This window comes from Zoogloea sp., from assembly GCF_044344315.1.
In the GTDB taxonomy this organism is placed as follows: Bacteria; Pseudomonadota; Gammaproteobacteria; order Burkholderiales; family Rhodocyclaceae; genus Zoogloea.
The window spans coordinates 1-57,038 of sequence record NZ_JBIJDC010000006.1; the positions used below are offsets into that span (position 1 = coordinate 1).

Genomic DNA, 57,038 nt, shown 5'->3' on the forward strand with positions numbered 1-57,038 from the left:
CCCCAGGCCCGGTTGTTGCGCACCACCTGGTCACGCACCTCCATCAGGGCCAGGCCGCCGCGGTTGTAGTAGGTGTCGTTGTCCTCCCACAGGTTGCGGTAGGAGTTCATGTAGTGGGTGCCATAGCGGCTGTGGTGCATGCGGTTGCCGCGGAAGATGGCGTCGTGGGAGACGTCCACGTAGATGGCGTCGCGCACGAAGCTGATGTTGTTGCGCAGGATGCGGGCGCCGGTGGTGTTGTAGAGCTGGATGCCGTTGCCGCGCTGGGAGGAGTCCAGGTCGCGCTTACCCGTGATGAGGTTGTCCTCGATCACCACGTCCTTGGCTTTCTCGATCCACAGGCCGAAGAGGGTGTAACTGAAGTCGCAGCGGGTCACCCGGGCCCGGTGGCTGCCGGGCTGGATATAGATGCCGGCGTTCTGTTCGCCCAGGTCGGCGCCTGAGTCGGTGACGATGAAGCCTTCGACGCTCACGTCTTCGGCGGCTACCCGGATGGTGTCACCCTTGCCACGCCCGTCGATGGTAGGGCGGCCCTGGCCAATGAGCGAGAGGGGTTTGTCGATGCGCAGGTTCTCGGCGTAATGACCCCGGGCGACGTGGATCGTGTCGCCAGCGGCCGCCTGCGCGATGGCCGCCTGGATGGAGCCGCCGGGCTGAACCTGCCAGGTCGCCGCGTATGCGTTGCCAGCCAGACCAGCCAGCATCACGGCCAGGCACCGGGCGGCGCGGCCGTGGCGGGCAGGGCTGGAGGGGCGAAAGCAAGAGGGCATGGTGGTGGGGCGGAAGCGGAATGTGCTGAGTGTGCGGCGGATTGCCGCATGCAGCCTTGATGTATGTGAAGTCTGCGGGGGCATGGATCGGTCAATGTCCATCGGTTGGGCGCGGAGTGCGACCGGCTTGATTGGGCCCGCGACTGACTCAGGTCATACCCGGCGCGGCCCGGTGGTGCAAGAATGGCGGGACAATCACAGGGAGGGCATGTCATGAGCCACAAGCACCGAAATCTGCTCGAAGCGATCTTCCGCGAACCGATCTGCAGCAACATCCAGTGGCGCGAGGTGGAATCCCTGCTCAAGCATGTGGGGGCCGACATCGAGCCCAGCCATGGCGCCCGTTTCCGTGTGCTGCTCAACAAGCATGAGTTCTTCTTGCATCATCCCCATCACAGCAATGAATTCGGCAAGCAGGAGATCAAGCACCTGCGTGAATGCCTGGCCGGTGCGGGGGTGACACCGTCTGCCTACGAAGAGCAGGGCGGCTGAAGGTGGTGCGGGGTGTTGCGGGCCGGAGCCTGCCGCTGGCTGCACTGCTGGCGCTCGCTGTTGTTCAGGTGGAGGCTGCGGGGCCGTCCTTTCCCTGCAACAAGACTTTCTCGGGCAGCATCGAGGAGCGGATCTGTCGCGATGCCGGCCTGTCCGCTCTGGATCTGCATCTGGCCGAGGTCTATGCCGCGGCCGAAAGAAAGGCGGATAACGAGCATCCGCCCTTTTTGCGCGCCGAGCAGCGCGGCTGGATCAAGGGGCGCAACGACTGCTGGAAGAGCAAGGACGTGCGGCTCTGTGTCGAGGATGCCTATCGCCTGCGGATCACCGAACTCCAGGCCCGCTACCGGCTGGTCGAGGCACTGGGCCCCTTCCGCTTTGCCTGCGATGGGTCGGCCGCCAACGAACTGGTGGTGACCCATTTTCGTACCGATCCGCCCAGCTTGATTGCCGAACGGGGTGACGAGACTTCCCTGATGCGTCAGGTGCCCACCGGCAGCGGCACCCGGTACGAGGGACGCAACGAGAGCTTTTGGGAGCATCAGGGTAAAGCGACGGTGGTGTGGGGCTGGCAGGCGACCCCCATGCATTGCGTGCGCAAGCCCTGACGCGCCTTCCGGATCGCGTCTGCCCGTTCCTTCCTTGATCCCCGGTCGCTGCGCGGCGAACGGGGAAAGTGGAAGGGACGCTAGATTTGCAGGATGCCCGCGCCTTTCAGGCCGATGAAGAGCACCGCGCCGATCAGCAGGTTCTTGAAGCTCACGTAGCACAGCATGTCCATCGTCGAGGCGCGGCGGTACAGTTGGCCCCACCAGGGGCCTTCCTCACGTAGGGCTTGGCGTCCAGCCTCACCAGCACTTCGAACACGCTCCAGCCAAACCACCCGCCGATGATGGCGCCGCGGCCTCAGTCCTTGGGCCAGAGAACCATCTGGGTGCACCGGAAAAGGGCGATCTTGCGACCGGTTGCGGTGTCGGTGACCACCGCGTCCCACACCTGGGTGTTGCGTCCCAGATGCTGGGCCGTGGCGATGCAGGCAATGCTGCCTTCACGCACGGTACCCAGGTGATTGCTCTTCAGTTCGATGGTGGTGAAGGATACGGCCCCGGCGGGCAGGTGAGCGAGCGCGGCGTAGCCGCAGGTGGTGTCAGCCAGGGCCACGACGCTGGCGGCATGGAGAAAGTCGTTCGGGGCGAAGTGCAACTTGCGGACGGCCATCCGGCTACTCAGGCTGCCCTGAAGGAGCTCCAGCATCTCGATGCCCAGATAGCCGGGCAGATATTCGCTCCCCCGTTCGTTGAGGAAGTCGATGGAAATGTCGTCACGCAGTGTGCTCATGGCGGGTGTGTCCTGTGGGATGAGAGTCAGGCTGGGGCCAGTGGGCGCGCTATCCGTGCCTCCCGGATCGGCAGATTGACCAGCGCGGCGAGGGTCGCCAGCGCCATGTCGGCATACCACATCCAGGTGAAGTCTCCGAAATGGCTGATCGCCAGCCCGCCCAGCCAGGCGCCGAGGAATCCGCCGATCTGGTGGGACAACAGGGTCAGCCCGAACAGGGTGGCCAAATAGCGGATGCCGAAGAGCTTGCCGACGAGGCTGGCGGTGGGCGGGACGGTGGCCAGCCATGTGAAGCCCAGGCCCGCCGCGAAAAGGTAATACACTGCCTCCGTACGCGGCATCAGCAGGTAGGCAGCGATCAGCACGGCCCGCGAGGCGTACATGGCCGCCAGTACGTGCTTGCTGCGGTAGCGCGATATCCACGCGCCGGCAAACAGGCTGCCCACTACATTGGCCAGTCCGATGATGGCGAGGGACCAGCTAGCCACCGCCGGCGGCAGTCCGCACAGTTCGACCTCGCCCGGCAGGTGGGTGACCAGAAAGGCGATGTGGAAGCCGCAGGTGAAGAACCCGGCGTGAAGGAGCAGATAGCTCGGACTGCGCAGTGCAGCCCCGACCGTCTGTGCCAGGCCATGGCCGCTCCCATGTCCCGCCGCCGATGCCGCCGGGGGCAGCACCTTGCCGGTGAGCTTGCCGACCAGGGGCAGGGCTCCAAGGGTGATCACCGCCATGCTCCACATTGCCCCCATCCAGCCCACTGTCTGGATCAGACCCTGCAGGATGGGCGCAAACAGGAACTGGCCGAAGGATCCGCCGGCATTGATCACGCCCGACGCCGCGCCGCGCGCCTCTGCGGGCAGGCGCTGGGTGGCGGCGCCGATGAGCACCGAGAAGCTGCCCGCGCCGGCACCCATGGCCGAGATCAGTCCCAGGGAGATGGCGAGCCCGATACCTGAGTCCATGAATGGCGTGATCGCGCTGCCGGCCGCCAGCAGCAGGATCCCGCCGATCAGCACCGGGCGCGGGCCAAAGCGATCGGCGACGGCACCGGCGACGGGCTGTATAGCGCCCCAGGTGAACTGGCCGATGGCAAGCGCCAGGCTGATAGTGGCGATGCCCAGGCCCGTCGCGCTGTTGAGGGGGCTGATGAACAGCCCGAGGGATTGGCGCGTCCCCATGGTGATCAGCAGGATCGCGGCTGCCGCCAGGGTGGTACCGAGAATGCCGGGTTGGCGGAGGCTGTGGAACATGATCGGGTGTGTCCGGGAGGCGACGTGTCGGACAGACTGTAGTTTCCTTACGGAACGACAAAAAGCCGATAATCGGCAGCGTTACGTCAACGGAAATTTGACAAATGCGCTGGCTGGGCAGTTGGAACAGTTTCGTCAAAGTTGTCGAGGAGGGGAGCATGGCCGCCGCGGCCAGGCGTCTCGATTGCACCCGGGCACAGGTCAGCAAGCAGGTGGCCGAGCTGGAGCAGGCCTTTGGCGTGCGGCTCTTTGAACGCTCCACCCGCAGGCTTGCCTTGACCCCGTCGGGCGAGGCCTTCTACCGGCACGCCCGGCATACGCTGGCGTCCATCGAAAGCGCCGAGGTCGCGGTACGCAATACCGGCGAACTTCCCCGGGGGGTGCTGCGTGTCAGCGCATCGGTGATCTTCGGCCGCTTGTGCATTGCGCCGCTGATTCCCGATCTGCTCGCCCGCCATCCTGAACTCGAATGCGAACTGATCCTGACCGATCAGCAGGTGGACCTGGTGGAGGACCGGATTGATCTGGCTCTGCGCCTGACCCGGTCACCGCCGGAGGATGCGGTGTGCCGGGAGCTGCTGGTGTTGCGTCGGGTGCTGTGTGCCGCGCCTGCGTACCTCGCGGCTCATGGACATCCCAGGACCCCCGCCGAGCTCCAGCGGCACCCGTGCTTCAGCTACCTGCTCACCGATGCAGGTGTGTGGCGTCTCACCGACCGTGACGGGGCCGAGGTGGTCGTTCAGGTGCGCGGCCGCCTGCAGTTCAACAACATCGGCTGCATTCATGATGCGGTGCTGCAAGGGCACGGAATCGCCATCCTCCCCACCTACCTGTGCGGTGACGATCTGGGAAGCGGCGCCCTGGTGCAGGTGCTGGAGGACTGGACGCCGGTGGTGGACTTCGGGCGCAACCTCTACGCCTGCTATCTCCCCAGTCGCAGCCGGGTGGCCAAGGTGAAGGCGATGCTCGACATGCTGGAAGCACGCTTCACTCCCTGCCCGCCGTGGGAGCGTTTCGGCAGGCTTGCGCCCTGAGTCGGGTCAGACCTGCAGCAGTCCGGCCATCTTGAGCCCGATGAAGAGCACCGCGCCGATCAGCAGGTTCTTGAAGCTCACGTAGCACAGCATGTCCATCGTCGAGGCCCGACGGTACAGGCGGCCCCACCAGGGGCCTTCCTTCACGTAGGGCTTGGCGTCCAGCCTTACCAGCACTTCGAACACGCTCCAGCCAAACCACCAGCCGATGATGGCGCCGGCCGACAGGTGGCCGAGGGCCGCCATCACCCAGGCGACCGTGGCGGCCAGGGCCAGTGCAAAGCCGGCTCCCTGGATGGCTTTGCGGGCGGGTTGGCCCTTGCCGGCCCAGGGCCACAGGTGGTCGCGGAGTTCGGCGACCAGCCAGCCGGGGCCGGAGGCGTTGCCGTAGTGGGGCTGACGCAGCTCGTTCCTGTCGGCGATGGTCATGCCTCGACTCCTTTGCTGTTCTTGTCCATGGGTAGCGGGTGGATGGGGATGAAGTAGCCCTTGCCGTCGATGGGGGTGAGCGCCTGACCGGCCTTGGTCCGGCGCTTGCGTTCCTGGGCCAGGGGCGGGCAGGCATGGTCATCGTAGTAAAGCACCATGCAGTCCAGGCACAGCATGCATTCGCGTTGGTCAATGTTGCCCTTGGTGTCGATGGCCAGGGAGCCGCAGCCCTTGGCGCAGGCCTTGCAGCTGGTGCATTCGTCCTTCCGCCGGAGTCCGAACCAGCGGAAGGTGGTGGGCATGGCCAGGGCGGCACCCAGGGGGCACAGGTATTTGCAGAAGGGCCGCTCCATGAAGATGGACAGGCCCAGCAGGCCACCGGCGAACAGGGTGTAGGGCCAGCTGCGGTTGAGCAGGCCGACCAGGAAGGTGGTCTTGAAGGGTTCGATCTCGGCCAGTTGCTCGGCCAGGCCCATGCTGAAGAAGGACACCGCCAGCAGGCCGAAGAAGATGGCGTACTTGAGGTTCTTCAGCACGTCATGAAGGGGCTGGGGCAGGTGGAACTGCAGGCGTTTGAGGCCGATGACGCTGCCCACCTTGTAGAGCAGCTCGGACAGGGAGCCGAAGGGGCACAGCCAGCCGCAGAAGAGCCCCCGGCCCCACACGAAGACGGTGATGATGATGAACACCCAGAAGATGAAGATCAGCGGATCGGAGAGAAAGAGCTCCCACTTCCACTGAAACAGCAGGCTGTGGAACCAGGTGAGCACCTGGGTGATGGACGGCTGAGCCATGGCGTAGAAGCCCACGAAGCCGATGCTGACTACCCAGCCGGCGTACTTGAAGGCATTCACCGGCCACTTGTTCTTGCGGTCGGAGCGGCGCACCAGCCTGTCGCGGCTGGCGTAGGCGGCGGCGATGACGAGGAGCAGGGCGGTGAAGGCGGCAATATCCAGCGCCTTGTCCTTCCAGACCTTCAGCCAGGTGGGGTCGGGCTTGACCACCACGGGGCGGCCGCCTTCCAGGTATTTGTCGGCGAGCCAGTATTCCTTGTCGAAGTTGGCGAAGGTCTTGGCCGCCGTCTCCTTGTCGATCTTGTTGCCCAGGAAGACCAGCTTCCACGGGTAGGCGGCCGAGAAGCTCTTGCCGCGGATGATGAAAATTGCCGATTCGTTGAAGGCCGGAGCGCCGCTGGCCGCGATGCTCCACAGGTTCACGTAGTCCAGGTCGCGAAAGGTGAAGCTGTCCTTGTCCTGGCGTACCTGGACCCGGTCGTAGAGGCCGCCACGGACGAAGCCGGAGCCCTTGAAGGAGTCCATGCTGTTGTTGGCGATGATGAAGATGGCGTGCTCGCCTTCCTTGAGGCGCCCCATCAGCCCGTCGTAACCATCCTTGCCCAGGATCGCGTGGCCGATGGTGGGCTGGTTGAGGTAGCCGAACCACAGGTCCATGTAGGGGCGGCCGTCGCTCTTCAGGCCGACCTCCTCGGGCTTCACGGTCAGTCGCTGGACGCTGCCGTCTGCGACCAGGTCGGCCCAGGAGGGGGTGGCGGCGGAGGCCGGGAAGCGGGCCTGGGGCCGGTTGACCGGCTTGAGGATGCCCACCTGCTTGGCTACCTCGCTGCCGCTGGTCATCATCACCTGGTTCTGGGCGATGACGGTGACGGTGGCACCGGTAATGGCGTCGAGGCCGATGAGGTTCTCCTCGGGGCGGGACTTGCCGATCTCGATGTTGTCCCCCACGAACTTGCCCAGGTACTGGTCATTGAATTTGACCAGGGCCGATTCCGGGATGCCCAGCAGCAGGATGGGTTCGGAGTGCTTGAGGATCTTCACCCCGGTGAACTTGCCCGCCGTGTCCATGCCGATCAGGGTGACCACCGGCTTGCCCGAATAGGCCGGGATGTCGGTGATGTCGGTGGACAGCATCACGTAGCCGAGGAGCTTCTTCTGCCCGGCTTCGTCCTTGTAGGCTTCCACGTACCAGGGCTGGCCCTTGCGCTCGGAGAAGGCGGTGGCGCCGGGGATCACGTCCTTGCAGGGGGCGTAGTCGCACATCCGGGGGGAGGTGGCCAGCTCCGGCGGCAGCTTGACTTCGTAGGTGTCGGCAAGGGCAGTGCTGAGGGGCAGCAGCCCGACCGCCAGGGTGGCAAGCAGGGTGCCGACGTGGCGGTGCAGACTGTGAAGCAGGGGGGAAAGCATCTTGGGCTCCGATGAATCAGCGTTTAAGCAAATTCTGATGGTGTGCGCCGGGCGTGTCCTTAAGCTGAGTCAAGCCGCAAAAAATGCAGGATGGCAGCGGGCGCCGTTCAGTGGGCGAGCAGTGCGGCAAGCAGTTTCTCGGTGATGACGAGAACCTGCTCGCTCATGTCCATGACCGCGGGGGCGTTCTTGAGCATGGTGGGTGCTGCATCAAGTTTTCCGGTGGATGCGTGGTAGGCCGGGTAGAGCCGCGACAACGCCGCGACGGCCTGCTGGGCGTCGGTGGGAAGGCCATCCGTCTTTGCGACACGGCTCAGATTGGTGGGGAACTCGCCGCGGGCATAGATCAGCTCCACTTCCGGGGCATGGGGTGTCATCAGGTTGCTGGCGCGGTACAGATAGAAGAGGGCGATGCGCTGGGAGAGGGCGCGTAAGCGGCTGGGCAGGACCAGCCTGCGGGAGGCCTCCGGTGCATTGGCATTGAGCGCGATGCTCAGGTGGTGGTGGGCGCGTTCCAGGGCATCGCTGCTGTCATAGAGGGCGCGCGCGCCGTCAGCATTGGGTGAGGCGCCGAGCTGGGCACGGACAGTGCCCCATATCCGGTCGAGCTCGGCGAGCTTGGATCGGGCAAGGTCGTCCAGCTTGCGGGCGTGCAAGGTGGCGATGTTCTGGTCCATGCGGGCGATGGAGTCCGTGAGGATGCGTCGGGATGCCTCGGGCGTGATGCCCTGCTGGGCCATCAGGTAGGCCTTGGTCGCCCTGAGACTCAGGGTGCGGCCTTGTTCGGCGAGCTCGGTGGTGGCTTCCTGCGGGGTGCCGGCGATGGCGTTGACGGGCGCGATGCCGCCCAGTGTGAACACTGCCGTCGCAAGGGTTGCGGCAAGGAGGGAAGAAAGGCGCATCCGATGTCTCCGTGCGACGACCGTTTTGATCCATCGGCCGTCAAAAAAACGGGGAGACGCAAGCGCCTCCCCAAAACTTCTTCATTTATCGACGTGTTGCGGGGTGTCGATTACTTTTCGACGATCATGCGAGTGCGCATTTCCAGGTGCAGCGCGTGGCAGAAGTGCGTGCAGTAGGCCCAGTACACACCCGGCTTGTCGGCCTTGAAGGTGACCGACTTGGTTTCCAGGGGATTGACGATGAAGTTGATGTTGTACTTCGGAATGGCGAAGCCGTGGGTCAAGTCCTCGACCTTGTCCAGGTTGGTGAGGATGAGGGTGACTTCATCGCCCTTCTTTACCGTGAATTCGCGCAGGCTGAAGGCCGGTGCCTGGGACACCAGCTTGACGGTGACCTTGTTGCCATTGCGGAAGACGCCGGATTCCTTCGGGTCCTTGATGGCATTGGGGAACTCGTCCAGGGTGTAGACCTGACGGGTCTTGATGTGCTCGCGCTTGACGATGATGAAGTCGTGGGGCTCGGGGCGGACCGGGTGGTCGGCGATGAGCTTCATCTTTTCACCGGAGATGTCGATCAGCTGTTCGTTCTCGGGGTGCAGCGGACCGACGGGCAGGAAGCGGTCCTTGGAGAACTTGCAGCCCACGCACAGCCACTTGCCGTCGGCCTCGACGGTTTCGGACTGGGAGGCGTTGAGGTGGCCCGGCTGGTACTGCACGTCGAGGCGGTCGACGATGTACTTGGCGTTCTTGTCACCGGCGTGGAACTTGATGGCTGCTTCCACATTCCACTTCACGACCTGGGAGTCCAGGAACAGGGTGGTGAAGGCGTTGCCGCGACCGTCGAAGGCGGTGTGCAGGGGGCCGAGGCCGAGTTCGACTTCGGCAACCACGGTGGCCTTGATGTCCTCGAGCTTGCCGTCGAAGTAGTCGAGCACCTTGGCGAGGTCGATGACGGTGGCGGTGGGGGACAGCTTGCCGGCGCAGATGAAGTACTTCTTGTCCGGGCTGGCATTGACGCCGTGGGGGTTCTTGGGCACCGGCACGTAGGCGGCCAGTGCGGTCTTCGGGTCCTTGTTGGAGTCGCGGGTGCAGTCCACCACCGGCACCTTGCTGTCGCCGTAGGTCTTGAACTTGCCGTCCTTCACGGCCTGCTCGATGCGGGCGATGTGGAAGAAGGCGCAGGCATCCTTTTCGGCGGACATCATGTCCTCGTACTTGGCGCCCATCTCGGTGTTGTACTGGTTGGTGGCGGCCAGCTTGCCATCGTAGGAGCTGGCGACCAGGTCGCAGTTGCCGTCGATCAGGGCCTGCCAGCGTACGGCCATGGTTTCGGCGTCGAGGCAGGTGAACAGCGAGCGGTACTTGGAGGTGTCCTCCATGTTGTTGCCGTCGTTGGGCAGAGGAATGCTGAACTCGGAGCCGGCGAACACGCGGGTGGTGTAGTTGATGGCCGCATCAACCGGGTCGGCCTTGTCCGGGAAGATGCCGTGGAAGCCCTGGACGTTGGGGATCTCGGTGATCTTGTCGCATTCGAAGGTGTCGAGCCGCACGCGGGCCACGCGGCCGTTGATCTTGTCGTTGATCCAGGCGTACTTGCCGTCGTAGGTGCCGTTCTTGTAGGAGGCGTGGGTGTGATGGGTGTCGGCGACGGTGTAGCGCAGGCTGCCGTCGGCCTTGGTGCCCATGATGGCCTTGGATTCGTTGGTGATGCCCCAGCCAACCAGCGGGTCCGGGTTGAAGACCGGGACGCGGGTGATTTCGCGACCGGATGGGATGCCGAGAATGCGCATGTCACCGGTGTGGCCACCGGACCAGATGCCATAGTACTCGTCCAGTTGGCCAGGTGCCAGATGAACGGAACTGGCATGGCCTGCAGCGGCCGGGGCTGCGGCAGGTGCAGCACCTGCGGGGGCTGCGGCCGGGGCGGGGGCTTCCTGCTTGCAGGAGGACAGGCCCACGGACAGGCCGGCGCCGGTCAGGCCGGCGAGGGCGGCGGTGTTCAGGAACTTGCGGCGTCCCGGAACGACGTCCTGGGCTTCGTGTTTGATGTCTTGTGTGCTCATTGCGGGTCTCCGTGTGTCCTAAGCCGAAGGCGAACTGGCCACGCCGTGGGGCGGGCGTTACTGGATGGACGACGCAGGAGAGGCACGGCCGGGGTGCGGCACCTTGTCCCTGCGACAATCCGTCGCAGCGCACTCTAGGTGTCCGGGGCCTGAAAAAAATTGATGCCGGGCAAGAATTGCCAAAGACCCCGGTAAAACACCGATTTTCCGGGGTCTGTATTAGAAGATGCTGAAATATAAAGACAAATTTTGAGGGTGGCACTGCCTGCCGTGGTCGCGTCACCTGCTCCGGAGGGGCCGGGCGCGCTCAGTTGCGGGCGTTGCCGCCGGCCTGCAGCAGGACCAGCAAGGCGCCATCTCCGCCGTCGTGGGGGCGGGCCTGGCAGAAGGCCAGGATGTCTTCCCGCTGGGCCAGCCAGCCACGGGACAGATGCTTGAGGACAGGCATGCGCCCGGGGGAGCCGTGACCTTTGCCATGGATCACGCGCAGGCAGCGTCGGCCCTGCTGCAGGGATAGGGCAATGAACCGCGCCAGACTGGCGCGGGCTTCGTCGCGGGTGAGGCCGTGCAGGTCCAGTTCGCCCTGGACCACCCAGCGGCCCCGGCGCAGGTCGGTGAGCACCCGGCGCGGCAGTCCGGTGCGCAGGTAGGCGGCTTCGTCGCCGGTGTCGAGGCGGTCTTCGAAGCTCAGTGGGGCTTCGATGGCTTCGCGCAGCACTTCCCGCTCGTCCTCCTCGCGCTGGCGCGGCCGCGGCGCGGGGACGGGGCGCTCCACGTCGGCCAGGTTCTTGTCCTTCAGGGGGGCGACGGCGCCGGCCACCCGGCGGAAGAGTTCGGCGGGGTCGTGGCTGACCGGTCCGTCGAGCAGGCTGGGCGGCGGTACCCAGTTGTCGACGGCGCGAACCTGGGGATTGGCCTGCTGGCGTTGCTGGCTCAGGTCCACCCGGTTGAAATCCTTGATCGGGGCGATGTCGCCAAGGGCGGCGCGGAACACGGCCATCGGGTCGTTCTCGTCGACACGGTGGCTGCGGCGCGGGGCTTCGGGCTCAGGTTCGGCGAGCCGGGGGCGGGGCACCGGGGCCGGCCTGGGGCGGGCAATATCGGCTTGACCGCCGCCGCGGACGGGCTGGACGGTGCCCACCTGCTGACGGAAGAGCCCGGCCTCGTCCGGCTCGGCCGGCGGGCTGGCCACCTCCGGCGCCCGGCGCGGCTTGCCTGCGAGTGCCTTGACGACCACGCTGCTGGGCACCTGTTTCTTGATGGCCTTGAGGGCATCGAGTCCGGCGTTGTGCTTATCCTTGCCCATGGCTTGCGAAAAGTGAGTCCGGAAAATGGAAACGGACCGGAAGGCCCGGTCCGTCAGGGGGCGCTGAGGGCGTCAGCCAGCGAGGCCGAGGCTGTCGAGGTAGCGCTCGGCGTCCAGCGCAGCCATGCAGCCGGTGCCGGCGCTGGTGACGGCCTGGCGGTAGATGTGGTCCTGCACGTCACCTGCCGCGAACACGCCGGGAACACTGGTGGCCGTGGCGTTGCCCTTGCGGCCGCCCTGGGTGACGATGTAGCCGCCTTCCATCTCCAGCTGGCCTTCGAAGATGTCGGTGTTGGGCTTGTGGCCGATGGCGATGAACACACCCTTCAGGTCGATGTCCTTGGTGGTGCCGGTCTTGGTGCTCTTGATGCGCATGCCGGTCACACCGGTCTTGTCACCCAGGACTTCATCCAGGGTGGAGTCCAGTTCCAGCACGATCTTGCCGGCGGCAACTTTCTCCATGACCTTGTCGATCAGGATGCGCTCGGCCTTGAACTTGTCGCGGCGATGCACCAGCGTCACCTTGCTGGCAATGTTGGCCAGGTACAGGGCTTCTTCGACGGCGGTGTTGCCACCGCCGATCACGGACACTTCCTGGTTGCGGTAGAAGAAGCCGTCGCAGGTGGCACAGGCAGACACCCCCTTGCCGGAGAAGGCTTCTTCGGAGGGCAGGCCGAGGTACTGGGCGCTGGCGCCGGTGGCGATGATCAGGGCATCGCAGGTGTACTCGCCCGCATCGCCCACCAGGCGGATCGGCTTTTCTGCCAGGTGCGTGGTGTGAATGTGGTCGAAGATCATTTCGGTGTTGAAGCGCAGGGCGTGCTTTTCAAAGCGCGCCATCAGTTCAGGGCCTTGCACACCGTCCGCATCGGCGGGCCAGTTGTCCACTTCGGTGGTGGTCATCAGTTGGCCGCCCTGGGCGATGCCGGTGATGAGCACGGGGTTCAGGTTGGCGCGGGCGGCGTAAACGGCGGCGCTATAGCCGGCGGGGCCGGAACCGAGGATCAGCAGCTTGATGTGACGAGTGGCCATCTTGGTGGGTCTTTCGAGTGTCTGGAGCAAGGGAGACAGATTATAAGGCGCTCCGTTCCCCGGGGGCAGCCCGACCCCCGGGAAGGGGTTGATTCCGGTGCGCCGGCCCGAGGCGGGATGTGCCCATGTCCTTAGATGCACCTCAAGTTTGATTTATACTTTGCCGTTGTGTGTGCATGACGGCGAGTTTGCGCCGCCTGCCAATTAATTTGCATCCTGCTTAGGAGAGGCCTTATGACCGTTACCAGCTCCGTGTCCACGATTGCCCTGCGGACCTTCCCGATCTTTCAGGGCCTGGGCGATGACCGGCTGGCGGCCGTTGCACGTTGCGCGATGATGAGGCGGGTTCCCCGGGGTTCCGCAGTGGTTCATGAGGGCGACCGTACGGATTTTGTCTACTTCGTGCTGACAGGCAATCTGAAGGTCATGGTCAGCGACGAAGATGGCCGTGAAGTCATCCTGACCATTCTTGGTCAGGGCGAGATGTTTGGTGAAATGGGTGTTCTGGACGATAGCCCCCGCTCTGCTTCCGTGGTGGCCGTGTCCCCGTCCGATCTGGTGACCATCTCCAAGACCGATTTCAAGCGCCTCATGCAGGAGAACTTCGAGCTCTCCTGGCATGTGATGTGCAACCTCACCCGCCGCCTGCGCGATGCTGACCGCAAGATCGAAAGCCTTGCACTGATGGATGTTTACGGTCGGGTGGCACGCCTGCTTCTTGAGATGTCCGAAGAAGTGGACGGCCTGAAGATGGTGAAGAAGAAAATCTCCAAGCAGGACATCGCCAAGATGATTGGCGCCTCCCGCGAGATGGTCAGCCGGGTGATGAAGGATCTGGGCCTGCGCGGCCTGATCGAGGAAACCGACGGCGGCGTGATCCTGCGCGAAAAGATCTACGACTTGTGAATGGTCCGGAAATCCTTCCTTACCCATTCGGAACCCGGTGAGGAAGGGATGACCAGAGACCCTGGTTTATAATCAAAGCGCGGCGCCTTGCCGCGCTTTTGCATTTCAGGCTCCATCCGTATCCGGCACCACCCATCCATGCTCAATCGTCCCTCCACCCGACCGCTCCCCCTTCCGGAAAAAATCGCCAGCCTGCTGCAGGAGGCGCGCTGGATGCTGCTCGGCGTGCTGGCCCTTTATGTGGCCATGATCCTGTTTGGCTACTCCAAAGCCGATCCGGGCTGGTCTCACGCTGTGCAGGTGGAGCATGTGAGCAATCCGGGGGGACGCTTTGGCGCCTGGTTGTCGGATCTGCTCCTCTATCTCTTCGGCCTGTCGGCTTGGTGGTGGGTGATCTTTCTCGGACTCGGTCTGGCCATCGGATTCCGCCGTCTGCAACTGGCCTTCGGGGCAGACCGGCGTTCCTTCCTGGTGGTGGTCATCGGCTTCCTGGTGGTGCTGCTGGCCAGCAGTGGCCTGGAGGCGATGCGGTTCTATTCCATGAAAGCCAGCCTGCCGATGGAGCCAGGCGGGGTGATTGGCATTGAGCTTGGCAATCTGGTGCTGCAGTACCTGGGCTTTACCGGCGGAACCCTGCTGCTGCTGGCTCTGATCGCCGGTGGGCTCAGCCTCTTCTCCGGTGTCAGTTGGCTCGAGGCCTCCGAGGCCCTTGGCGCCGGCCTGGAGAAAGTCTGGCTGTTTGCCACTCAGGGCGTCCAGACCTGGGAAGACCGCCGCGTCGGTCGTGAGGTGGCCCAGAAGCGTGAGGCCGTGGTCGAGACCAAGCGCAAGAAGGAGGAGGTTGCTCCGCCGCCGCCGGTGCGCATCGAGCCGGCCATCGTTGAGGTTGAGAAATCTGTGCGGGTCGAGAAGGAGCGTCAGACCCCCTTGTTCACCGAGCTGCCCGGCGGTGCCTTGCCGCCCCTCGCCTTGCTCGACGAGCCTGCCCACGACGTGGAGCCGCCCTCCGCTGAGGTGCTCGAGTTCACCTCCCGCCTCATCGAACGCAAACTGGCCGACTTCGGCGTCGAAGTGAAGGTGCTCGCCGCCTATCCGGGGCCGGTCATCACCCGCTTCGAGATCGAACCGGCGGTGGGCGTCAAAGGCAGCCAGGTGATGAACCTGGTCAAGGATCTGGCCCGGGCCCTGTCGGTGGTGAGCATCCGCGTGGTCGAGACGGTGCCCGGCAAGACCTGCATGGCCCTGGAGCTGCCCAACCCCAAGCGTCAGACGGTGCGCCTGTCCGAGATCCTCGGCTCCAAGGCCTACCACGACATGCACTCGCCGCTCACCGTGGCCCTGGGCAAGGACATCGGCGGTCAGCCGGTGGTGGCCGACATCGCCAAGACGCCTCACCTGCTGGTGGCCGGTACCACCGGCTCGGGCAAGTCGGTGGGCATCAATGCGATGATCCTGTCGCTGCTCTACAAGTCCGAACCCGAAGACGTGCGCCTGATCCTCGTCGATCCGAAGATGCTGGAACTGTCCATCTACGAGGGCATTCCGCACCTGCTGGCGCCGGTGGTGACCGACATGAAGCACGCCGCCAACGCGCTCAACTGGTGCGTGGCCGAGATGGAGAAGCGCTACAAGCTGATGTCGGCCCTGGGCGTGCGCAACCTGGCCGGCTACAACAAGGCCGTGGCGGAGGCGGCGAAGGTCGGTTCGCCCCTCAAGAACCCGTTCTCCATCACCCCCGACAACCCAGAGCCCCTCGACAAGCTGCCCTACATCGTCGTCATCATCGACGAGCTGGCCGACCTGATGATGGTGGTGGGCAAGAAGATCGAGGAACTGATTGCGCGCCTGGCCCAGAAGGCCCGGGCGGCCGGCATCCACCTCATCCTGGCCACCCAGCGCCCCAGCGTGGACGTGATCACCGGCTTGATCAAGGCCAACATCCCGACCCGCATGGCCTTCCAGGTGTCCAGCAAGATCGACTCCCGCACCATCCTCGACCAGATGGGGGCCGAGGCGCTGCTGGGCATGGGTGACATGCTTTACCTGGCGCCAGGCACCGGCCTGCCCATTCGCGTCCATGGCGCCTTCGTGGCTGACAACGAAGTGCACCGGGTGGTCGAACACCTCAAGGCGCTGGGCGAGCCGGACTACATTGAAGGCATCCTCGCGCCCTCGGAGGAGGAGGGCGGTGACCTGCTGGGCGGCGGCGAAGGTGGTGGTGAGGGCAGCGAGGCCGATCCCCTCTATGATCAGGCCGTGGAGATTGTCCTGAAGACCCGCCGGCCGTCGATCTCGCTGGTGCAGCGGCACCTGCGCATCGGCTATAACCGGGCCGCGCGCTTGATCGAACAGATGGAACGCTCGGGCCTGATTTCGGCCATGGGCAGTAACGGCAACCGGGAGGTGGTGACACCGCCCCGCGAAGGAGAATGATGGTTCGTACTCGCACGCTAGGTGTCCTGCTGGCTTCGCTGCTGTTCGCCGCCGGCACCGCCCATGCAGATTCCCTGGCCCAGCTCAAGCAGTTCATGGACGGCACCCGCTCGGCGCGAGGAAGCTTCTCCCAGCAAGTGTTCTCCAAGTCGGGACGCAAGCCCCAGCAGGCCAGCGGTACGTTTGCCTTCTCGCGGCCGGGCAAGTTCCGCTGGACCTACGAGAAGCCCTACGCCCAGTTGCTGGTGGGGGATGGCACCAAGCTGTGGGCCTGGGACCAGGAGCTCAACCAGGTCACCACCAAGAAGCTGGGCCAAGCCCTGGGCAGCACGCCGGCGGCGATCCTCGCCGGCGACAACTCCTTAGAAAAGAACTTCACCCTCCAGGACGATGGTGCCGCTGACGGCCTGGAATGGGTCGAGGCCAGGCCCAAGGCCGACGACAGCAGCTTCGAGCGCATCCGCATGGGCTTCTCCGGTGGTCAGCTTAAGGCCATGGTGTTGCACGACAACTTCGGCCAGACCACGTCCCTGAACTTTCTGCAGATGGAGCGCAATCCGTCCCTGGATGCCGGGTTGTTCCGCTTCGTGCCACCCAAGGGCGCGGACGTGGTTGGCGACTAGCCGGCAAAGCCCATGGCTGACCTGTTCGATACGCTTGATCCGCCGCGCCAACCCCTGGCGGAGGCGATGCGGCCGCAGACCATTGCCGACGTGATCGGCCAAAAGCATCTGCTCGGCCCGGGCAAGCCCCTGGCCCTGGCCTTCCAGTCCGGCAAACTGCACTCCATGATTCTGTGGGGGCCGCCGGGGGTGGGCAAGACCACCCTGGCCCGCCTGATGGCGCGTGCCTTCGATGCGGAGTTTGCCTCCCTCTCCGCCGTGTTTTCCGGCGTCAAGGACATCCGCGAGGCCATTGCCCGCGCCGAGGCCGAGCGCAGCCGCGGGCGTCACACCATCCTCTTCGTGGATGAGGTGCATCGCTTCAACAAGGCCCAGCAGGACGCCTTTCTGCCCTACGTGGAGCAGGGCCTGGTCACCCTGATCGGCGCCACCACCGAGAATCCGTCCTTCGAGGTGAACTCGGCCCTGCTGTCCCGGGCGGCGGTGTATGTGCTGGAGTCCCTCAGCCAGGCGGAGCTAAGCGAGCTGTTCGAGCGTGCGCGGCATGTGGCTTGTCCAGACTTGGGTTTCGAGGACGATGCCCGTGATCGCCTGACCGGCTTTGCCGATGGCGATGCCCGGCGCCTGCTCAATCTGGTGGAACAGGTGACCACGGCGGCCACCACGGCCGGGCTTAATCCGGTGACGCCAGCCTTCATCGACGAAGCCCTGTCACGCAACCTGAGGCGTTTCGACAAGGGCGGCGAGGCCTTTTACGACCAGATCTCGGCGCTCCACAAGTCCATCCGCGGTTCGGACCCGGATGCTGCTCTTTATTGGTTGTGCCGCATGCTCGACGGTGGAGCTGAGCCTCTGTACATGGGGCGGAGGCTGGTGCGCATGGCCATCGAGGATATCGGCCTGGCTGACCCCCGTGCATTGGAAATCTGCCTCAACGCCTGTGCCACCTTCGAGCGTCTCGGCTCACCGGAAGGCGAGCTGGCGCTGGCCCAGGCGGCGGTCTTCCTGGCCTGCGCGGCCAAATCGAACGCGGTTTACAAGGCGTATAATGCAGCGCGTCAATTCGTGAAGCAGGACGTATCCCGGCAAGTGCCGATTCACCTGCGCAACGCGCCCACAAAGCTGATGAAGGAGCTGGGCTACGGCAAGGCCTACCGCTATGCCCATGACGAGCCCGATGGCTACGCCGCTGGCGAAACCTATCTGCCGGATGGCATGGAAAGGCCAGACTGGTACCAGCCCGTCGGTCGGGGCCTTGAGGCCAGGATTGCAGAGAAACTTGAGCGGCTGCGGGCTCTCGACCGGGAATACCACGAAGGCGAGAGCCGGCAGTCCGGCGGGAAGTTCAGTGCTGCTCGTGGGGGAGGGGATGGGCCGCAATGAAGCGGGCGCAGGCGTCACGGAAACGCTTGGCCTTGGCCCGATCGCCGCGCTCTTCGGCGGCATCCACCAGATCAAGCATGAACTGGGTCAGCATCAAGGTGCCTTCGCGGGTCTGGACAAGCCCGCAGGCGATCTGGGCTGCCGCGGCATCAGGGATGTCATGGTGCTCGGCAATGATGGCGACGTCTTCGTCGGTCAGGTCGCAGTAATCCAGGCAGTCACGGATGGACAACATCGGGGTCTCCTTCGGTGGTCGCATTGGAATGGCGCATCTGATGAGCGCCTCTTTACAATTGTGACCTGTGAGTGTGTGAAATCAAGAAAAGTTTCCGCCTTTTGGTGCTATTAACTTCTTGATTTCTATTGTTTCTGATATGCCATGCGCAGGACGCATGCTGCAATGCAATATAACCGAAAAGCGGTGGTCGCGCATTAGCAATTTCCGGACCGCTGCCGTTTCGATAAGCTAATTTTCTGATTTGAATAGGGATTGTCATGCTTGATGTGCAACTGCTGCGTACCCGTCTGGACTTTGTTGCGGAGCGGCTGGCGACGCGGGGAATGAGCCTCGATGTGGCGGCCTTTCAGGCTCTCGAGGACGAGCGCAAATCCCGTCAGACCCGTACCCAGGAGCTCCAGTCCCGACGCAATACCCTGTCCAAACAGGTCGGGCAGCTCAAGGGCAAGGGTGAAGATGCATCGGCCGTCCTGGCCGAGGTTGCCGGCATTGGCGATGAGCTCAAGGCCAACGAGGTGGCGCTGGCAGAGCTGCTGGAGCGCTTCAACGCCTTTGTGGCTGGCCTGCCCAACCTGCCCCACGACAGCGTTCCCGTCGGCAAGTCGGAAACCGACAACGTTGAAGTCAGCCGCTGGGGCAGTGTGCCCAGCTTCGACTTCGAAGTGCGTGACCACGTGGACATCGGCACCCGCCTGGGCGGGCTGGACTTCGAGACCGCGGTCAAGATCTCCGGCGCCCGCTTCACCCTGATGAAGGGCGGGCTGGCCCGCCTGCACCGGGCCCTTGCCCAGTTCATGCTCGACACCCACACCGCCGAACACGGCTACACCGAGCTCTATGCGCCTTATCTGGTCAACGCCGAGAGCATGTACGGCACCGGCCAGTTGCCCAAGTTCGAGGAAGACCTCTTCGCCGTGCCCAAGGCCGATGGCAGCAAGTTTTACCTGATCCCCACCGCCGAGGTGCCCGTCACCAACATCGTCCGTGACGAGATCGTGCCGGCCGAATCCCTGCCGATGAAGTTCGTCTGCCATACCCCGTGCTTCCGTTCCGAAGCCGGTAGCTATGGCCGTGACACCCGCGGCATGATCCGCCAGCACCAGTTTGACAAGGTCGAGCTCGTCCGCATCGAGCGCCCCGAGAACGCCTGGGATGCCCTGGAAGAACTCACCGGCCACGCCGAGGCCATCCTGCAGAAGCTGGAACTGCCGTATCGCAAGATCGTGTTGTGCTCCGGTGACATGGGCTTCGGTGCTGCCAAAACCTACGACCTGGAAGTCTGGCTGCCGGCCCAGAACACCTACCGGGAGATCTCCTCCTGCTCGTGCTTCGAGAGCTTCCAGGCCCGCCGCATGCAGGCCCGTTTCAAGAACGCCCAAGGCAAGAACGAATCCCTCGCCACCCTCAATGGCTCCGGCCTTGCGGTGGGGCGGACCCTGGTGGCGGTGCTCGAGAATTATCAGCAGGCTGACGGCTCGGTGCGCGTACCTGCCGTGCTGCAGCCCTATATGGGCGGTATCGCCGTGCTCCAGGCACCTCTGTGATGTAACGCGGGAGCCGGGGCAGGCGCTGTCCCGGTTCTCAATCCATCAGATTTTATGTATATTAGAAAGCTCTAATTTATTTCGGAGCTTTCACCATGAGCAGCAAGTCCTTCGTCCAGATCACCGGAGACCTCAACAAGGGGCTCAAGGCCCTGCATGCCGAGATTCCCGAAACCATGAAGGGCTTCTCCAGCATGGCCAAGGAGGCGATGAAGGAGGGTTCCCTGTCCGCTCTGCACAAGGAGCTCATCGCCCTTGCCATTGGTGTCTCTGCGCGCTGTGATGGTTGCATCGGCTTCCACGTCAAGGCCCTGATCCGTCTTGGTGTCACCCGCGAGCAGCTCATGGAAACCCTGGGGATCTGCACCTACATGGGCGGCGGCCCCAGCCTCATGTATGCCGCCGAAGCGGTGCGTGCCTACGACGAGTTTACTGCCGGTGTAGCCAAGCCCGCCGAATGACTGGCATTTCCCGGGAATTGATATATAATCGCGGGCTTCGATCAGCCGACAGCGTCTGCTGAAAGCCAGGCACCAGGAGAGGTGGCAGAGTGGTCGAATGCGCCGGACTCGAAATCCGGTATACGGTTCTCCGTATCGAGGGTTCGAATCCCTCCTTCTCCGCCAGTTGAAAAAGCCCTTGAGAAATCAAGGGCTTTTTTGCATTTAGCTGACCTTTCTCAGTGTGGCGTGTCAGCCAGCACGGCGGAGCCTGTGGGGGGCGAATGAATTCGGCCCCACGGGCTCTCCGGTCGGCATCCTCGCCTCCGGAAAACCCGTTCCGCTTCAACCGGCTTGCCGATCCGTCTCCTGCTCACGCAGCACATTATCCGATATTTTCATTCGGAATATCCGAATTGACTTCCGTGTTCGTTTGAATACAATTGTGTTCAATGTGACATGGGCATGGGGTGGCGTATGAGTCAAGCGGGTGGAATGGAGCCGATCTCCGCGCGTATTCCGGGTGATCTGTATCTGTGGCTGGCGCAGCTGCGCGTCGATGGCGCCATGACCAACAGCGACAAGCTGCGTGTATTGCTCGGTCAGCTCAAGCGCCAGCACGACGGCGCGCTCGACTATGCCGCAGCCCATGCCTGGGCGCGGGAGCTTACGGGGCAGTTGCGGGAGTCCCTGGTTGTGTTGGAGGGGCAGGGGGAGACGCACTCGGAGGTTCTGGGCGCCATCCTGGATTTCACGACGGCCGCCCTGGCCTCCATCGTCAGTCAGGCCCCGAAAGATGCCAGCCAGGCTGCCAGGCTCGAAGAGACGCTCGTCCGAAGGAGCTTTGCGCTGTCCGAGACCTTGCTGCGACAGGCCGTCACGGCCTCGGCCGCTGCGCACGATCCCGAGGTCATCCGGCGCCATGTGGCCACTACGGTCGAAATTGCGATGAGTCTTCCCCTCAAGAAAGGAGCCTGAGATGGCTGATTCCCTGAAAACCCGTGTTGGTCGTGTGATTGCCGGAGGTGTGCATGCCTTGCTGGATCGCCTGGAAGATCAGGCCCCCGAGGCCGTGATGGAGCAGGCCCTGCGTGACGCGGACAGCGTGATCGACGATGTGCGCCACGAGCTTGGGATCGTCGCTGCGAACCGTCATCTGTCCCAGCAGCAGCATGCCAGCCTGAATGGTCAGCATGCCCGTCTGGCCGAGCAGATCGACCAGGCCATGGCGCAGGGCCGCGACGAACTCGTTCGTGCTGCGGTGGCGCGGCAACTCGATATCGAGGCGCAACTGCCGGTGCTTGAGAACACCTTGTCAGAGCATGTCCTGCAGGAGCGCGAGTTGCAGGGTTTCGTCGCTGCCCTGTTGGCCAAGAAGCGCGAGATGGCAGACGCGCTTTCGGAATTCCGCAAGAGCCGCGCCGCGGCGGTGCGTGCATCCAGCAGTGATGCCGGTGCCGGTGCAGAGCAGCGCATTGGTGCGGTGACGGATGCCTTTGATCGCCTTTATGAGCGTCAGACCGGACTTACTGCCACCACCCGAAGCGGCAATCTGCAACAGGCCGCGCAGCTCAAGGAGCTCGACGAACTCGTGCGTGACAACAAGATCGCCGAGCGTATCGCCCAGCTCAAGGCAGGCCGGGCGTGAATCTCTTCGCTGCAGAGCAAAACCTGCCGTTCGGTATCGCCTTTGCCTTGATCATCGGCATTGGTCTGCTTGAGGGGATCGGCATGCTGATCTCTCTCAGCCCGAGCAACCTGCTGGACGACCTTATCCCCGATTTCGACGGCGACGGCGGGCTCGATCGCGTGCTGGGCTGGCTGCACCTGGGCAAGGTGCCTGCGTTGGTCCTGCTATTGCTCTTCCTGCTGGGATACACCTTGTTTGGTTATGGCCTGCAGATGGTGGCCCGTGGGCTGTTCGGCAGTTACTTGCCAGCCTGGATAGCAGGTGTGCTGGCGGTGCCATCCGGCCTGGCAACCGTGCGTGGCCTGGGTGCGCTCGTGGCGCACATCATCCCCCGGGACGAGACGAGCAGTGTCAGTGAGCAGACCCTGATCGGACGTGTCGGCGTGATCGTGGGGGGCACGGCCCGGCGAGGGCTGGCAGCCCAGGCCCGCGTCAGGGACAGCCATGGCCGATCCCACTACCTGATGGTCGAGCCGGACCTGGACGACGATGTACTGGAAGACGGGACGCAGGTGCTCATCGTGAGCAAGGCGGGTGCGTTCCATCGCTGCATTGCCAATCCCCATCCCACCCTGATGTAGCCGGCGCCGGTGGGCGTTGCAACCAATTCAAACCTCCAAGGAACACTCTCAAATGACCAACTTGATTGAAATGCTGGGTTTGGCAGGCATTGTGCTGATCGCACTGCTCGCCATCGGCATCGTTTTTGCGCGCCTGTACAAACGCTCGACCAAGGAAACCGCGTTCGTGCGGACGGGCCTGGGTGGGCAGAAAGTCATCATGGACGGCGGCGCCATCGTGCTGCCGGTGTTCCATGAGCGTGTGCTCGTCAACATGAACACCTTGAAGCTTGAAGTGCTTCGACGGGAGCGGGAGAGTCTGATCACCAAGGACCGCATGCGGGTGGATGTGACCGCAGCCTTCTTCGTTCGGGTCAAGCAGACTGAAGAGTCGATCAGCATTGCGGCGCAAACACTGGGTGCGCGTACGATGAGTCCCGAAGAGTTGAAGACCCTGGTCGAAGACAAGTTTGTGGATTCACTACGTGCCACGGCTGCCACCATGACCATCCAGGAGTTACAGGACAAGCGCCGGGATTTTGTGCAGGCTGTCCAGAACGCGGTGGCGGAAGACCTGGAGAAGAACGGCCTTGAGTTGGAGTCCGTGTCCCTGACCAGTCTGGATCAGACCGACAAGCAGTTCTTCAACCCCAACAACGCCTTCGACGCCGAGGGCCTGACGCGCCTCACCGAGCAGACCGAGGCTCGGCGCAAACAGCGCAATGACGTGGAGCAGGACACGGAAGTCCTGGTCCGCACCAAGAACCTGGAAGCGACGCGCCTGAAGCTCACCATCGAGAAGGACGAGGAGTTTGCGTCCCTCTCGCAAAAGCGCGAGATCGAGAACAGCCGCGCCGAGCAGGCCGCCTTGATTGCCACCCAGCAGGCCGAACGCAACCGGGAGGCGGAAGCGGCCAAGATCAACGCGGAATTGCAGGTCAGCCAGAAGCGCATCGAATCGGAGCGTGAGATCAAGGCCGCCGAGATCGACAAGAATCTGGCGATCCAGACACGTGAGATCGACAAGAACCTCGCGGTTCAGACCCGGGAGATCGAGCTCGAACGCAAGACCGAGATGCAAAGGGCCGAACAGCGCAAGCAGGTCGAAATTGCCCGGCAGGATACCCAGATCGCGATTGCGACCAAGTCCCGCGAGCAGTCCGATGCCGACGCGGCCGCCAACCTGGCCCGGGCCGAGGCAGTGAAGGCCGAGGAACTGGTCAATACCGCCCGTCAGGTGGCCGTGGCCGAACGGGAGAAGAGCATCCAGCTGATCGAAGCATCGAAGGAAGCCGAACAGAGCGCCATCGCTATCAAGGTGTCAGCCTCCGCCGAGAAGGAGGCCGCCCTCGACCGCGCCGATGCCATCACCATCGAAGCCACGGCCCGCCAGGCTGCAGCCCTGGCGGAGGCCGCCGGCAAGCGGGCCATCAACGAGGCACTCAATACCCTGTCGGCGGCGCAGGTGGACCTTCAGGTGCGCACCCTGCTGCTTCAGCAGTTGCCCAACATCCTCGAGCAGGCCGTGCGACCGATGGAGAAGATCGATTCGATCCGCATCTTCCAGGTCAGCGGCGTGCCCGGCGCACAGGGGGGCACGTCCGCTACCCCGGGCGCGGGTGGCGCGGGTGGGGCCACGTTTCCGGAACAGGTGATGAACTCGGCGCTCCAGTACCAGCTGGCCAAGCCGATTGTGGATGCGGTCATGAAGGACGCGGGGCTCTCCAACGAAGGCATCACCGGGATCGCCCAGGCCCTGGGCGGAATGCTGGTTAAGCCGGAGGAGGCGGAAGGAGCGACGCAGGCCGTGAATGCCTGATCCACGCCCCAGATCCCGATAAATCCAAAGCCCGCGTTAGCGGGCTTTTGATTTCGGGCTTACTTTTCCATCTTCCAGTCCGGGGCATAGGCCTGCAGCCACTGCTCCAGCATCAGGATGATCCATACCATCTCGCCGTAGTAGCCCGGGCTTTCGGGCAGCCACTTTTCGTGCAGCTCGCGGATGAAGGCCGGGCGGATCACGCCGCGGGCGGCGAAGGCTTCCAGGTTGTCCTTGGCCAGCTTGCTGAGGCCCGGGTGCTTGACCGCCCAGATGCCGAAGGGCAGGCCGAAGCCGTGCTTCTTCTTGGTGATGATCTCGTCGGGCAGGAAGCCGCGCAGTGCTTCCTTGAACAGCCAGCGCAGCTTGAGGCCCTTGAGCTTCCACTCGGTGGGCAGCGTCAGGGAATAGTCGAGCAGCTCGTCCGAGAGGAAGGGGAAGCCCACATCCACCCCGGCCAGGCGGGTGGTGCCGATGACCTTGGGCAGGTCGTTGTCGGCCAGGGTGTATTTCCAGTCGAAAGCCAGCATGCGATTGACCAGGCTGGCGTTCTTCACTTCGGCCCAGGTGGCGCGTTGCAGCTTGCCGGGTTCGTCGGTGTCGATGCGCCGGCAGAAGCCCGGCTCGAAGACGGTGTCGATGCCCAGGCGGTGCAGCAGGTTGTACATTTCCATGCGGTCGGGCATGGGCACGCTGGCCTGTTCGACGTAGCTGACACCCTTCTTGACCAGCGGGATGCTGCCCAGGCCAGGGAGGCCGGAAATCGGCTCGACCACTGTGTTGCGCAGCAGGGCAGGGATGGTTTCGTACCAGCCGAAGACCTTCTGCTTGGCATAACGGGAGTTGCCGCCGAAGAGCTCGTCGCCGCCGTCACCGGCGAGCAGTTTGGTGATGCCGTCGGCGCGGGCGCGGCTGGCGCAGATCCAGGCGGGCACGGCGGAGGAGTTGCCGAAGGGTTGATCGTAGCTGCGGGCCACGAGGGGGATGCCTTCGAGCAGGTCTTCCGGGGTGACGTAGTACTCGTGGTGGTCGGTCTTGAAATGCTTGGCGGCAATGCGCGCGTACTCCATTTCGTCGTAGCCGGTGGCATCGAAGCCCATGGAGTAGGTGCGGGCCGGGGCGCCGCCTACTTCGCAGAGCATGCCCGATACGGTGGAGCTGTCGGTGCCCCCGGAGAGGAAGGAGCCGGTGTTGGGGCCGGCGTATTCGTTCCTGACCGATTCGCGGACGATGTCGAGGAAGCGGCCCTTGGCTTCGGAGAGGCTGATCCCCGGGGATTCCGTGAATTCCGGCGTCCAGTGCTTGGCGATGCGCGCCTGGCCACCGTTCCATTGCAGCAGGCTGGCCGGCGGCAGGCGCAGGACTTCCTGGAAGATGGTGAGGGGCGACGGAATGACGTGGAAGTACAGATAGTCGAAGATCGTCTGCGGGCTGATGCTGCGCTTTTCGAGGGGAACGCCGTCGGCACGGTCGGCGAAGGCGAACTCGCCGTTCTCATGGCCGTAGCACCAGGGGTCGGTGTCGAAGCGGTCGTTGAACAGGGACACGGTGTTGCTGCGGGTGTCGATGAAGGCGACAGCAAAGCGCCCCTTGACCCCATCGACGACCTTGACGCCGAGCTTCTCGAAGCGTTCCAGCCAGGCTGCTGCGCCCCGTGCGGTCGCCTCGGGAAAGCGCGGTGCCCCCCGGTTGATGCACAGGATGCCATTGCGTTCGGCGAAGTCGGCGGGCTTGCGGGCGTTCAGCCGGCCACCGGCCCAGGTGCAGGACCAGCCGTCAGGGGACGACTGGATGGCAAGGTCCGGGGAGACACCGCTCTTCGGCGCCGTCAGGCGGGCGTGGATCAAGGTTGTGCTTTCCAAAACCGACTCCATTCATTCATTGATTCACGGCACATTGCTGCGCTGCCCGGTGGGCAATCGGACCGTCAGGCTTTCTGCGTGGCGTGGATATGGTTGTCAGTGCGTAGTGGCTTGCCACGGAGGTAGCGCACTCAGCACCCGTCGCTCACACCAGGACTTCAACCAGATCCGGATGGCTCAGGAAGCCGCGCGGGCTGGCGCTGGCGCCGTAGGCGCCGGACTGGAAGACGACGACCAGATCACCGGGCCCGGCCTCGGGCAGGTTCATGCGGTCGCCGAGGATGTCCAGCGGGGTACACAGGGGGCCGACCACGGATACGGCTTCGCCCGCCGGTGCGTCCATGCGGTTGCCGATGGCGACAGGGTAGTTCTTGCGGATGACCTGGCCGAAATTGCCCGAGGCCGACAGGTGGTGGTGCAGGCCGCCGTTGGTGACCAGGAAGGTGTGGCCGCGGGAGACCTTGCGATCGACGATGCGGCACACATACACGCCCGCTTCGCCGACGAAGTAGCGACCCAGTTCGATGACGATCTCGGCCTGGGGCAGTTTCTCGCGGGCTTCCTGCTGGATGGCGGCAAGATTGGCGCCGATGCTGGACAGGTCGATGCGCTGCTCGCCAGGGAAATAGGGAATGCCGAAGCCGCCGCCCAGGTTGAGGAACCTGACCGGTGAGGGGGCTGCCTCGGACAGGCGCAGGGCCAGCTCGAAACACTTGCGCTGGGCCTCGACGATGGCTTCGGGGCGCAGGTTCTGGGAGCCTGCAAACAGGTGGAAACCTTCGAAGGCGAGGCCGGCCTTGCCGATTTCGGCGAGGAGCTCGGGCACCTGTTCGGCGTCCACGCCGAACTGCTTGGGCCCGCCGCTCATCTTCATGCCGGAGCTCTTTAGCTCGAAGTCGGGATTGACGCGTACGGCGACCCGCGCCGTCCAGCCGGTTTCCCGCTGGATGGCGGCCAGCACGCCGACTTCGCGGAAGGACTCGATGTTGATGAGAATGCCGGAGGCGACGGCCTTGCGCAGCTCGTCGTCACCCTTGCCAGGGCCGGCAAAGCTGATTTCGTGGGGGTCGGCGCCACTGTCCAGGGCGACGTTGAGCTCCAGCGCCGAGGCCACGTCGATGCCATCCACCAGGCGGGCCATGTGGTTCACCACTGCCGGCATCGGGTTGGCCTTCATGGCGTAGTGCAGCTTGATGCCGGCTGGCAGGGCGGCGCGCAGATCGGCCACGCGGCGCGTCAGCAGCGCACGGTCATAGGCGTAGAAGGGGGTCTGGCCAACACGGGCGGCGAGGCGGGTCAGGGGAATGCCGCCGACCAGCAGCTCGTTGCCCTGGACCGGGAACTGGTCGGTGGAGGCATGGACCGGCTTCTCGCGGATGATGTCGCTCATTGCTGCACCTTGTGCTGATTCTCGAATTCGGTGGAAAGGGTCTTGCGGTCGATCTTGCCGTTGGGGTTGCGGGGCAGGGGGCCGTCCCGTACTTCGATCACCGAGGGCACCATGTAGGCCGGCATGCGCTGCTTGCACTCGGTCAGCAGGGTTGCGCTGTCGAGGGGCGCGCCGTCCTTGCCGGTGGCGATCACGCAGATGGAATGGCCGAGGGCCGGGTGGGGCACGCCGAAGGCGACGCACTCGCCCACCAGCTGGGTGCTGTAGAGGATCTCCTCGACTTCGGTGGGGCTGACCCGGTAGCCGGATGTCTTCATCATCTCGTCGCGGCGCCCGATGAAGTACAGATAGCCTTCCTCGTCACGGCGCACGGTGTCGCCGGAGAACACGGCGATCTCGGGCAGCACGAAGCCGCTCTGCCGGCCTGGCGCGGTGGCCGGCAGGGGTTTGAAGCGCTCGGCGGTCTTCTCCACATCGTTCCAGTAGCCCATGGCCACGTGGGCGCCGCGCTGGACCAGCTCGCCCGGTTCGTTCGGGGCGCATTCGGTACCGTCATCACGCAGCACCAGCACTTCGGCGTTGGGGATGGCCTTGCCGATGGAGTCGGGGCGGGTATCCACCTGGTCGGGGGGCAAGTAGGTGGCGCGGAAGGCCTCGGTGAGACCGTACATCAGGAAGGGCTGGGTGCGTGGCAGGTGGGCGCGCAGGGCCTTGAGGGTTTCCAGAGGCATGCGCCCGCCGGTGTTGGCGAAGTAGCGCAGATGGTCGGTGACCGTCTCGGGCCACTTGAGCTGGGCGAGCTGGATGTACAGGGGCGGCACGGCGGTGAGGCCGGTGACCTTCTCCTTGACCATGGCCTTGAGAACGTCCTGGGGCAGCAGGTAGTTGAGCAACACCACCCGGGCGCCGGAATGGAAGGCCGTGGTGAGCTGCGAGAAGCCCGCGTCGAAGGACAGGGGCAGGGCTGCCAGCAGGGTGTCGTCCGGGTTGTTGCCCAGGTAGGAGGCGACGCTCTTGGCACCGGCCACCATGTTGCGGTGGGACAGCACCACGCCCTTGGGGCGACCGGTACTGCCGGAGGTGTACAGAATGGACAGCAGGTCGTTGTCGATGATGCGATGGCCTTTGCGCGGCGCGCTGGCCAGAAGGTCGGACCACTGATGCAGGCTGATCGAGCGCAGGCTTACCGGCTTGGTGAGCGGGCCGGTGAGGATCACCTGGCGCAGGTCATGACAATGATCCAGGGTCTCCGCCAGCAGGGGCAGGCGCTCGGGGGAGGTCACCAGCACCCGGGCGTTGCAGTCACGCAGGATGTGGCCGATCTGCTCGCCCTTGAGAATCGGATTGACCGGTACAAAGGCGCCCCCCGCGCGGGCGGTGCCGAAGCTCGCCACCACCATCTCGATGCGTTTGTCCAGAAAGATGCCCACACGCTCACCCCGGTCGAGCCCGAGCTCGATCAGCCCGGAGGCAAAGCCGGTGACCTGGGCGTCCAGGTCCTGGTAGCTGAGGGTCGTTGCCCCGGCGGTCAGCGCGGCGGAGTCCGGATTGCGCGCGGCGGAGGCGGAGATGAGTTCGTGGAGGAGAGTCGTAGTGTGCATGGGGCTGGAATGAATTCTTCGAACCGGTTTGGCGGGCAAAACCACTGTTTGACTGCGGCCGCCAGTCTATCTGAGCTTCATGACCGAATACGCGTGATGGATCACAGCCGGGGTCATTCCGTGCTTCAGGCGGGCAGGCTGTCGAGCAATCTGGCCAGCTCGGCGGTGCGCGACCGGCGTGAACAGGTGTCGGCAAGCTGGCGTTCGATACCCTGGAGGGTGCCATCCTTCCAGCGGCCGATGATCGAGTTGAGCATGCTGCGGATCTGCCCGGCATCGGTGATGTCGGCGATCCACGGGGCCTGCAGCGTGTTCAGGGTGCCCGCCGTGTTGCCGGCAAAATCGGTGAGGGCGATGATGGGCTTGCCGGCGCGGGCGTATTCGTAGAGCTTGGCCGGGATCTGCTTGTTGCAGGCAGCGGCCTGGAACAGCAAAAGGCCGTCGGCGCGCATCATTTCCTGGAGGGCGATGCGGTAGGCAACCACGGGCTCGATCACCACGATGTCGTCGATGCCGTATTCGGCCAGCAGCTTGCGGTAGTAATCGTCGGTGCCAGTGGCCCGCAGGATGATGCGCAATCCTGCCGCGGAAACCTCGCCGGCAGCCTTCATGGCCTGTAGCGCCGCAAAGAAGGCGCGCGGGTCGCGCTCGGCGGGGTAAAGCACCCCGCTGTGCACCAGCACCATCTGGCCGTCGTTGCCCAGGGGGCGGGTGTCCAGGCCCCGCTCGGCGTCGCGGAAGTTGTCCTCGTCAAAGCCGTTCTCGATCACTGTCCAGCAGCTTGCCGGCTTGTCGGGGTAGCGCTCGGCGTACATGTCCCGGGTGGCGCGGGTGGTGAAGATGGCGCGGCTGCAGGCGCCGATGAGCCGGGATTCGAGGCGCCGGTGGATTTTCCAGGTGCTGGGGTTGACCGGGTAGCCGGGCTCGGTCATGCCGTCCCGGAAGTCGAGGACCAGGGGTAGGCCCGACAGCTTGTGCAGGGTCAGGCCGATCATCGGTGCAGTGGCGATGGGGAATGTGGCAAAAATCGCCCGGGGTTTGTGGCGGCGGATCAGCTGCAGCCCGCGGATCACCCCCATCGGCCACCAGCTCACCCAGCGGTCGGGTTGGGCCATCCAGCGCAGATAGCGGCCCTTGAGGGACAGGTGCCGGGCGGTGTCCAGGCCGAAGGCACGCTCCACCACCATGCCGCTGGGTATCTCGTCCATCTGGTCGTTGCTGACCGCCTCGTAGGCCCGCGGGGAAATGGTCAGGATCATCGGTTCCCACTTGTGGTCCCGCAAGTATTCCGAGAACTTCAGGGTTCGCTGGATACCACTGCTCGCCTTCACGGGCGGGTAATGGTAGGCGATCATCAGCACGCGCTTGTCGTTCATGAACACTCTGTACCCGGGTCGCCGGCCCGGCCAGGCGTGGTAGGTCGACGGATGCCGGGAAATTTATTCTGAATTGAGGCGCGGAGTTTAACCGACACCCTTCATATATTTTGCCAAATAGTGCTTCCGCCGGTCATTGTCTGTGGCGCGGTGCAGCAAGGCTCAGTATAGGGCGGGAGTCGGCCGACAGGCTGACGTGAAACCAGGGGGCTGCGCTGATGAAGCTGAGCTGCAGAGGGCCGATGCACAGGAATGTGGCGCTGCACAATCTGTCGATTCCCAGTCGGCCGTGGGCGGCCAGGGAGGTCGGATTGAACGCGGAAATGCGCGACATGCTCCAGCGAATCCCGCGGGCACTCAGATGAGCGTTGGCGGCATCCCAGAGACGGGCGAAAGTACGCCCGATGCGGTGCTTGGGCTCCACATGGACGTCGTAGTCCCATACGCAGGCGTCTGAATCGGCCAGCTCGTAGCGGCAGCGCACTTCATCCTCGTCGTAGGCGCCGTAGGCCAGCCACAGAAAACCGGTGAATTCGTCGCCTGAGCGGGCCACGAAGCACTGAGCCTTGTCCCGCATTCGCCTGGCGATGACTTCCGGCGGGCGGGGGAAGCGGGGAATCAGCGGGTCGTCCGGGGTGAGCTCGACGATCGGGTTCTTTGCCGACGGGCGGCATGCAGCCGCTCCATGGATGGGTTGGGCAACCAGGTAATAGCGGACCAGGCGGGCATGACCGAGGCTCCCTCTGTTCAGCAGCAGGCTCAGGTAATAGAGGCTGCCATCAAGGGCGCCCAGCTGGTCGTAGGTGTTGCGGATGCGTTGAAAAGGCATGGTCGGGTGAGGCCAGTGAAGCGAGACTGCCGGGAGCCGGCAGGCGCGAAAGGTAACCGCTAGGCGTGACCACACACTGTGGGAAAGTGCAAAACAAGGATAATTCGAGCTGATTGCTCTCAGTGCCGCTGCTCTGCAACGTACTTCACGGTCCCCCGAAGGTGCGTGTCGCATATAATGCAATGATATCAAGCTTGCCCTCTCTGGCGCTGTCCGGGGTGTGCTCGCGTCTGCATACTAGGATTTTCCCGACTGGAGTCTGCTTTTGGATACGAAGAACGAAGTGTTGTCGATTCTCGACGAAGTCTTGAGTCTGGGTGGTGCTGCTTCCCGGTTCGAGTTGGATACCCCGCTGCTGGGTGCCCTGCCTGATCTTGACTCCATGGCGGTTGTCGGTCTGATCAACATGATGGAAGAGCGCTTCGGCTTCATCGTGGAAGACGACGAAATTGACGGATCCACGTTTGCAACCGTGGGTTCGCTCGTCGATTTCGTGAACGGAAAGCTCGCCTGAGTGGCTGCTGACACGCCCCGGCGGGAGGCGTTCTTCCTCCCGGGCGGGGTGACGGCAGGAGGTCGCTTCTGCCTGGTGACTCGCGCTGAAGTACCCAAGGGTACGCTCGTCTTTGCTCATGCCTTCGCCGAGGAGATGAACAAGTCCCGGCGTATGGTGGCGCTCGCAGCCACGGCTTTTGCCGCACATGGCTGGAATACCCTTCAGGTGGATTTCACCGGTTGTGGTGACAGCGACGGTGATTTCGGCGACGCCAGCTGGGCGGCCTGGAATGGGGATCTTCAGGATGCCTGGCGCTGGGCCGAGGCGCATCTCTCCGGTCCGCTGGCCCTGTGGAGCCTGCGCAGTGGCGCGCTGGTGCTGTCCGACTGGCTGCGTTCAAGTGGCGTCATTGCTCCCTTGCTGCTGTGGCAGCCCGTAGCCAACGGACGTCAGCACCTCACCCAGTTCCTGCGCCTCAAGGCTGCCGGCGAAATGCTCGCCGATGCGGACGCCAAAGCTTCCATGGAAGCCATCCGTGGCAGCCTGCAGGCCGGTGAAGCCGTGGACATCGCCGGTTACCGCCTGTCTGGCGCCCTGGCCAGTGGCATGGAAGCCGCCACCCTGGCGCTGCCGGCCGCTTATGGGGCGCCGGTGGCCGCTTTCGAAGTGGGTCCCCCTGATCGTACCGAGGTCTCTCCGGCCCTTCGGATGTTGGTGGAGCGCTGGTCCAAGGCTGGCGTGCAGGTGCGCGCCGAGGCAGTGGTGGGCCCGGCTTTCTGGCAAACCCAGGAAATCGAGCTGTGCCCCGCCTTGATCGAGGCCTCCGTGAAGGCGCTGGAGGGTTTTTCATGACCGCCGAACCGCGTCTCCGGCAGGACTGTGCCGTATTTTTCGATTGCGCCGGAGAGTCTCTGTTGGGGATTGTTTCGGTGCCTGAGGCAGCAGCCGAAACCGGTGTGCTCGTTATCGTTGGCGGGCCCCAGTACCGGGCCGGTGCCCACCGCCAGTTTGTCTTGTTGGCTCGTCATCTGGCCGAGCAGGGTGTCCCCTGCATGCGTTTTGATTACCGTGGTATGGGCGATTCAACCGGCGCCACGCGGGATTTCGAGTCTGTCAGTGAAGATGTGGACGCGGCCATCGGTGCCTTCCTGAAGGCATGTCCGGGTTTGCGCCAAGTGGTGCTTTGGGGGCTGTGCGACGGTGCCAGCGCCGTGTGTCTGTACCCGGCTCACAAGGATCCGCGGGTTGCCGCGGCAGTGCTGCTGAATCCGTGGGTGCATTCCCAGGCGGGTAAGGCAAAGGTCATCCTCAAGCACTACTACCTGCAGCGCATTGCCGATCCGTCCTTCTGGAAGAAGCTCGGCAGCGGAAAAGTGAGCTTTCTCCAGTCCTTCGGCAGCCTGTTTTCCGTTGTTCGTGCAGCAAGGCGCAAGGCGCCTGCCGATGCCTCTGTGGATGTTGTCAGCGACGTCGGCAGCCCTTTCCCCGAGCGCATGGCCCGGGGGCTGCTAGGCCGCAAGGGCCCTCTGGCCATTTTCCTGAGTGGGCGTGACTATGTGGCGCGGGAGTTCGACGACGCCTGCAAATCGAGTCCTGAATGGCGCAGGGTGCTGGAGCGTTCCGACCTGGAGATCACCCGTTTTGCGGATGCGGACCACAGTTTCTCCGATCCCGGAGAAACCCGGGCTGTTGCCGAAGCCACCCATGCCTGGCTTAAGGCCAAGGGCTTGGTCCGCTGAGATCATCCATCGTGGTGCGTGAGAAGGCACCACGATGTCCTACAGTTCAGTGGGTCACGCCTTGCCCCAGACGCTTCAACTCGGGCACGCAGGAGCCGCAGTTGGTGCCGCATCTGGTGCGGGTTTGAAGGGATTCGAGGGATTCTCCGCTGCGGAACGCCGCTAGAATGTCGTCCTCGGCGACATCGAAGCAGTTGCAGATCACCTTGCCGCGGGCAGTCTGTGCCACCGGAGGCTGAGTCAGCGGGGCGAGTAACCACGGGCGTGCGGCGGCAACAGAGTGGCCCTGCATCACCATCTCGGTCAGCCATTCAGCCCCCTTGGTCTCTCCCGCCAGGCGTAAGGCGCTGAGGGTGTCGCCGGTCACCCTTGCCCGTTTTGTCACCCCCCTGCGATCGTCCTTATAGGACAGCACTTGGCCAGGGTCGTCCAGGGCCAGATCCCGGTCCAGTGCTTCAAGCATTGCCTGGGGGAACTCCTCGGCGCACGCCTTCAGCACCACCACCGGTGAATTGCGTCCCGATAGGGTCAGGCTGGCGTACGGAAAGTGCGGCAGCCAGCGGCGCAGCTTGTCCATCACATCCAGGGGGTTGGGTTGCAGGCGGCCGTCGGCATCCGGCTCCGAGCGGCGCATGGCCACCAGCGCCTTGCCAGCGGTGTACCTGGCGACCTGCACGGCTGCGTGCTTGAGTTCGGGCTGCTTGGAAACGGGGTCGAAGCTGCGGGGAAGCAGGACGTTGACGCCCTGGCCGCCCATGGTGTTGCCGCCCCAGTGCATGGGCAGGAAAGTCTGCCCCGGACGCAGCGTGGCCGATTCCATGACCTTCAGCACGACGGCGCCGCGCTTGCTCTTCACCTGCACCAGATCACCACCGGTCAGGCCGCGCCGCTCCATGTCGTCCTTGTGCATGTGCAGCAGCGGTTCGGCCTCGTGGCTGTAGAGGCGGGCGACCAGACCCGTGCGGCTCATTCCGTGCCACTGGTCGCGCAGGCGGCCGGTGTTGAGGTGCAGCGGGTAACGGGCGCTCGGCGATTCGGCCGTAATGCGGTGCTCGGTGACGACGAAGCGGGCCCGGCCCGAAGGTGTCGGGAAAACGCCATCCTCGTACAGCCGGACCTTGCCCTGGCTGGCGCCTTCCGGGAAGGGCCATTGCTGGGGGCCGGCGCTTTCAAGCAGGGCGTAGCTGAGGCCGGTGATGTCCAGATCGCGCCCGCGGGTGGACTCCCGGTGCTCGTTCCAGATCTGCTCGGGAGTGGTGTAGGGGAACATCCGCGCGGCAAGCTCGCCCTTGCCCAGGCGGATGCCCAGACGCCGGGCGAAATCCACCACGATCGCCCAATCGTGGCGGGCTTCGCCCGGCGCGGACACGGCGGCTCGGACGCGGCTGATGGCGCGCTCCGAGTTGGTGACGGTGCCGTCCTTCTCGCCCCAGGTGCTGGCGGGGAGCAGGAGGTCGGCGTAAGCACAGGTTTCGGTATGGCCGAAGGCTTCTTGGACGACGACGAATTCGGCCTTCTGCAGGGCGGCGTGAATCATGGCCTGGTCGGGCATCGACTGGGCCGGGTTGGTGCAGGCGATCCAGACCGCCTTGACCTCGCCGGATTGCAGCCCCTCGAACAGCTCCACGGCACTTCGGCCGGGCTTCTCCGGGACCTCGTCCACACCCCACAAGGCGGCAACTTCAGCCCGGTGCTGGGGATTGGCCATGTCCCGGTGAGCGGAGAGCAGGTTGGCAAGGCCACCCACCTCGCGTCCGCCCATGGCATTGGGCTGGCCGGTGAGGGAGAACGGCCCGGCACCAGGGCGGCCGATTTGGCCCGTGGCCAGGTGCAGGTTGATCAGCGCCGAGTTGTTGTGGGTGCCAAAGCTGTACTGATTCAGCCCCTGGCAATACATGGACATGGTTGCCGGGGAGGTGGCGAAGATCTGCGCCGCCGCCTCGATGGCTTTACGTTCCAGGCCACAGATGGCCGCAGCCATGCTTGGCGTGTACTCGCGGACAGCCTTCTTCAGGGCGTCGAAGCCCTCGGTGTGGGCATCAATGTACCCACGATCAACCCAGCCTTCCCACAGCATGACGTGGAGCATCGCGTTGTAGAGCGCGATGTCTGTGCCGGGCAACAGGGCCAGATGCAGATCGGCGGCCTCGGCCGTGTCGGTGCGGCGGGGGTCGATGACCACCAGCTTCATTTCCGGATTGGCCTTGCGGGCGTCTTCGACGCGCCGGAAGGCAATCGGGTGGGCGAAGGCGGTATTGCTGCCCGAGATGAACAGGGCGCCGGTGTGGGCGATGTCCTCGTAACTGCAGGGCGGTGCGTCGGCACCCAGACTCAGCTTGTAGCCGGCCACGGCGCTGGACATGCATAGACGGGAATTGGTATCGAGGTTGTTGGTGCCGATCAGGCCCTTCACCAGCTTGTTGAAGACGTAGTAGTCCTCTGTCAGCAACTGGCCGGCGCCATACACGGCGACGGCATCGGGGCCGTGCTCGGCAATGATGGCGGCGAAACGCTCGGCCGCGGCATCCAGGGCCACGTCCCAGCTCACCCGTTCGCGGGCCTGGCCGCGGTCGTTGCGCAGTTCGGGATACAGCGCGCGGGCGATCAGGGTTTCGGGGGCGCTGGACAGATGCAGGGTCGAACCCTTGGTGCACAGGCGGCCGAAGTTCGCTGGGTGCTTGGCGTCACCCTTGACGCCGACAATACGGCCAGCTTCATGTTCGATCACGACACCGCAGCCGACGCCGCAGTAACAACAGGTAGATCTGGTTTCAGCCATCACGACTCCTTTGTCTGTGGATAAAGCAAAGGATGTGCCATGCGGAAGAGGGGCGCTCTGGCGTCCTTTGGCGCTTTGTCCGCACCAAAGCGGGGTGCGCCGGTGCCGGGATGGTGCATTTCCGGCATGAGCGCACCATCATTGGGTCAAAGCGTGCCCGGCGCGGCTGATGCACCCAGGTGTGTTCCGGGCGGGAGCGGCAGATTGCCCTTCCCTGTCAGCCCAGGAGCGGCAAGCAGGTTGTGGTGGTAGCGGGGAGCCCCGCAAGCAGGCGGGGGACGCCTCGCCTGACGTGGTGCAGTTTCGTGCGGGCCAGTATGTGACGGGTGTCCGACTGGCAGCGTCTCGGGTAACTGGTGGAAACGTTGCTCGGGATGCAGAGCGTCAGAAGGTGGCTCCCCGGGTGCGGCTCAGGCGAAGATCTTCCATGCGCGGGCCGTGCGCGTGCCGAATATCTGCGGGTTCTGCGGCAACTGGTTGGTGGGTAGGTAGGCCGGGGTGATCTTCTTGAACCAGTCCTGGTAGGTGGCGCTGGTGGGCAGGGCAGCCAGGGCCTTCAGGGCGTAGTAGGTGAAGGCGCCGTAGGGGCGTCCGCGGAAGCTGGTGTCCCAGCTGAACTGGGTATCGGTACAGCCGGCCAGCAGCAGGTCACCCCCGCTGCGGGCGAGGCCACCCACGGCGGGCAGCCGGGCGGCCCTGGCGTCGGGCAGGTCTTCGGGCTTCATCCATGCCTCCGGCGGGAGGAAGCGGGCCCGGGGCATGCCGGGGTCGAGGTCAGTGTTGTCGCCCCGGGTGACGCTGCCGGAGTGGCAGCTGTCGGAGATTAGCAGCACGCGCACGCCAGCTGCCCGGTTGGTGAGGAGGGGCGCCAGCTCGTCGTCCAGCAGTACCTTGCCGGAGCCGATGTCCCAGGGGCACAGGCCTTCGTCACGGCCGTCGGGTTCGTCGCCGTTGCGGTCGGGTACCCAGGTGCCGTGGCCGGAATAGGTGATCACCACGGTGTCGCCCTTGGCGGCGCCACTCACCAGGCTGCCGATGCCGGCGACCATGGCGGCCTTGGTGGCCTGGGCGTCGATGAGCTTGCTGGCCGTGAAGCCCCGGGCGGTGAGGGTGGCGGCCCAGTCGTTGGCGTCATTGACGCAGCCTGACAGGTCGTTCTGGGTGCCGGGGTAGTCGTTGATGCCGATGCACAGCGCCTTCTTGCTCATGATCCGTCTCCCTCTCGTGTCCGCCTCCGGGGCTGCCGAGGCAGCCGGCGGGAGCGCTGGGGCCCGGCACGCGGCCGGGCTATGGAATATGGATTTAAGCACCCGGGCTTGAAAGGTCAACGGCTTCTGCATCGCGCCGCCCCTGCCGTTGTCAGCTGCGCGGCACCTGGCTGAGCTGGCGCAGGGCGGCGACCTGATCGAGGATCGGCTGGGGAACCGGCAGGCTGCCATCGAGCATGACCCGGATGAGAGCCGCGTTGGCCTGGATCTCCGGATCGTCGGGCTGGCCGTCGATGGGGGGCGCGCCCCCTTCTTCGGCGGGAAAGGCGACGTGGGCCTGGCCGTTGGCGAAGGCTTCGAGGCGCGGCCGCCGGCGGGGATTGGCGTAGGCTTCGCCCTCGGTGCCACGCAGCAGCAGGGCGACGCTACCCTGGGCCACGAGGTGGCCGTGCATACGCTCCAGATATTCGGGGTGGGTCACGGAGACGACGCGCACGCTGTGGCCGGGGGCCGGGTCGAGGAGCTTGGCCAGGGTGTGGGCGCTGTTGCGTACGCCCAGGCGCGGGCGCAGGGCCAGCAAGGGGTCGAGGCCGGGGGCCAGGGCGTCCAGGGGCAGGCAGGCGAGGTGGTTGCTGGCGAGGCGGGCTTCGGCGTCGGCAAGGCTGGCGGCCGGGGTGATACCGAGGGCTTCAAGGAGGGCAAAGGGGCTGACCCGGCTCTCGAAGTCGTGGCGGCCCTGGATCAGCACCGGAATTCCCTCGCGGGCCAGCAGCAGCGCCAGCAGGGGCATCAGGTTGGCCTGGCGGCGGGCGCCGTTGTAAGTGGGCAGCACCACCAGGCGCGGGCCCGGCGGCACGGCCACGTGGGCGGTGCGGGCGTCGAGGGCGCGCTGGAAACCGAGCAGCTCGTCCGGCGATTCAGCCTTGATGCGCATGGACAGGATGATGGCGCCCAGCTCCAGGTCCGGCACGCGGCCATCCATCATGTCGCCGAAGAGGGCCTCGGCCTGATCGATGGTGAGGGGTTTGGAGCCTTTCGGCCCGCGGCCGATTTCCTTGATGAAGGGGGCGTAGGACATGATGGACAGGGTGACGGGGTTTCAGATCCGGCGAGTGTAGCGGATGCGGCGGCGCAGCAGTCGCGCCGTGCTGCGCATGGCTCGGTCTAGCGGGTGGCGTCCCCCGGCGCCTGGGTGCATGCTGTGCTGATCTGTCACTGGGGGTGGGCGCGATGAAACGATGGCTGCAGGGAGGTGTGTGGGCGGGGCTCGGAAGAAGGCTGGCACTGGGTATGGGCTTGGTATTGTCCGCCGGCATCTGCACCGGGGCAGGGTTGCCGGTGGAGCGCCTGCGCCTGCCGCCCGGCTTCCGGATCGAGGTGCTTACCGATCAGGTGCCCAATGCCCGGGGGATGGCCCTGGGGGATTTCTCGGGCGGGCGTGGCGTGGTGTATGTGGGCAGCCGTGAGGCGGGCCAGGTGTATGGGGTGGAGATCGACGCCGGCCGTGCCGCCTGGGTCCATGTGCTGGCCCGGGGGCTGACCCAGCCGGTTGGGGTGGCCTGGCGCGACGGTAGCCTGTACGTCTCCGAGGTGTCGCGCATCGTCGCCCTCGATGGGGTGGCGGCGCGCCTGGCACGGCCCCCGGTGCCGCGGGTGGTGACCGGACGCTTCCCGGGGGAGCGCCACCACGGCTGGAAGTTCATTGCCTTCGGCCCGGACGGCTGGCTCTACGTGCCGGTGGGGGCGCCCTGCAATGTGTGCGAGAAGGACGAGGGCCGCTATGCCAACATCCAGCGCATCCGCCCGGATGGCAGCGGGGCCGAGGTGGTGGCCCGCGGGGTGCGCAACACGGTGGGCTTCGACTGGCACCCCCAGGATGGGCGCTTGTGGTTCACCGACAATGGCCGCGACATGCTGGGGGACGATGTACCGTCCGACGAGCTCAACCGCCTGAATCGCCCTGGCGAGCACTTCGGCTTTCCCTATTGTCACCAGGGTGACCTGCCCGACCCGGAGTTTGGCAAGGCCCGCCCCTGCGCTGATTTCACGCCGCCGGTGCTGAAGCTCGGCGCCCATGTGGCGGCCCTGGGCATGCGCTTCTACCGGGGCACGATGTTCCCGGCTGCCTATCGCCACACGCTGCTGATTGCCGAGCACGGCTCCTGGAACCGCAGCCGCAAGTCCGGCTATCGGGTGGTCCGGGTGGACACCGATGTGGCGGGCAAAAACGTGCATCAGGAGGTGTTTGTGGAGGGCTGGCTGGAGGTGGGCGGGGACGGCCGCGAGCGGGTGTGGGGCCGTCCGGCCGATGTACTGGAACTGCCCGATGGCTCGGTGCTGATCAGCGACGACCTGGCCGGGGCGATCTACCGCGTCAGCTACGGGGGCTGAGCGGGCGTGCCCTGATTGCGCTGTAGGGCGGTGGCGGCTAGGCTCGCTTCTTTTTTCCGGCAACAGGGACACGTCATGAAGGTTGGTTTCATCGGTCTGGGCATCATGGGGCGCCCCATGGCCCTCAATATCCTCAAGGGTGGGTTTGACCTCACCGTGTGGGCACGCCGTGCCGAATCCATGGCGCCGCTGCTCGAAGCCGGCGCCAAAGGCGCAGCCAGCGCTGCCGAGGTGGCGGCGGGCTGCGACGTGGTGTTCTCCATGGTGGCCGACGCCGCCGACGTGGAGCAGGTGGCCCTGGGGGCTGGCGGCGTGGCCGAAGGCGCGCGGGCCGGGTTGATCTACGTGGACATGAGCACCATCGCTCCGGCGGCAGCCCAGTCGATCTCGGCCCGCCTGCTGGACAAGGGCGTGACCATGCTCGACGCCCCCGTGTCGGGTGGCGAAGTGGGGGCCATCAGTGGCGGCCTGACCATCATGGTGGGCGGTGACGCGGCGGCCTTCGCCAAGGTCGAGCCCCTGTTTGCCCGCATGGGCAAGGCGGCCACCCTGATCGGTGGGCCGGGGGCCGGGCAGGTGGCCAAGGCCTGCAACCAGATCCTCACCGGCGTCGGTGTGCTGGCGGTGGCGGAGGCCTTCAACTTTGCCCGCAAGAGCGGCGTGGATGCCGGCAAGGTGCGTGAGGCGCTGCTGGGCGGCTTTGCCTACAGCCGTATCCTCGAGAACCACGGCCAGCGCATGCTCGACCGCAACTTCAAGCCCGGCTTCAAGGCCTGGATGCACCAGAAGGACATGAACATCGTCATGCAGGAGGCCCATCGCCTGGGCCTGATGCTGCCCAGCAGCGCCGCCACCGCCCAGCTTTTCAATGCCATGGTGGGCAGCGGTATGGGTGAGGAGGATTCCGTCGCCGCCCTCAAACTGCTGGAAAGCCTGTCGGGGGAATGAGGTGAAGGTCGGATTTGTCGGACTGGGGGTGATGGGCCGGCCGATGGCCGGGCATCTGATCGCGGCCGGCCACGAGGTGGCCGTATGGGCGCGCCGGCCTGAATCGGCAGCGCCCCTCGCCGAGGCCGGCGCCCGCGTGCATGCCACCCCGGCGGAGCTGGCGCGCCACTGCGAGGTGGTCATCTCGGTGGTGACGGCCAGCGCCGATGTGGAACACCTGGCCCTCGGGCCGGACGGGCTCATCGACGGCCTGGCGGAAGGCGCCATCCACGTGGACATGAGCACCATCGCGCCGGAGACGGCCCGCAAGGTGGCGGCGCGCTATGCGGAAAAGGGTATAGGCTGGTTGGATGCGCCCGTGTCCGGCGGCGAGGTGGGGGCCCGGGACGCCACCCTGGCCATCATGGCCGGCGGCGACGCCGCGGTGCTGGAGCGTGTCCGGCCACTGTTTGCCTGCCTGGGCAAGACCGTGGTGCACATCGGCCCGGCCGGTGCCGGCCAGGTGGCCAAGGCCTGCAACCAGATGATCATGGTCAACGCCATCCAGGCCTGCGCCGAGGCCATGCGCCTTGCCGATGCCCACGGGGTGGACCTGCACAAGGTGCGCGAGGCCCTGATGGGCGGCTCGGCAGCTTCGCGGGTGCTGGACGTGATGGGGGGGCGCATGGCGCGCCGGGATTTTGCCGCGGGCATCCAGTCACGCCTGCACCACAAGGATTTTGCGATCCTGATGGAGGAGGCCCGCCAGCTCGGCGCGCCCCTGCCGGTGGCCGCCCAGACCTGGCAGCAGCTCAACGCCCTGATGGCGATGGGCGGTGGCAGGGACGATACGGCCAGTCTGCTGCGGGTGCTTGAGCCGGTTCAATGCAAGGGAGCTTGACATGACGAATGCAGCAGGACGACGCAAGTTTGCCGGGCTCCTGGCGACGGGCCTCGGCCTGACCGCTCTGGGGGGCTGTGCCGGGCTTCAACTGGGCATGAAGAAGCCGGAGGTGGCGGTGGTGGATATCCGCCCCCTGGACGGCACTCTGCTGGAGCAGCGCTTCATGCTGACCTTGCGGGTGACCAACCCGAATAGTGTCGAGATCCCCATCGAGGGTCTGACCTTTCGGCTGGATCTCAACGGCCAGCAGTTTGCCACCGGCGTCAGCAACAAGCCGGTGGTCATCCCGCGCCTCGGCAACGGGCTGGTGGACGTGACCGCCACCACCGGGCTGGCGAGCCTGATGCGCCAGTTTCGCGAACTCGCCAAGGGGCGCGACCGGGTGGATTACCGGGTACGCGGCCGCCTGGTGACCGGCAACTTCGGTGGCTTCGACTTCGACGAAACCGGCCAAGTGGGGATGCCGAAGGGCTTTGGCGAGGTGCAGCGGCGCGAACCGGTGCCGCCAGTGGAGCAGTTCTAGACTTTGCGGCGCCCGGGGGCCTGACCGGCCCCTCTTACATGGGCGCCAGAGATACCATCCGCGATGCCCGTAGGCCGCGTAACAGCTGGGTCATGTCGGTGGCGCTGATGGGGCGGCTGCACAGGTAGCCCTGGTAGGCGTCACAGCGCCAGCGGCGCAGCAGGGCCAGCTGGGCTTCGGTTTCGACGCCTTCGGCGATGACTTCCAGGCGCAGGGTGTGGGCCATGGCGACGATGGTCTGGGCGATGGCGGCGTCGTCGGGTTCGGTGACGATGTCCTTGATGAAGGAGCGGTCGATCTTGAGTCGGTCGATGGGGAAGCGTTTGAGGTTGGCCAGGCTCGAATAGCCGGTGCCGAAGTCGTCCACCGATAGTTGCAGGCCGAGCTTCTTGCATTCGGCCAGGATGCTGCGTGTGTGCTCGGGGTTGCGCATCACCAGGCTCTCGGTGAGTTCCAGGTCGAGGTAGGCGGGGGGCAGGCTGGCGTTGGTCAGGGCTGATTTGATGGTGTCGAGCAGCTCCGCGTCGTCGAACTGGCGGGCCGACAGGTTGACTCCCACCGGCACCCGGCAGATGCCCTCCCGCAGCCACACCTGGATTTGCCGGCAGGCCTCCTGCAGCACCCAGGCGCCGATGGGTACGATGAGGCCGCATTCTTCGGCGATGGGGATGAATTTGTCCGGCGGGATCATGCTGCCGTCAGGCTGACGCCAGCGGATCAGGGCTTCCATGCCGATCAGCTCGCCGGAGAGGGTGTCTACCTGGGGCTGGTAGAAGAGTTCCAGCTGATTCTCATCCAGCGCATGGCGCAGGCGGTTTTCCAGGTCGAGCCGCTCGGAGTAGCGCGCCGACAGGCCATGGTCGAAGAACTGGAAGTTGTTGCGGCCGCGCTCTTTGGCCAGGTACATGGCGGCGTCGGCGTTCTTGATCAGGGCTTCCCCGTCGTTGCCATCGTTGGGGTACAGGGCGATGCCGATACTCGGGGTGACGGTGACCTGCTGGCTGCACAGCTCGAAGGGGCGGGCCAGGCTGGCCAGGATGCGTTCGGCTACGTCTTCGGGCATGGAGCCTTCCTGCAGATCGTCCAGCACCACGACGAATTCATCCCCCCCGGTGCGCGCCACCATGTCGCCGTCACGCACGCAGGCTCTCAGGCGCTGGGCCACCGACAGCAGCAGCTGGTCGCCGGCCTGGTGGCCGAGGGTGTCATTCACGTACTTGAAGCGGTCCAGGTCGGTGAACAGTACAGCCACGCCCCGATGCCGCTCGCGGGCTGCATTCATGGCCTCCGCCAGGTGCTGGTTGAGCAGGGTGCGATTGGGCAGGGAGGTGAGGTTGTCGTAATGGGCGAGGTGGCGGATGCGGCTTTCGGCGGCCTGGCGCTGGGTGATGTCAGCGATGATGCCAAGATAGCCGCGGATCTGGCGCTGGCTGTCCCGCACCACCGAGATGGCGATGTTGGCCGGGAAGGTGCTGCCGTCCCGACGCCGCAGGGTGATCTCCCGGGGTTCCAGGTGGCCACTGCCGGTTTCGTCGGCCAGGGCGGCAAAACCGTTGGCCTTGTGGGCGAGGGTCCAGCGGGCGATGTCTTCGGCGGTGTGGAAGACCAGCGGGGTCTCGTTGCCGATGAGCTCCCCGGCCTGGTGCCCGAACAGGCGCTCGGCGGCCGGGTTGAGGACGCGGATGATGCCGGCGGAGTCGGTGTAGACGATGGCGTATTCGGCGCAGTCGAGGATAGCCCGCTGCAGGGAGGTGGTCTCGCGCAGCAGGGTTTCGGCCTTGGCGTGCTTGTCGACTTCCGTTTCGAGGAGGCGATTGGTCTCGCCGAGGGCCTTCACGTACTGGCCGAGGGCGTCATTGGCGTCGGCCAGGGCGAGGGTCTTCTCCCGCACCTGATGGCGGATGGCGTCGGCCCGGGTCTGTAGCACGTAGAGCACGACGGCTGCCAGGATGCCCATCGACAGGCCGGCAAACAGGCGCCCACCGGCGTCCTGCCCGGGCAGTAGGGAATAGCTCAGGCCGGACGGCGCGGTGATCATCAGCCAGCGGCGGTCCGCCACTTTGATGGCATCGGCGTAGGACATCTCGCCAATGCGGAAGTCCGGGCTGGTGTACAGGAAGCGCGGCTCGTCGGTGCCATCGACCAGTTCCAGCTCGAAGTGCAGTTTGGCGTCCCGGCTGATGGCGGGTTGCAGGGATTGCTCGATGAGCAGATCCACCGGGATCTCGATAAAGACCAGCTTCCGGTGCGGCTCCTCCGGCCGTTCGGGGGGGACCACGGGCAGGGTCACGAGTACCGCCTGGGCCTTGTCGCTGGTGCCTGGAGAGAGGAGGTAGGGCTGGCTGGCGGTGGGTTGGCCAGTGCGGGCGGCCCTGGCAATGCCGTCGTGGATGTGGGCCAGTTGACCGGCATCGGGCATGCGCGTAGCGGGAAACAGGCTGCCGGGTGTTGGCCCGCTCCCGCCCTCGTTCCCGGGGCCGGTACTGATGTCCACTACTGGTGTGTTGCCATCCAGCCGCATCAGGCCAGCGCGCAGGACTTCCGGATGGAGGTGCAGGACCGGGGCTGCAAGATGGGTAAAGGCCGGCGCACTGATGCCGGGCTGCAGGGCGATCTGGCGTTGCAGGGCATCTCCGTGGCCGAGGAGGTGAATCACGCGTTCCTGCAGGCGGGCGATCTGCTGCTGAGCGGTCAGCTGGAATTGGGTGCGTGTGGCGGCCAGTTGTTCTTCGACAGTAGAGTGGTAGTTCTCCAGGGTCAGCGCGGCGGCCACGGCGAACACCATTAGCGCCAGCCCGAAGCGGCGGAAAAAATCGACGACCGGGTGAGGTGTCGGGCTGGGCGGCATCACGTCTCCTGTTGGGCCTGGCTCCGGAGTGGGGCTGTGCTGTGCCTCTTCTGCTTGGGCCAGCTTTTAACGGATGTCGAACGGCGTTCTTGAGCCCGCCCGGAGACCTTAGGGCGTCGCGCGCGAGGCTGCCGGGCCGGCCTCAGTTGCCGAAGACGATGCGTAGCCGCTCGGCTTCACGCTCCGCGCTGTCGGCAGGGTCGGTGCTGTCGGCAAAGCGCTGGGCAATCAGCTGGAACTCGCCTTGCAGGGCCAGGAAGGCGTCGAGAATGTCCGGGTCGAAATGGCTGCCGCGGCCGTCCCGCAGGATCGCCACTGCGTCGCCGTGGGGCAGGGCGGGCTTGTACACTCTCTGGCTGATCAGCGCATCGTAGACGTCGGCGACGGCCATCAGGCGCGCCGACAGGGGGATACGTTCGCCGCTCAGGCCAAGCGGATACCCGCTGCCATCCCATTTTTCCTGGTGGGAGAAGGCGATCTCCTTGGCAAAGCGCAGGAAGCTTGCGGCGATGCCGAACAGGGCCTCCGCCTTGGCGATGGCGTCCCGGCCAAGGGTGGTGTGGGTCTTCATGATCTCGAACTCGGCGGGGGTGAGCTTGCCGGGCTTGAGGAGGATGCGGTCGGGAATGCCGACCTTGCCGATGTCGTGCAGCGGCGCCGACTTGTACATCAGTTCGATGTTGCCGTCGGTGAGTTCGGCGGCGAAGCGTGGGTGGTTCTGCAGGTGTCTGGCGAGGGTGCGCAGATACATCTGGGTACGCCGGATGTGGTTGCCGGTTTCGTTGTCGCGGGTCTCCGCCAGGGAGGCCATGGCGACGATGGTGGCGTCCTGGATCAGGCCGAGCTCCCGGGTGCGCCGTACCACCTCGTTTTCCAGGTAGGCGTTGCGGTCACGCAGGAAGTCGCTGGCGGCCTTCAGGGTGAGGTGGTTGCGGATGCGGGTCAGCACCAGGGGCGGGCTGATGGGCTTGGCGATGTAGTCCACCGCGCCGGCGTCAAAGCCCAGCTGCTCGTCCACCTCCTCGTTGCGGATGGTCAGGAAGATCACCGGGATGCTGGCGGTGAGGGGGTCGTCCATGAGCTGGCGACACACCTCGAAGCCGTCCCGGTCGGGCATGCTGATGTCGAGCAGGATGAGATCGGGCAGGGGCTTGCTGGCGGCGAGCGCCAGGGCACGCTCGCCGTTTGTGGCGATGCGGGTGCGGAAGCCGGCCCGGTGCAGGCAGTTCACGATGGGTTCGATGGAGTCCGGGGCGTCGTCGACGACCAGGATCAGCGGGTGGAGCGGATCGGCGGGCGGTGGCACGGTGTTCTCCTGGCGCAATTCAGCGGGCTGCGGGGCAGACGCCCCCGGCATTGTCAGGCCGGGCGCAGGCAGGCCAGCGCATGATCATAATCATAGTGCTGCAGGGCCTCGGCGATCTCGCCGATTTTGGCGGCACCGATCCGCGCCGCCAGATCGCTGCGGATCTGCCGGAAGTGGAGGGGGGCGGCGCCGTCCGAGTTTTCGATGAGACGGATCAGTTCAGTAATGGACTTGTCCAGGGCTGCATCGTCGAGGTGACGAGGTGGGTCGGGCACATCGACGCGTGCCGGCAAGGCGGTGTCGAGCATGCGGGCGAGGGCGTTCATCTCGGTTGCGAGGCTCTGCCGGAGGGGCTCGCTGGGGCTTCCCTTGCGCAGGGCCATCTCGAGGGCGCTTGCGGCTTCCTGGACGGCGCCGGCCCCGAGGTTGGCGGCGGCACCGCGCACGCTGTGGGCAATGCGCTCGGCGTCGGCCGGCAGGCCGGCCTCGAGGGCCTGTCTGATGCGTTCGGCGCAGTCGCCCTGAGACACGGTAAAGCGCTGGAGCAGGGACAGGTAGGTGGCGGGGTCGTCACCGACCCGGCGCAGGGCCGCCTTGACATTGAGGCCGGGCAGGTCGGGCAGGCCCTGTGTCGTCGCCACCGCGTCGGTGCCCGGGGCTGTCGGGGTCGAGCCAACGCGGTGAACCTGCTGGAGGATGGCCTGGACCAGCCTTTCCACCACGATGGGTTTGGCCACGTGGTCGTTCATGCCCGCGTCGATGCAGCGCTGGCGCTCCTCTGCCATGGCGTGGGCAGTCATGGCGATGATGGGCAGGTGGGCGAGGCGTGGGTCGGCGCGGATGCGGCGCGTGGCTTCGAGGCCGTCCATTTCGGGCATCTGCAGGTCCATCAGCACCACGTCGAAGGTGTCGGGGCCGGCGGCGATGAGCGTCTCGATGGCCGTGCGGCCGTTATCGGCCACGCTGACGGTGGCGCCGATGCGCTCGAGCAGGCCGCGGGCGATCTGCTGGTTGATGTCGTTGTCTTCGGCTACCAGGATATGCAGGCCGGCCAGGTCCTGGCCGGCTGGCGAGGCGACGGGCTGGGGGGCGGCGTCGAGGCCGAAGGTGCTGATGATGGCATCGAGCAGGGTGGAGGCGGTGGCGGGCTTGTGCAGGAAGCCGTCAGCCCCGGCTTCGATGGCGTCCCCGGCGGTGCTTGCCTCGCCATAGGCGGTGAGCAGGATGACCGCCGGCGGGGAGGCAAGGCTGCGATCCTGCTTGATGCGCCGGGTGGCTTCGATGCCGTTCTGGTCGGGCATGCGCAGGTCCATCAGGACCAGCCCGAAGCGGTCGCCGCCATCGGCGCGGTGCACGGCGACCAGGGCTTCGGCCGCCGAGGAGACGGCCTCCGAGCGGAAGGGGAAAGTGTGGAGCAGACCGAGCAGGACTTCCCGGGCGACGGGGTGGTCGTCCACCACCAGCACGCGCAGGCCGTCGAGCATGCCGGGCAGGGCTTTGGGGGGGCGCCCCTGGGCCAGCCCGAAGGGCGTGGAAAAGCCGAAGCGGCTGCCGACCCCCGGAGTGCTGGAGACGTCCAGCTTGCCACCCATCAATTCGACCAGGTGGCGGGAGATGGACAGGCCCAGACCAGTGCCGCCGAAGCGGCGGGTCATGGAGTCATCGGCCTGGGAGAAGGCTTCGAAGAGCCGGCCGATCTGATCTTCGCTCATGCCGATACCGGTATCGACCACGTCGAAGCGCAGGCTGGCGTGCTGGCCGTCGCGGCTGTCGCAGCGCACCTGCAGCTGGACTTCGCCGCCGGAGGTGAACTTGACAGCGTTGCCCAGCAGGTTGGTGAGGATCTGGCCGAGGCGCAGGGGGTCTCCGAGCAGATCCTGGGGGACGTCGGGGGCCACCTGGAGGATCAGCTCCAGCCCCTTCTCCTGGGCTTTCTGGGCGACGTAGGTGATGACGCTGTCGAGAACCTGGTCGAGGGCGAAGGCCGTCTGCTCGAGGCGGAGCTTGCCGGCTTCGATCTTGGAAAAGTCGAGGACGTCGTTGATGACGTTGAGCAGGGTGCTGCCGGCGGCGTGGATCTTGGTGACGTAATCGCGTTGGCGGGTCTGCAGGTCGGTGTCCAGACACAGGCTCGAGAGGCCGATGATGGCGTTCATCGGGGTGCGGATCTCGTGGCTCATGTTGGCCAGGAAGCGGGCTTTGGATTCGGCGGCTTCTTCGGCCAGCTGCTTGGCTTCGCGCAGGGTCTCCACGGCCCGGCGGTAGAGGGCGAGGTCTTCCAGAGCCCAGATGCAGTGGGTGATCTCCCCGTCGCCCTCGATCAGGCCGCTCACCGAGATGCCGACCCACAGCAACTCTCCGCTGCGCAGGCGCAGCTGGCATTCGCGTCGCCAGACGCCTTGGCTCTTGAGGGACTGCCACTGCTCGGCCAGAAACTCCAGGGGCAGCCCCGTGCTGTCCATCAGGTCGGGGTGGGTTCCAGCGAGCAGTTCGGCGCTGAAGCCGGCTACCTGACAGAAGCGCGGATTGGCGTACTGGATGGCGCCGCCAGGGGTGGTGATGAGCAGCATGGACGGGCTTTGCTCGACGGCCAGGGACAGCTTGCGCAGCTCCCGCTCGGCGAGCTTACGGGCCGTGATGTCATAGCTCCAGCTGATCAGCGCGGTGTGGCCGCCCACCTCGATGCGCTCCATGGTCATCAGGGTCCAGAAGGGGCGGCCGCCGATGTTCTGGAATTCGGTTTCCAGATCGCGCACCGGCAGTCCACTCTTGAGCCGGGCGATGGCTTTCTCGCCGACGGAGGGGTCGCGGAACCAGGTGGTAACGGGGCGCGACATGAAGGTCTCCATGTCGGTGTCGGCGAGGACCAGGGCGCGGGTGTTGGCGAACAGGGGCGTACCGTCGGGGCGGTTGATGACCACTGCGATGGGGCTCGATTCGAGCATCTGGCGGCTACGCTCTTCGGCGCTGCGGGCGGCGCGCTCGGCGGCCTTCTGGGCTGAGATGTCGACGATGACACCGAGCAGGCCGCCCGGTTCTCCATTGCCGAGGCGGAAGCCGCGGACCCAGTAGAGGGTGTCGTGGCTGCGGCCGTCGGCGAAGGGGATGGCCGTTTCCTTGTGGGAGGTGCAGGCCTCGCGGATGATGCGCCGGTCTTCCTCGTGGTAGCCGATACGGTCGGCCGCGGGCAGGTAGGGCAGGTCGAGGACGGTCTTGCCGAGCAGGAAACTACGGGTGGTGCCGAAGGCCTGTTCGTAAGCGGTGTTGCAGCTCAGGAAGCGGGCATCCGGCCCTTTGTAGAAGACCGGGCTGGGCAGGGCGTCGAGGAGCACCTCGATGAACAGCAACTGGTCGGCCAGGGCTTCACTCTTCTCGGCCAACTGGCGGGTGCGCTCCTTGACCTTGTCTTCCAGTTCGGCGCGGCTGCGTAGCAGATCTGCATTGGCCTGCTGGAGCTGCCCGCGCATGTGCTCCTGGGATGCGTCCAGTTCGGCCAGCTCGCGCCAAGGGGCGTCCACGGGGGCAGGGGCCGAGAGGTCGAGTCGCGCGATGCGCTCGCTTCGTTCCACTAGTGCCGCCATGCTTTGCTCGAGGCGTCGGGCAATGCGTCGGGCCATGGTGATGGCCAGGGTGCCGGTCAATGCGATGAGCAGCAGCAGGACGGGCATTACTTCCTGAAGGCGGGCCGGGATGAAGTCGGCTTCCCGGGCGAAGCCGGCTACCCACCAGCGTTGTTCGCCAAGCTGCAGCGGCACGAACTGCACCAGCCAGTTTTCTCCTTCGTTCTCGTAATTCAGCACGCTGGCGCTGACCCGGTCGGCGTCGCGCCAGCGGGCGTGGCCGTGGCTGAGGAAGTCCACGTCGAGGGCCGCAGCCGGCTGGAGTATGGCGTTGTGCTGATCGGCGAGGTTGGCGAAGCGCGGAAAGCGGGGTACGCCGACGATGTCGCCGGCGTCGGTGAGGACGGCGCCTCCGCCTCGCTCGCCCACGGGGGTTTCAAGGGTGAGGCGGGAAAGCTCGGCCAGGCTGATGTCGAAGGCCAGCGTGCGGATACGCCCGGTGGCGGTGCGCCAGCGGGTGGACACCGTGATGCAGCCGTTTCCGCTGCCGGGGGCCCGGAAGGGGGCGCTCCACACCACCCGGTCGGGGCTGGCTGCGTCAAGGGTGTTGTTGCCAGGGGGGAGGGCGTCGGTGAGGAGCGTGAGCGTGTCCCGGGTCAAGGTGATCCGCTGTCCGTTGGCGTCGGACAGGTGAATGGCGCCGATGCGGCTTTCCTCGCCCATCAAGGGGGCCATGAGGGCCTTGAATCCGGGGACGTCGTTCATGTCCAGGCGCCCAGCCTGACCCCATGCCCGTGCGGTGCCGAGCTGGATCTCGATGCGCCGGAAGCTGCGTTCGGCTTCCGACTGGATATGGGCGGTAGCCTGATCGAGCTGGACGCGGGCCAGTGTCTGCGTGGCCGGGGCGACGATGAGGAAATGCACCGCTGTGCCGAAGGCCAGCAGGCAGGCGATGAAGGTGGCCGAGAGACTGACCAGCAGGCTGCGGGCGAGGGGCGGGCGGGATGGGGTGCTGGCCGGGCCGGACATGGTGTGGGGATCAGTCCGGCGCGGCGTGGCCATCCGTGGCGCTGGCCTGGGGCGTTCCGTAGCTCTGGAAGCGGGCGATGACCTCGGCCATCTCGGCGGCGCTCAGGAGCGTCGGCTGGCCCAGCTGGCAGGTGCGCCAGTACTGCTCGCAGAGGGTTTCGAATTCGATGGCCAGGGCCAGGCTGCGACGCAGATCGGTGCCAAAGACAAGCATGCCGTGATTGGCCAGCAGACAGGCGTTGCGCCCTTCCAGCGCGGCCAGGGCGCCATCGGACAGGGCCTGGGTACCGAAGGTGGCGTAAGGGGCACAGCGGATGTCGTCTCCGCCGAAACGGGCGATCATGTAATGGAAGGGCGGGATGCCCCGCCGCAGGCAGGCCAGGGCAGTGGCGAAGGGCGAGTGCGCGTGCAGTACGGCGCCGGCTTCAGGATGGGCGGCGAGGATGTCCCGATGGATGCGCCATTCGCTGGATGGGGCGTAAGGCCCCTGCCAGCTGCCGTCCATGGCTACCAGGGCCATGTCGCCGTCGGTGCAGTCTTCGTAGCTGCGCCCGCTGGGCGTGATCAGGAAACCCCGGGCGCAGCGCACGCTGGCATTGCCGGCGGTGCCAGCGTTGAGTCCGCTACTGGCCATCGATCGGGCGGTGGCCAGCAGGCCGGCACGCAGCACATTCTCGTTCATCGCAAGTCTCCGGTCGGGCGGTTCAATGCCGGGTGAGGGATGCCAGGGCGTCGGGCTGGACGAGGCCCGACTCGCAGATTATGCCAGTCAGCAATCCGGCTGGCGTGACGTCGAAGGCCGGGTTGCTGACCGCGCTGGTGTCGGGGGCGATGCGCGTGCGCACGATGCGGCCGTCCTCGGTCAGGCCGGCAAGGCACTGCACCTCGTCGGCGCTCCGCTCTTCAATGGGAATGGCCGCGCCGTTCGGGCAGGCGGGGTCGATGGTCGAGTGGGGCGCGGCGACATAAAAAGGAAGGCCGTGGGCGTGGGCGGCCAGGGCCTTGAGATAGGTGCCCACCTTGTTGGCAGTGTCGCCGTTGGCAGCGATCCGGTCGGCGCCGACGATGACACAGTCCACCTGCCCTGAGGCCATCAGCCAGCCCGCTGCGTTGTCGGCGACAAGCGTGTGGGGCACCCCGGCACGGGCCAGCTCCCAGGCGGTGAGGAGCCCCTGGTTGCGGGGCCGGGTTTCGCTGACCCACACATGGACGTCGAGACCGGCGCTGTGGGCCGCGTAGATGGGGGCGAGAGCGGTGCCGTGGCCGCAGGTGGCGAGCCAGCCGGCGTTGCAGTGGGTCATCAGTTGCAGGGGTTTGCGCGTGCCGGCCAGCTGGCGCAGCAGGGTCAGGCCGTGCTGGCCGATGGCGGCATTGTTGGCGGCATCGGCACTGCGGATGGCTTCGGCCTCGGCCCAGGCAGCGGTGCTGCGGGCTGCGGCGGGCAGAGGGGAGAGGGCGGCGCGCATGCGGTCCAGGGCCCAGTGCAGATTCACGGCGGTCGGGCGGGTCTGGCGCAGTACGCCGTCGGCGTGGTGCAGCGTGGCGTCGGAGGCATCGTGGCGCAGGGCCAGCGCCATGCCGAATGCGGCGGCTGCACCGATCAGCGGAGCACCCCGCACCTGCATGTCGCGGATGGCGGTGGCGGCACAGGCAAGGCTGTTCAGGTGCAGATAGTGTTCTTCGTAGGGCAGGCGGGTCTGGTCGAGGATGACGACCTGGTCGCCGTCCCGGCGCAGGGTCGGGCAGATGTCGGACACGGGATTACCTCTATGGCGTAGCGCGGGATTGTATCGGGCTGTCACCGCCCGGTGCGGGTAATCAACGGTTTCTGCATGCCGGAGCCGCGCCGCAGGGGAGACAGGGTTGGCTGGGCCGCTGGCCGGCGACGTGGGCATCTGCCAGAATTCCCGGCCTGTTCCGGAGGCCCCCGATGCCGCACTTGTCTTTTTCCCTGGTGTCCCGTCTGCCTGATGTGGGCACCACCATCTTCACCACCATGTCCCGATTGGCCCAGGAGTGCGGGGCGATCAATCTGTCTCAGGGGTTTCCCGACTTCAGCGCAGAGGACGTGCTCTTCGAGCGCGTCGCCCATTGGATGCGCAGCGGCCACAACCAATATGCGCCGATGGCCGGTGTCCCGGCCCTGCGCGGGGCGATTGCGGCCAAGGTCAAGGCCCTGTACGGCACCGACTACGATCCGGAGCACGAGATCACCGTCACCGCCGGCGCCACCCAGGCCTTGTTCACCGCAGTGGCGGCGCTGGTGCATCCGGGGGATGAGGTGATCGTCTTCGAGCCGGTGTACGACTCCTATGTACCGGCCATCCAGCTGCAGGGCGGTGTGGTGCGGCGGGCCCGCCTGAGCGCGCCCGACTATCGCCCCGACTGGGCTGCGGTGCGGGCCCTGGTGTCGCCGCGAACGCGCATGATCATGATCAACACGCCCCACAATCCGAGCGGCAGCGTGTGGAACCAGGCCGATCTGCAGGCCCTGGCGGACCTGACCCGGGGGACGGACATCCTGGTGGTGGCTGACGAGGTGTACGAACACATCGTCTTTGATGGTGCCCGCCACGAGAGCGTGGCCCGTTACCCGGAGCTGGCTGCGCGCAGCCTGATCGTTTCCAGTTTTGGCAAGACCTATCATGTGACCGGCTGGAAGGTGGGCTATGTGCTGGCGCCCCAGGCGCTGATGGCGGAGTTCCGCAAGGTGCACCAGTTCAACGTGTTTACGGTGAATACCCCGGTGCAACTGGCCCTGGCCGACTATATGGAAGCGCCTTCCCGTTATCTCGACCTGGCGGCCTTCTACCAGGCCAAGCGCGACCGCTTCCGGGACGGGCTGGCGGGCACCGGCTTCGAGCTGCTGCCCTGCGCCGGTACCTATTTCCAGACCGCCCGCTACGGGGCGATCTCCGATGCCTCCGACGTGGATTTTGTTGACTGGCTGACCCGCGAGGTCGGAGTGGCGGCGATTCCCCTGTCGGCTTTCTTTGGTGACGGGCGTGATGAAAAGGTGATCCGCTTCTGCTTTGCCAAGCGCGACGAGACCCTGCTCGCGGCTTTCGAGCGCCTGCAACGCTTCTGCTAAACTCGATTGCATTCCCCTGGAGTTCCTTCTGTGCGCAATCTTCTGCTGTTCATCCTTTTCCTGGTCGGTCTGTTCTTTGTGCGGCGTGCCCTGCGCCGGACACTCGGAGGTTTCGGCGGCAGAAAGGATGACCGGGCTGAGGGCGGGCTTGATGGCGCCACGGGTGCCCGGCCCGGTGCGGAAGCCCCACGGGAGATGCTCGAGGCCGAGCAGATGGTGGCCTGCGCCCACTGCGGCCTGCACGTGCCGGAGAGCGAGGGCGTGCGGGGCAACGGGGCGTTCTTTTGTTCGGACGAGCACCGCCGCCTGGGTGTGCGTCTGTGAAGGCTGACGTTGTGCCATCGCTTGAGGTGCACCTGGCCGATGGATTGGCCAGGGCCGAGCCACTGCGTTATCTCAATCTCTTTCGGCTGATTCTTGCTGGCTTCTTCCTGGTGGCGGGGCGCCCACTGCAACTCGGTGGCGACTCCCCGACCCTGTTCATCGCGGCAGCCATCGCTTACATGGCCGCTGTCCTGATCCTTGGATTCAAGGACGCCGAGCGCCTGCTCGGTACCTCCCGGCTGGTGACCCTGCAGGTACTGGTTGATGTCACTCTGCTGACAGTCATCATGTGGACCAGCGGCGGCTACCGCAGCGGCATGCCCATCCTGATTCTGGTGGCTCTCGCCGGGGCCGGGCTGGTGGGGCAGGGGCGCATGGTGCTGTTCTATGCGGCCTATGCCACCGTGGCCGTTCTTCTCGAGAACGCGTTCCGGCTGTTGTCGGGGCGCGACACGGTTGATTTCTTTACCGTGGGGATCACCTGTATTGGTTTTTTCGCCATTGCCCAGGTAGCGCGCCTGCTGGCGCAGCGGGCCCTGACCAACGAAGACCTGGCCCGCCAGCGCGGGGCCGACCTGGCCAACCAGCTGCGCCTCAACCGGCAGATCATCCAGGACATGCAGGACGGTGTGCTGGTGGTGGGTGAGGGGGCTGTGGTGCGCCAGTTCAACCCCCAGGCCATGGCGCTCCTCGGGGCCAACCTGCGGGAGGGCATGACGCTGGAAGCCTGCGCCCCGTCCCTTGAAATAGAGTTGCGCCGCCTGGCAGCCCAGGGCGAATCCGCCCACAGCCTGCGCGCCGACGGCAGCGGAAAGATGCTGCTGGTGCGCGCCCTGCCTGCCGGCGAGGGCAAGGACACGCTGATTTACCTTGAAGACTTCGATCGCCTCCATCGGCAGATCCAGCAGGTCAAGCTGGCGGCCCTCGGGCGTCTTACGGCAAGCATTGCCCACGAGATCCGCAACCCTCTGGCCTCGGTTTACTCGGCAGCGGAGTTGCTGAGAGAGGAAAAGCGCAGCGAGATGCAGGCTCGCCTGATCCGCATCATTGGCAACAACGCCCAGCGTATCGACCGGCTGGTTAGCGATGTGCTGGCTCTCGGGCGGCGCGACGAGGCCTTGCCGGAGGAACTGCAGCTCGCCGAGTTCGTGGATGAGTTTCTGGAGGAGTTCACGCTCGCCGAGGGCTTGGGTTCAGAGGGTATCGTGGTGAGTCGGATGGCACCCGAGGTGACGCTGTGCATGGACCGCACCCACCTCCGGCAGATCCTCTGGAACCTGGTGGGCAACGCCCGTCGTCACTGCAGTGGAGGGCCGGCAGCGGTCATCATCTCGGCGCGTGCCTTCGAGGAGGGCCGGGTGGAGCTGGAAGTACGGGACGATGGCCCGGGTATCCCGGAAGACCATCGGTCAAAGATATTCGAGCCCTTCTTCACCACTCACTCCAAGGGCACCGGCCTGGGGCTGTATATCGCCCGTGAACTGGCCGAGGCCAACGGTGCATTGCTGGAGTTGCTTCCTGCCACTTCTGCCGGTGCCCACTTCCGCATTATCGGACGCGCAAAGTCATGATCCAGAACGAAAGACGGGCCCGCTCCAGCGGCCCCGACGTGCTCATCGTCGACGACGAAGACGATATCCGTGAACTGCTCGAACTGAGCCTGTTGCGCCTCGGCCTGGCCAGCGACGGGGCGGCGACCCTGGCGGAGGGGGGGGGCCGGCTCGCCGGGCAGCGCTACCGCCTGTGCCTGACCGACATGCGCCTGCCTGATGGAGATGGCCTTGAGCTGGTGCGGCACATTTCCGAGAGCATCGGCGACCTGCCGGTGGCGGTGATCACGGCCTTCGGCAGCATGGACAACGCCGTCACCGCCCTCAAGGCCGGCGCCTTCGACTACCTGTCCAAGCCGGTCTCCATTGAGCAGCTGCGGGCCCTGGTCAAGTCGGTGTTCTCGGTCCGCGGCAAGGAGGAGGATGCCAGCCGCAAGGACACCTCCAGCCTGATCGGCGAGTCGCAGGCCATGGTGCAGGTGCGCTCCCTGATCGAGAAGCTCTCCCGCAGCCAGGCGCCGGTGTTCATCTCGGGGGAGTCGGGCAGCGGCAAGGAGCGGGCGGCGCGGATGATCCACGAGCTTGGCCCGCGTTCGACGGCACCCTTCGTGGCAGTCAACTGTGGGGCGATCCCCGAGAACCTCATGGAGAGCGAGTTCTTCGGCGCCCGGAAGGGCGCCTTCACCGGTGCCGACAGCGATCGGGAGGGCTTCTTCCAGGCGGCCCATGGCGGCACCCTGTTCCTCGACGAGGTGGGGGATCTGCCCCTGCCCATGCAGGTGAAGCTGCTGCGGGCGATCCAGGAGAAGAAGTTCCGGCGCCTGGGGGATACGGTGGAGACGGCGGTGGATG

At 65.5% G+C, this 57,038-nt stretch carries 47 protein-coding genes, 1 tRNA gene and 1 pseudogene (1 of these 49 running past the window's edge); 25 read left to right on the top strand and 24 right to left on the bottom strand.

What is annotated here, in order from left to right:
- On the bottom strand, positions 1-770 hold a 770-nt coding region (locus tag ACIQ09_RS02265), incomplete at its 3' end, for a nitrous oxide reductase family maturation protein NosD (RefSeq protein WP_398305474.1).
- Between the two features lie 213 nt (positions 771-983).
- Between ACIQ09_RS02265 and ACIQ09_RS02270 the strand changes: the two genes are divergently transcribed.
- Both ACIQ09_RS02270 and ACIQ09_RS02275 read left to right on the top strand, forming a co-directional pair.
- Complete coding sequence (locus tag ACIQ09_RS02270; protein ID WP_296404110.1) at positions 984-1,262, top strand: type II toxin-antitoxin system HicA family toxin; 279 nt, start codon at positions 984-986, stop codon at positions 1,260-1,262.
- A 5-nt stretch (positions 1,263-1,267) separates the two neighbouring features.
- Positions 1,268-1,870 carry an MliC family protein gene (locus ACIQ09_RS02275; protein WP_398305478.1) on the top strand — a complete coding sequence of 201 codons (603 nt, stop codon included), beginning with the start codon at positions 1,268-1,270 and terminating at the stop codon, positions 1,868-1,870.
- Positions 1,871-1,950: 80 nt separating this feature from the next.
- Here ACIQ09_RS02275 and ACIQ09_RS02280 read toward each other — a convergent pair.
- The 3 genes and pseudogenes from ACIQ09_RS02280 to ACIQ09_RS02290 form a co-directional block, all read right to left on the bottom strand.
- Positions 1,951-2,162, bottom strand: a pseudogene (locus ACIQ09_RS02280) (transcription regulator); the annotation flags it as partial.
- A 6-nt stretch (positions 2,163-2,168) separates the two neighbouring features.
- Positions 2,169-2,600 (bottom strand): PaaI family thioesterase, encoded by a 432-nt coding sequence (locus ACIQ09_RS02285; RefSeq protein WP_398305481.1) that lies wholly within the window; start codon positions 2,598-2,600, stop codon positions 2,169-2,171.
- Positions 2,601-2,626: 26 nt separating this feature from the next.
- Positions 2,627-3,850 (bottom strand): MFS transporter, encoded by a 1,224-nt coding sequence (locus ACIQ09_RS02290; protein ID WP_398305484.1) that lies wholly within the window; start codon positions 3,848-3,850, stop codon positions 2,627-2,629.
- 104 nt (positions 3,851-3,954) lie between these two features.
- Between ACIQ09_RS02290 and ACIQ09_RS02295 the strand changes: the two genes are divergently transcribed.
- Positions 3,955-4,884 (top strand): LysR family transcriptional regulator, encoded by a 930-nt coding sequence (locus ACIQ09_RS02295; RefSeq protein ID WP_398305487.1) that lies wholly within the window; start codon positions 3,955-3,957, stop codon positions 4,882-4,884.
- 6 nt (positions 4,885-4,890) lie between these two features.
- Here ACIQ09_RS02295 and ACIQ09_RS02300 read toward each other — a convergent pair whose 3' ends face one another.
- The 6 genes from ACIQ09_RS02300 to trxB form a co-directional block, all read right to left on the bottom strand.
- A complete protein-coding gene (locus ACIQ09_RS02300) occupies positions 4,891-5,313 on the bottom strand; it encodes a transcription regulator (protein ID WP_398305490.1) in 423 nt (140 codons plus the stop codon).
- Positions 5,310-7,514: a 4Fe-4S binding protein gene (locus ACIQ09_RS02305; protein ID WP_398305493.1), complete on the bottom strand. Its 2,205-nt coding sequence runs from the start codon at positions 7,512-7,514 to the stop codon at positions 5,310-5,312. Before ACIQ09_RS02305 ends, ACIQ09_RS02300 begins: the two co-directional genes overlap by 4 nt.
- A gap of 107 nt (positions 7,515-7,621) precedes the next feature.
- Complete coding sequence (locus ACIQ09_RS02310; RefSeq protein WP_398305496.1) at positions 7,622-8,416, bottom strand: hypothetical protein; 795 nt, start codon at positions 8,414-8,416, stop codon at positions 7,622-7,624.
- A gap of 110 nt (positions 8,417-8,526) precedes the next feature.
- Positions 8,527-10,479: a TAT-dependent nitrous-oxide reductase gene (gene nosZ, locus ACIQ09_RS02315; protein ID WP_398305499.1), complete on the bottom strand. Its 1,953-nt coding sequence runs from the start codon at positions 10,477-10,479 to the stop codon at positions 8,527-8,529.
- Positions 10,480-10,786: 307 nt separating this feature from the next.
- Complete coding sequence (locus tag ACIQ09_RS02320) at positions 10,787-11,785, bottom strand: Smr/MutS family protein (protein WP_398305502.1); 999 nt, start codon at positions 11,783-11,785, stop codon at positions 10,787-10,789.
- 72 nt (positions 11,786-11,857) lie between these two features.
- Positions 11,858-12,817, bottom strand: coding sequence for a thioredoxin-disulfide reductase (gene trxB, locus ACIQ09_RS02325; protein ID WP_398305505.1), 960 nt, complete (start codon positions 12,815-12,817; stop codon positions 11,858-11,860).
- A 234-nt stretch (positions 12,818-13,051) separates the two neighbouring features.
- Between trxB and ACIQ09_RS02330 the strand changes: the two genes are divergently transcribed.
- From ACIQ09_RS02330 to ACIQ09_RS02345, 4 genes are all read left to right on the top strand, one after another.
- A complete protein-coding gene (locus ACIQ09_RS02330) occupies positions 13,052-13,723 on the top strand; it encodes a Crp/Fnr family transcriptional regulator (RefSeq protein ID WP_398305508.1) in 672 nt (223 codons plus the stop codon).
- Positions 13,724-13,861: 138 nt separating this feature from the next.
- Positions 13,862-16,156: a DNA translocase FtsK gene (locus ACIQ09_RS02335; RefSeq protein ID WP_398305511.1), complete on the top strand. Its 2,295-nt coding sequence runs from the start codon at positions 13,862-13,864 to the stop codon at positions 16,154-16,156.
- Positions 16,153-16,779, top strand: a complete 627-nt coding sequence (gene lolA, locus ACIQ09_RS02340) for an outer membrane lipoprotein chaperone LolA (RefSeq protein ID WP_398305514.1) — start codon at positions 16,153-16,155, stop codon at positions 16,777-16,779. The genes ACIQ09_RS02335 and lolA overlap by 4 nt, the downstream gene beginning before the upstream one ends.
- A gap of 12 nt (positions 16,780-16,791) precedes the next feature.
- Positions 16,792-18,162: a replication-associated recombination protein A gene (locus tag ACIQ09_RS02345; RefSeq protein ID WP_398305517.1), complete on the top strand. Its 1,371-nt coding sequence runs from the start codon at positions 16,792-16,794 to the stop codon at positions 18,160-18,162.
- Here the strand turns inward: ACIQ09_RS02345 and ACIQ09_RS02350 are convergent.
- On the bottom strand, positions 18,125-18,397 hold the full coding sequence (locus ACIQ09_RS02350) for a hypothetical protein (RefSeq protein WP_296410586.1): 273 nt from the start codon (positions 18,395-18,397) through the stop codon (positions 18,125-18,127). The genes ACIQ09_RS02345 and ACIQ09_RS02350 overlap by 38 nt on opposite strands.
- A 260-nt stretch (positions 18,398-18,657) precedes the next feature.
- Here ACIQ09_RS02350 and serS point away from each other — a divergent pair, with 260 nt between their 5' ends.
- The 7 genes from serS (at position 18,658) to ACIQ09_RS02385 (ending at position 24,453) form a co-directional block, all read left to right on the top strand.
- Positions 18,658-19,944 (top strand): serine--tRNA ligase, encoded by a 1,287-nt coding sequence (gene serS, locus ACIQ09_RS02355; RefSeq protein WP_398305520.1) that lies wholly within the window; start codon positions 18,658-18,660, stop codon positions 19,942-19,944.
- A gap of 95 nt (positions 19,945-20,039) precedes the next feature.
- Positions 20,040-20,405: a carboxymuconolactone decarboxylase family protein gene (locus tag ACIQ09_RS02360; RefSeq protein WP_398305523.1), complete on the top strand. Its 366-nt coding sequence runs from the start codon at positions 20,040-20,042 to the stop codon at positions 20,403-20,405.
- A 75-nt stretch (positions 20,406-20,480) separates the two neighbouring features.
- Positions 20,481-20,570: transfer RNA gene (locus ACIQ09_RS02365), tRNA-Ser, on the top strand.
- Positions 20,571-20,879: 309 nt separating this feature from the next.
- The gene (locus ACIQ09_RS02370; protein ID WP_398305526.1) at positions 20,880-21,362 is read left to right on the top strand and encodes a hypothetical protein; all 483 of its coding nucleotides are present in this window, start codon (positions 20,880-20,882) and stop codon (positions 21,360-21,362) included.
- A 1-nt stretch (position 21,363) separates the two neighbouring features.
- A complete protein-coding gene (locus ACIQ09_RS02375; RefSeq protein ID WP_398305528.1) occupies positions 21,364-22,032 on the top strand; it encodes a PspA/IM30 family protein in 669 nt (222 codons plus the stop codon).
- Positions 22,029-22,655: a YqiJ family protein gene (locus ACIQ09_RS02380; RefSeq protein ID WP_398305531.1), complete on the top strand. Its 627-nt coding sequence runs from the start codon at positions 22,029-22,031 to the stop codon at positions 22,653-22,655. The genes ACIQ09_RS02375 and ACIQ09_RS02380 overlap by 4 nt, the downstream gene beginning before the upstream one ends.
- Before the next feature lie 52 nt (positions 22,656-22,707).
- A complete protein-coding gene (locus ACIQ09_RS02385) occupies positions 22,708-24,453 on the top strand; it encodes a flotillin family protein (protein ID WP_398305534.1) in 1,746 nt (581 codons plus the stop codon).
- 59 nt (positions 24,454-24,512) lie between these two features.
- Here the strand turns inward: ACIQ09_RS02385 and ACIQ09_RS02390 are convergent, their stop codons facing one another.
- From ACIQ09_RS02390 to ACIQ09_RS02410, 5 genes are all read right to left on the bottom strand, one after another.
- Positions 24,513-26,300 (bottom strand): asparagine synthetase B family protein, encoded by a 1,788-nt coding sequence (locus ACIQ09_RS02390; RefSeq protein ID WP_398305537.1) that lies wholly within the window; start codon positions 26,298-26,300, stop codon positions 24,513-24,515.
- Between the two features lie 160 nt (positions 26,301-26,460).
- Complete coding sequence (locus ACIQ09_RS02395; protein WP_398305540.1) at positions 26,461-27,705, bottom strand: pyridoxal-dependent decarboxylase, exosortase A system-associated; 1,245 nt, start codon at positions 27,703-27,705, stop codon at positions 26,461-26,463.
- The gene (locus tag ACIQ09_RS02400) at positions 27,702-29,306 is read right to left on the bottom strand and encodes an acyl-CoA ligase (AMP-forming), exosortase A system-associated (protein ID WP_398305543.1); all 1,605 of its coding nucleotides are present in this window, start codon (positions 29,304-29,306) and stop codon (positions 27,702-27,704) included. Before ACIQ09_RS02400 ends, ACIQ09_RS02395 begins: the two co-directional genes overlap by 4 nt.
- Before the next feature lie 125 nt (positions 29,307-29,431).
- Positions 29,432-30,682, bottom strand: coding sequence for a glycosyltransferase (locus ACIQ09_RS02405; protein WP_398305546.1), 1,251 nt, complete (start codon positions 30,680-30,682; stop codon positions 29,432-29,434).
- A gap of 133 nt (positions 30,683-30,815) precedes the next feature.
- The gene (locus ACIQ09_RS02410; RefSeq protein ID WP_398305549.1) at positions 30,816-31,511 is read right to left on the bottom strand and encodes a GNAT family N-acetyltransferase; all 696 of its coding nucleotides are present in this window, start codon (positions 31,509-31,511) and stop codon (positions 30,816-30,818) included.
- A gap of 265 nt (positions 31,512-31,776) precedes the next feature.
- Here ACIQ09_RS02410 and ACIQ09_RS02415 point away from each other — a divergent pair, with 265 nt between their 5' ends.
- Genes ACIQ09_RS02415 through ACIQ09_RS02425 form a run of 3 tightly spaced genes read left to right on the top strand, consistent with a single transcriptional unit; the run spans position 31,777 to position 33,746 of the window.
- The gene (locus tag ACIQ09_RS02415; protein ID WP_398305552.1) at positions 31,777-32,025 is read left to right on the top strand and encodes an acyl carrier protein; all 249 of its coding nucleotides are present in this window, start codon (positions 31,777-31,779) and stop codon (positions 32,023-32,025) included.
- Positions 32,026-32,859, top strand: a complete 834-nt coding sequence (locus tag ACIQ09_RS02420; RefSeq protein ID WP_398305555.1) for a hydrolase 2, exosortase A system-associated — start codon at positions 32,026-32,028, stop codon at positions 32,857-32,859.
- Positions 32,856-33,746, top strand: coding sequence for a hydrolase 1, exosortase A system-associated (locus ACIQ09_RS02425; protein ID WP_398305558.1), 891 nt, complete (start codon positions 32,856-32,858; stop codon positions 33,744-33,746). Before ACIQ09_RS02420 ends, ACIQ09_RS02425 begins: the two co-directional genes overlap by 4 nt.
- Positions 33,747-33,792: 46 nt before the next feature.
- On the opposite strand, the gene ACIQ09_RS02430 is transcribed toward ACIQ09_RS02425, so the two are convergent.
- The 3 genes from ACIQ09_RS02430 to ybiB form a co-directional block, all read right to left on the bottom strand.
- Entirely contained in the window at positions 33,793-36,525 is a 2,733-nt protein-coding gene (locus ACIQ09_RS02430) for a molybdopterin-dependent oxidoreductase (RefSeq protein ID WP_398305561.1), read from the bottom strand.
- Positions 36,526-36,935: 410 nt separating this feature from the next.
- Positions 36,936-37,733, bottom strand: coding sequence for a caspase domain-containing protein (locus tag ACIQ09_RS02435; protein ID WP_398305564.1), 798 nt, complete (start codon positions 37,731-37,733; stop codon positions 36,936-36,938).
- A gap of 151 nt (positions 37,734-37,884) precedes the next feature.
- Positions 37,885-38,811, bottom strand: coding sequence for a DNA-binding protein YbiB (gene ybiB, locus ACIQ09_RS02440; protein WP_398305567.1), 927 nt, complete (start codon positions 38,809-38,811; stop codon positions 37,885-37,887).
- Positions 38,812-38,963: 152 nt separating this feature from the next.
- Between ybiB and ACIQ09_RS02445 the strand changes: the two genes are divergently transcribed.
- The 4 genes from ACIQ09_RS02445 to ACIQ09_RS02460 all read left to right on the top strand — a co-directional run bounded on the left by ACIQ09_RS02445 (position 38,964) and on the right by ACIQ09_RS02460 (position 42,478).
- Positions 38,964-40,124, top strand: coding sequence for a PQQ-dependent sugar dehydrogenase (locus ACIQ09_RS02445; RefSeq protein ID WP_398305570.1), 1,161 nt, complete (start codon positions 38,964-38,966; stop codon positions 40,122-40,124).
- Between the two features lie 75 nt (positions 40,125-40,199).
- Positions 40,200-41,072 (top strand): NAD(P)-dependent oxidoreductase, encoded by an 873-nt coding sequence (locus tag ACIQ09_RS02450; protein WP_398305573.1) that lies wholly within the window; start codon positions 40,200-40,202, stop codon positions 41,070-41,072.
- Between the two features lies 1 nt (position 41,073).
- The gene (locus ACIQ09_RS02455; RefSeq protein ID WP_398305576.1) at positions 41,074-41,952 is read left to right on the top strand and encodes an NAD(P)-dependent oxidoreductase; all 879 of its coding nucleotides are present in this window, start codon (positions 41,074-41,076) and stop codon (positions 41,950-41,952) included.
- Position 41,953: 1 nt separating this feature from the next.
- Complete coding sequence (locus ACIQ09_RS02460) at positions 41,954-42,478, top strand: LEA type 2 family protein (protein WP_398305579.1); 525 nt, start codon at positions 41,954-41,956, stop codon at positions 42,476-42,478.
- Positions 42,479-42,512: 34 nt separating this feature from the next.
- On the opposite strand, the gene ACIQ09_RS02465 is transcribed toward ACIQ09_RS02460, so the two are convergent.
- From ACIQ09_RS02465 to mtnA, 5 genes are all read right to left on the bottom strand, one after another.
- Positions 42,513-45,326: an EAL domain-containing protein gene (locus ACIQ09_RS02465; RefSeq protein ID WP_398305582.1), complete on the bottom strand. Its 2,814-nt coding sequence runs from the start codon at positions 45,324-45,326 to the stop codon at positions 42,513-42,515.
- A 142-nt stretch (positions 45,327-45,468) separates the two neighbouring features.
- Positions 45,469-46,632 carry an HD-GYP domain-containing protein gene (locus tag ACIQ09_RS02470; RefSeq protein ID WP_398305585.1) on the bottom strand — a complete coding sequence of 388 codons (1,164 nt, stop codon included), beginning with the start codon at positions 46,630-46,632 and terminating at the stop codon, positions 45,469-45,471.
- A gap of 53 nt (positions 46,633-46,685) precedes the next feature.
- Positions 46,686-51,254 carry a response regulator gene (locus ACIQ09_RS02475; RefSeq protein ID WP_398305588.1) on the bottom strand — a complete coding sequence of 1,523 codons (4,569 nt, stop codon included), beginning with the start codon at positions 51,252-51,254 and terminating at the stop codon, positions 46,686-46,688.
- A complete protein-coding gene (locus tag ACIQ09_RS02480; protein ID WP_398305591.1) occupies positions 51,232-51,903 on the bottom strand; it encodes a class II aldolase/adducin family protein in 672 nt (223 codons plus the stop codon). The genes ACIQ09_RS02475 and ACIQ09_RS02480 overlap by 23 nt, the downstream gene beginning before the upstream one ends.
- 22 nt (positions 51,904-51,925) lie before the next feature.
- On the bottom strand, positions 51,926-52,978 hold the full coding sequence (mtnA, locus tag ACIQ09_RS02485) for an S-methyl-5-thioribose-1-phosphate isomerase (protein WP_398305594.1): 1,053 nt from the start codon (positions 52,976-52,978) through the stop codon (positions 51,926-51,928).
- Between the two features lie 173 nt (positions 52,979-53,151).
- Between mtnA and ACIQ09_RS02490 the strand changes: the two genes are divergently transcribed.
- The 4 genes in view from ACIQ09_RS02490 to ACIQ09_RS02505 are tightly spaced (at most 30 nt apart) and all read left to right on the top strand, a layout consistent with a single transcriptional unit that may run on beyond the window.
- Positions 53,152-54,312 (top strand): pyridoxal phosphate-dependent aminotransferase, encoded by a 1,161-nt coding sequence (locus tag ACIQ09_RS02490; RefSeq protein ID WP_398305597.1) that lies wholly within the window; start codon positions 53,152-53,154, stop codon positions 54,310-54,312.
- A gap of 30 nt (positions 54,313-54,342) precedes the next feature.
- Entirely contained in the window at positions 54,343-54,636 is a 294-nt protein-coding gene (locus tag ACIQ09_RS02495) for a PP0621 family protein (protein WP_398305600.1), read from the top strand.
- The gene (locus ACIQ09_RS02500; protein WP_398305603.1) at positions 54,633-56,207 is read left to right on the top strand and encodes a sensor histidine kinase; all 1,575 of its coding nucleotides are present in this window, start codon (positions 54,633-54,635) and stop codon (positions 56,205-56,207) included. The genes ACIQ09_RS02495 and ACIQ09_RS02500 overlap by 4 nt, the downstream gene beginning before the upstream one ends.
- Positions 56,204-57,038, top strand: partial view of a sigma-54-dependent transcriptional regulator gene (locus ACIQ09_RS02505; protein WP_398305606.1) — the 5' portion only. The gene runs 539 nt beyond the window's last position; the window shows 835 of its 1,374 coding nt (coding positions 1-835); it begins with the start codon at positions 56,204-56,206; its stop codon lies off the right edge, out of view. The genes ACIQ09_RS02500 and ACIQ09_RS02505 overlap by 4 nt, the downstream gene beginning before the upstream one ends.

Bases quoted from the DNA above. Each gene is read 5' to 3' on its own strand.
- ACIQ09_RS02270 (WP_296404110.1), top strand. From the start codon at position 984: ATGAGCCACAAGCACCGAAATCTGCTCGAAGCGATCTTCCGCGAACCG.
- ACIQ09_RS02285 (WP_398305481.1), bottom strand. From the start codon at position 2,600: ATGAGCACACTGCGTGACGACATTTCCATCGACTTCCTCAACGAACGG.
- ACIQ09_RS02290 (WP_398305484.1), bottom strand. From the start codon at position 3,850: ATGTTCCACAGCCTCCGCCAACCCGGCATTCTCGGTACCACCCTGGCG.
- ACIQ09_RS02295 (WP_398305487.1), top strand. From the start codon at position 3,955: ATGCGCTGGCTGGGCAGTTGGAACAGTTTCGTCAAAGTTGTCGAGGAG.
- ACIQ09_RS02300 (WP_398305490.1), bottom strand. From the start codon at position 5,313: ATGACCATCGCCGACAGGAACGAGCTGCGTCAGCCCCACTACGGCAAC.
- ACIQ09_RS02305 (WP_398305493.1), bottom strand. From the start codon at position 7,514: ATGCTTTCCCCCCTGCTTCACAGTCTGCACCGCCACGTCGGCACCCTG.
- ACIQ09_RS02310 (WP_398305496.1), bottom strand. From the start codon at position 8,416: ATGCGCCTTTCTTCCCTCCTTGCCGCAACCCTTGCGACGGCAGTGTTC.
- nosZ (WP_398305499.1), bottom strand. From the start codon at position 10,479: ATGAGCACACAAGACATCAAACACGAAGCCCAGGACGTCGTTCCGGGA.
- ACIQ09_RS02320 (WP_398305502.1), bottom strand. From the start codon at position 11,785: ATGGGCAAGGATAAGCACAACGCCGGACTCGATGCCCTCAAGGCCATC.
- trxB (WP_398305505.1), bottom strand. From the start codon at position 12,817: ATGGCCACTCGTCACATCAAGCTGCTGATCCTCGGTTCCGGCCCCGCC.
- ACIQ09_RS02330 (WP_398305508.1), top strand. From the start codon at position 13,052: ATGACCGTTACCAGCTCCGTGTCCACGATTGCCCTGCGGACCTTCCCG.
- ACIQ09_RS02335 (WP_398305511.1), top strand. From the start codon at position 13,862: ATGCTCAATCGTCCCTCCACCCGACCGCTCCCCCTTCCGGAAAAAATC.
- lolA (WP_398305514.1), top strand. From the start codon at position 16,153: ATGATGGTTCGTACTCGCACGCTAGGTGTCCTGCTGGCTTCGCTGCTG.
- ACIQ09_RS02345 (WP_398305517.1), top strand. From the start codon at position 16,792: ATGGCTGACCTGTTCGATACGCTTGATCCGCCGCGCCAACCCCTGGCG.
- ACIQ09_RS02350 (WP_296410586.1), bottom strand. From the start codon at position 18,397: ATGTTGTCCATCCGTGACTGCCTGGATTACTGCGACCTGACCGACGAA.
- serS (WP_398305520.1), top strand. From the start codon at position 18,658: ATGCTTGATGTGCAACTGCTGCGTACCCGTCTGGACTTTGTTGCGGAG.
- ACIQ09_RS02360 (WP_398305523.1), top strand. From the start codon at position 20,040: ATGAGCAGCAAGTCCTTCGTCCAGATCACCGGAGACCTCAACAAGGGG.
- ACIQ09_RS02370 (WP_398305526.1), top strand. From the start codon at position 20,880: ATGGAGCCGATCTCCGCGCGTATTCCGGGTGATCTGTATCTGTGGCTG.
- ACIQ09_RS02375 (WP_398305528.1), top strand. From the start codon at position 21,364: ATGGCTGATTCCCTGAAAACCCGTGTTGGTCGTGTGATTGCCGGAGGT.
- ACIQ09_RS02385 (WP_398305534.1), top strand. From the start codon at position 22,708: ATGACCAACTTGATTGAAATGCTGGGTTTGGCAGGCATTGTGCTGATC.
- ACIQ09_RS02395 (WP_398305540.1), bottom strand. From the start codon at position 27,705: ATGAGCGACATCATCCGCGAGAAGCCGGTCCATGCCTCCACCGACCAG.
- ACIQ09_RS02400 (WP_398305543.1), bottom strand. From the start codon at position 29,306: ATGCACACTACGACTCTCCTCCACGAACTCATCTCCGCCTCCGCCGCG.
- ACIQ09_RS02405 (WP_398305546.1), bottom strand. From the start codon at position 30,682: ATGAACGACAAGCGCGTGCTGATGATCGCCTACCATTACCCGCCCGTG.
- ACIQ09_RS02410 (WP_398305549.1), bottom strand. From the start codon at position 31,511: ATGCCTTTTCAACGCATCCGCAACACCTACGACCAGCTGGGCGCCCTT.
- ACIQ09_RS02425 (WP_398305558.1), top strand. From the start codon at position 32,856: ATGACCGCCGAACCGCGTCTCCGGCAGGACTGTGCCGTATTTTTCGAT.
- ACIQ09_RS02430 (WP_398305561.1), bottom strand. From the start codon at position 36,525: ATGGCTGAAACCAGATCTACCTGTTGTTACTGCGGCGTCGGCTGCGGT.
- ACIQ09_RS02435 (WP_398305564.1), bottom strand. From the start codon at position 37,733: ATGAGCAAGAAGGCGCTGTGCATCGGCATCAACGACTACCCCGGCACC.
- ybiB (WP_398305567.1), bottom strand. From the start codon at position 38,811: ATGTCCTACGCCCCCTTCATCAAGGAAATCGGCCGCGGGCCGAAAGGC.
- ACIQ09_RS02445 (WP_398305570.1), top strand. From the start codon at position 38,964: ATGAAACGATGGCTGCAGGGAGGTGTGTGGGCGGGGCTCGGAAGAAGG.
- ACIQ09_RS02450 (WP_398305573.1), top strand. From the start codon at position 40,200: ATGAAGGTTGGTTTCATCGGTCTGGGCATCATGGGGCGCCCCATGGCC.
- ACIQ09_RS02460 (WP_398305579.1), top strand. From the start codon at position 41,954: ATGACGAATGCAGCAGGACGACGCAAGTTTGCCGGGCTCCTGGCGACG.
- ACIQ09_RS02465 (WP_398305582.1), bottom strand. From the start codon at position 45,326: ATGCCGCCCAGCCCGACACCTCACCCGGTCGTCGATTTTTTCCGCCGC.
- ACIQ09_RS02475 (WP_398305588.1), bottom strand. From the start codon at position 51,254: ATGGCCACGCCGCGCCGGACTGATCCCCACACCATGTCCGGCCCGGCC.
- ACIQ09_RS02480 (WP_398305591.1), bottom strand. From the start codon at position 51,903: ATGAACGAGAATGTGCTGCGTGCCGGCCTGCTGGCCACCGCCCGATCG.
- ACIQ09_RS02490 (WP_398305597.1), top strand. From the start codon at position 53,152: ATGCCGCACTTGTCTTTTTCCCTGGTGTCCCGTCTGCCTGATGTGGGC.